This window comes from Acinetobacter sp. 18QD2AZ41W (genome assembly GCF_009829025.1).
GTDB classification, from domain to species: domain Bacteria; phylum Pseudomonadota; class Gammaproteobacteria; order Pseudomonadales; family Moraxellaceae; genus Acinetobacter; species Acinetobacter pseudolwoffii.
On record NZ_WURP01000003.1, the window covers coordinates 230,686 to 288,356 of the forward strand.

General features: G+C 43.3%; 55 protein-coding genes (2 of these 55 only partly in view). 39 read left to right on the plus strand and 16 right to left on the minus strand.

The window, feature by feature from the left end:
• Together leuS and GVV58_RS06965 are read right to left on the minus strand one after the other, a co-directional pair.
• Window positions 1–2,472, minus strand: partial view of a leucine--tRNA ligase gene (leuS, locus tag GVV58_RS06960; protein WP_159516234.1) — the 5' portion only. It extends 150 nt beyond the left edge of the window; 2,472 of the gene's 2,622 nt are visible here — the first part of the coding sequence; its start codon is at window positions 2,470–2,472; the stop codon falls past the left edge of the window.
• A 123-nt stretch (window positions 2,473–2,595) separates the two neighbouring features.
• A complete protein-coding gene (locus tag GVV58_RS06965) occupies window positions 2,596–2,949 on the minus strand; it encodes a DUF4124 domain-containing protein (protein WP_100329234.1) in 354 nt (117 codons plus the stop codon).
• A gap of 687 nt (window positions 2,950–3,636) precedes the next feature.
• On the opposite strand from GVV58_RS06965, the gene GVV58_RS06970 reads away from it, so the two are divergent.
• From GVV58_RS06970 to GVV58_RS07050, 17 genes are all read left to right on the plus strand, one after another.
• Window positions 3,637–5,364, plus strand: coding sequence for an acetolactate synthase 3 large subunit (locus GVV58_RS06970; protein ID WP_034608751.1), 1,728 nt, complete (start codon window positions 3,637–3,639; stop codon window positions 5,362–5,364).
• Window positions 5,361–5,852, plus strand: coding sequence for an acetolactate synthase small subunit (gene ilvN / locus GVV58_RS06975; protein ID WP_004813125.1), 492 nt, complete (start codon window positions 5,361–5,363; stop codon window positions 5,850–5,852). The genes GVV58_RS06970 and ilvN overlap by 4 nt, the downstream gene beginning before the upstream one ends.
• Before the next feature lie 104 nt (window positions 5,853–5,956).
• Window positions 5,957–6,973 carry a ketol-acid reductoisomerase gene (gene ilvC / locus GVV58_RS06980; protein ID WP_005172704.1) on the plus strand — a complete coding sequence of 339 codons (1,017 nt, stop codon included), beginning with the start codon at window positions 5,957–5,959 and terminating at the stop codon, window positions 6,971–6,973.
• Between the two features lie 390 nt (window positions 6,974–7,363).
• A complete protein-coding gene (locus GVV58_RS06985; RefSeq protein WP_159516235.1) occupies window positions 7,364–7,597 on the plus strand; it encodes a hypothetical protein in 234 nt (77 codons plus the stop codon).
• A gap of 91 nt (window positions 7,598–7,688) precedes the next feature.
• Window positions 7,689–8,960, plus strand: a complete 1,272-nt coding sequence (locus tag GVV58_RS06990; protein WP_159516236.1) for a glycosyltransferase family 1 protein — start codon at window positions 7,689–7,691, stop codon at window positions 8,958–8,960.
• Window positions 8,961–8,990: 30 nt separating this feature from the next.
• On the plus strand, window positions 8,991–9,542 hold the full coding sequence (locus tag GVV58_RS06995; protein ID WP_005095663.1) for a phosphatase PAP2 family protein: 552 nt from the start codon (window positions 8,991–8,993) through the stop codon (window positions 9,540–9,542).
• Between the two features lie 87 nt (window positions 9,543–9,629).
• A complete protein-coding gene (gene iscX, locus GVV58_RS07000; protein WP_005172695.1) occupies window positions 9,630–9,830 on the plus strand; it encodes a Fe-S cluster assembly protein IscX in 201 nt (66 codons plus the stop codon).
• Between the two features lie 110 nt (window positions 9,831–9,940).
• A complete protein-coding gene (gene ndk / locus GVV58_RS07005) occupies window positions 9,941–10,372 on the plus strand; it encodes a nucleoside-diphosphate kinase (RefSeq protein WP_004647460.1) in 432 nt (143 codons plus the stop codon).
• Window positions 10,373–10,494: 122 nt separating this feature from the next.
• On the plus strand, window positions 10,495–11,730 hold the full coding sequence (rlmN, locus tag GVV58_RS07010) for a 23S rRNA (adenine(2503)-C(2))-methyltransferase RlmN (protein ID WP_005095669.1): 1,236 nt from the start codon (window positions 10,495–10,497) through the stop codon (window positions 11,728–11,730).
• Between the two features lie 14 nt (window positions 11,731–11,744).
• A complete protein-coding gene (gene pilW, locus GVV58_RS07015) occupies window positions 11,745–12,545 on the plus strand; it encodes a type IV pilus biogenesis/stability protein PilW (protein ID WP_005172689.1) in 801 nt (266 codons plus the stop codon).
• Window positions 12,536–13,327, plus strand: coding sequence for a DUF4115 domain-containing protein (locus GVV58_RS07020; protein ID WP_074384029.1), 792 nt, complete (start codon window positions 12,536–12,538; stop codon window positions 13,325–13,327). The genes pilW and GVV58_RS07020 overlap by 10 nt, the downstream gene beginning before the upstream one ends.
• Before the next feature lie 23 nt (window positions 13,328–13,350).
• A complete protein-coding gene (gene ispG / locus GVV58_RS07025) occupies window positions 13,351–14,472 on the plus strand; it encodes a flavodoxin-dependent (E)-4-hydroxy-3-methylbut-2-enyl-diphosphate synthase (RefSeq protein ID WP_005172685.1) in 1,122 nt (373 codons plus the stop codon).
• Window positions 14,473–14,475: 3 nt separating this feature from the next.
• Entirely contained in the window at window positions 14,476–15,771 is a 1,296-nt protein-coding gene (gene hisS, locus GVV58_RS07030; protein ID WP_005095678.1) for a histidine--tRNA ligase, read from the plus strand.
• Window positions 15,772–15,801: 30 nt separating this feature from the next.
• Complete coding sequence (locus tag GVV58_RS07035) at window positions 15,802–16,497, plus strand: tetratricopeptide repeat protein (protein ID WP_074384030.1); 696 nt, start codon at window positions 15,802–15,804, stop codon at window positions 16,495–16,497.
• Window positions 16,494–17,642, plus strand: coding sequence for an outer membrane protein assembly factor BamB (gene bamB / locus GVV58_RS07040; protein WP_159516237.1), 1,149 nt, complete (start codon window positions 16,494–16,496; stop codon window positions 17,640–17,642). The genes GVV58_RS07035 and bamB overlap by 4 nt, the downstream gene beginning before the upstream one ends.
• 171 nt (window positions 17,643–17,813) lie before the next feature.
• Entirely contained in the window at window positions 17,814–19,223 is a 1,410-nt protein-coding gene (gene der / locus GVV58_RS07045) for a ribosome biogenesis GTPase Der (protein ID WP_005095683.1), read from the plus strand.
• Between the two features lie 146 nt (window positions 19,224–19,369).
• Window positions 19,370–20,017 carry a 4'-phosphopantetheinyl transferase superfamily protein gene (locus tag GVV58_RS07050; protein WP_100357513.1) on the plus strand — a complete coding sequence of 216 codons (648 nt, stop codon included), beginning with the start codon at window positions 19,370–19,372 and terminating at the stop codon, window positions 20,015–20,017.
• A gap of 22 nt (window positions 20,018–20,039) precedes the next feature.
• Here GVV58_RS07050 and GVV58_RS07055 read toward each other — a convergent pair whose 3' ends face one another.
• Window positions 20,040–20,810 (minus strand): SDR family oxidoreductase, encoded by a 771-nt coding sequence (locus GVV58_RS07055; RefSeq protein ID WP_159516238.1) that lies wholly within the window; start codon window positions 20,808–20,810, stop codon window positions 20,040–20,042.
• A 90-nt stretch (window positions 20,811–20,900) separates the two neighbouring features.
• Here GVV58_RS07055 and mazG point away from each other — a divergent pair, with 90 nt between their 5' ends.
• From mazG to GVV58_RS07135, 16 genes are all read left to right on the plus strand, one after another.
• Window positions 20,901–21,713: a nucleoside triphosphate pyrophosphohydrolase gene (gene mazG / locus GVV58_RS07060; RefSeq protein ID WP_074384035.1), complete on the plus strand. Its 813-nt coding sequence runs from the start codon at window positions 20,901–20,903 to the stop codon at window positions 21,711–21,713.
• Window positions 21,673–22,086 (plus strand): ComEA family DNA-binding protein, encoded by a 414-nt coding sequence (locus tag GVV58_RS07065; RefSeq protein WP_159516239.1) that lies wholly within the window; start codon window positions 21,673–21,675, stop codon window positions 22,084–22,086. The genes mazG and GVV58_RS07065 overlap by 41 nt, the downstream gene beginning before the upstream one ends.
• 136 nt (window positions 22,087–22,222) lie before the next feature.
• Complete coding sequence (pcnB, locus tag GVV58_RS07070) at window positions 22,223–23,695, plus strand: polynucleotide adenylyltransferase PcnB (RefSeq protein WP_159516240.1); 1,473 nt, start codon at window positions 22,223–22,225, stop codon at window positions 23,693–23,695.
• Window positions 23,692–24,177 carry a 2-amino-4-hydroxy-6-hydroxymethyldihydropteridine diphosphokinase gene (gene folK, locus GVV58_RS07075; protein WP_005172653.1) on the plus strand — a complete coding sequence of 162 codons (486 nt, stop codon included), beginning with the start codon at window positions 23,692–23,694 and terminating at the stop codon, window positions 24,175–24,177. Before pcnB ends, folK begins: the two co-directional genes overlap by 4 nt.
• A gap of 53 nt (window positions 24,178–24,230) precedes the next feature.
• Entirely contained in the window at window positions 24,231–25,040 is an 810-nt protein-coding gene (panB, locus tag GVV58_RS07080; RefSeq protein ID WP_074384037.1) for a 3-methyl-2-oxobutanoate hydroxymethyltransferase, read from the plus strand.
• A 1-nt stretch (window position 25,041) separates the two neighbouring features.
• Window positions 25,042–25,890 carry a pantoate--beta-alanine ligase gene (panC, locus tag GVV58_RS07085; RefSeq protein ID WP_100357509.1) on the plus strand — a complete coding sequence of 283 codons (849 nt, stop codon included), beginning with the start codon at window positions 25,042–25,044 and terminating at the stop codon, window positions 25,888–25,890.
• Between the two features lie 18 nt (window positions 25,891–25,908).
• Window positions 25,909–26,760, plus strand: a complete 852-nt coding sequence (rapZ, locus tag GVV58_RS07090; RefSeq protein ID WP_005172647.1) for an RNase adapter RapZ — start codon at window positions 25,909–25,911, stop codon at window positions 26,758–26,760.
• Complete coding sequence (locus tag GVV58_RS07095; RefSeq protein WP_034608740.1) at window positions 26,757–27,026, plus strand: HPr family phosphocarrier protein; 270 nt, start codon at window positions 26,757–26,759, stop codon at window positions 27,024–27,026. The genes rapZ and GVV58_RS07095 overlap by 4 nt, the downstream gene beginning before the upstream one ends.
• Before the next feature lie 2 nt (window positions 27,027–27,028).
• A complete protein-coding gene (yjgA, locus tag GVV58_RS07100; protein WP_159516241.1) occupies window positions 27,029–27,562 on the plus strand; it encodes a ribosome biogenesis factor YjgA in 534 nt (177 codons plus the stop codon).
• Between the two features lie 983 nt (window positions 27,563–28,545).
• Window positions 28,546–29,814: a HAMP domain-containing sensor histidine kinase gene (locus tag GVV58_RS07105; RefSeq protein WP_100355736.1), complete on the plus strand. Its 1,269-nt coding sequence runs from the start codon at window positions 28,546–28,548 to the stop codon at window positions 29,812–29,814.
• Between the two features lie 84 nt (window positions 29,815–29,898).
• Entirely contained in the window at window positions 29,899–32,649 is a 2,751-nt protein-coding gene (gene glnE / locus GVV58_RS07110) for a bifunctional [glutamate--ammonia ligase]-adenylyl-L-tyrosine phosphorylase/[glutamate--ammonia-ligase] adenylyltransferase (RefSeq protein ID WP_159516242.1), read from the plus strand.
• Between the two features lie 24 nt (window positions 32,650–32,673).
• Window positions 32,674–33,600 (plus strand): branched-chain amino acid transaminase, encoded by a 927-nt coding sequence (locus tag GVV58_RS07115; RefSeq protein WP_074384043.1) that lies wholly within the window; start codon window positions 32,674–32,676, stop codon window positions 33,598–33,600.
• A gap of 128 nt (window positions 33,601–33,728) precedes the next feature.
• A complete protein-coding gene (locus GVV58_RS07120; RefSeq protein WP_074384044.1) occupies window positions 33,729–34,451 on the plus strand; it encodes a glycosyltransferase in 723 nt (240 codons plus the stop codon).
• Between the two features lie 41 nt (window positions 34,452–34,492).
• On the plus strand, window positions 34,493–35,464 hold the full coding sequence (locus GVV58_RS07125; RefSeq protein WP_159516243.1) for a Stealth CR1 domain-containing protein: 972 nt from the start codon (window positions 34,493–34,495) through the stop codon (window positions 35,462–35,464).
• A 9-nt stretch (window positions 35,465–35,473) separates the two neighbouring features.
• Window positions 35,474–36,238 carry a glycosyltransferase family 25 protein gene (locus GVV58_RS07130; RefSeq protein WP_159516244.1) on the plus strand — a complete coding sequence of 255 codons (765 nt, stop codon included), beginning with the start codon at window positions 35,474–35,476 and terminating at the stop codon, window positions 36,236–36,238.
• Between the two features lie 8 nt (window positions 36,239–36,246).
• On the plus strand, window positions 36,247–37,035 hold the full coding sequence (locus tag GVV58_RS07135) for a glycosyltransferase family 25 protein (RefSeq protein ID WP_159516245.1): 789 nt from the start codon (window positions 36,247–36,249) through the stop codon (window positions 37,033–37,035).
• A 13-nt stretch (window positions 37,036–37,048) separates the two neighbouring features.
• Here the strand turns inward: GVV58_RS07135 and GVV58_RS07140 are convergent, their stop codons facing one another.
• From GVV58_RS07140 to GVV58_RS07155, 4 genes are all read right to left on the minus strand, one after another.
• Window positions 37,049–37,909, minus strand: coding sequence for a lysophospholipid acyltransferase family protein (locus tag GVV58_RS07140; RefSeq protein WP_159516246.1), 861 nt, complete (start codon window positions 37,907–37,909; stop codon window positions 37,049–37,051).
• Between the two features lie 18 nt (window positions 37,910–37,927).
• The gene (locus tag GVV58_RS07145; RefSeq protein WP_004733007.1) at window positions 37,928–38,149 is read right to left on the minus strand and encodes a hypothetical protein; all 222 of its coding nucleotides are present in this window, start codon (window positions 38,147–38,149) and stop codon (window positions 37,928–37,930) included.
• A gap of 114 nt (window positions 38,150–38,263) precedes the next feature.
• Window positions 38,264–40,048, minus strand: coding sequence for an aspartate--tRNA ligase (gene aspS, locus GVV58_RS07150; RefSeq protein ID WP_100357499.1), 1,785 nt, complete (start codon window positions 40,046–40,048; stop codon window positions 38,264–38,266).
• A 162-nt stretch (window positions 40,049–40,210) separates the two neighbouring features.
• Window positions 40,211–40,975, minus strand: a complete 765-nt coding sequence (locus tag GVV58_RS07155) for a DUF4184 family protein (RefSeq protein WP_005095731.1) — start codon at window positions 40,973–40,975, stop codon at window positions 40,211–40,213.
• A 140-nt stretch (window positions 40,976–41,115) separates the two neighbouring features.
• Here GVV58_RS07155 and znuD point away from each other — a divergent pair, with 140 nt between their 5' ends.
• Both znuD and GVV58_RS07165 read left to right on the plus strand, forming a co-directional pair.
• A complete protein-coding gene (gene znuD, locus GVV58_RS07160) occupies window positions 41,116–43,254 on the plus strand; it encodes a zinc piracy TonB-dependent receptor ZnuD (protein ID WP_159516247.1) in 2,139 nt (712 codons plus the stop codon).
• Between the two features lie 105 nt (window positions 43,255–43,359).
• The gene (locus GVV58_RS07165) at window positions 43,360–44,823 is read left to right on the plus strand and encodes a phospholipase D-like domain-containing protein (protein ID WP_159516248.1); all 1,464 of its coding nucleotides are present in this window, start codon (window positions 43,360–43,362) and stop codon (window positions 44,821–44,823) included.
• 83 nt (window positions 44,824–44,906) lie between these two features.
• On the opposite strand, the gene GVV58_RS07170 is transcribed toward GVV58_RS07165, so the two are convergent.
• The gene (locus GVV58_RS07170; RefSeq protein WP_074384053.1) at window positions 44,907–45,359 is read right to left on the minus strand and encodes a hypothetical protein; all 453 of its coding nucleotides are present in this window, start codon (window positions 45,357–45,359) and stop codon (window positions 44,907–44,909) included.
• Between the two features lie 179 nt (window positions 45,360–45,538).
• Between GVV58_RS07170 and GVV58_RS07175 the strand changes: the two genes are divergently transcribed.
• Window positions 45,539–45,994 carry an RcnB family protein gene (locus GVV58_RS07175; RefSeq protein WP_159516249.1) on the plus strand — a complete coding sequence of 152 codons (456 nt, stop codon included), beginning with the start codon at window positions 45,539–45,541 and terminating at the stop codon, window positions 45,992–45,994.
• A 38-nt stretch (window positions 45,995–46,032) separates the two neighbouring features.
• On the opposite strand, the gene GVV58_RS07180 is transcribed toward GVV58_RS07175, so the two are convergent.
• A complete protein-coding gene (locus GVV58_RS07180) occupies window positions 46,033–46,530 on the minus strand; it encodes a phosphate-starvation-inducible PsiE family protein (RefSeq protein ID WP_005172599.1) in 498 nt (165 codons plus the stop codon).
• Between the two features lie 173 nt (window positions 46,531–46,703).
• Here GVV58_RS07180 and GVV58_RS07185 point away from each other — a divergent pair, with 173 nt between their 5' ends.
• Window positions 46,704–46,910 carry a hypothetical protein gene (locus GVV58_RS07185; RefSeq protein WP_005095746.1) on the plus strand — a complete coding sequence of 69 codons (207 nt, stop codon included), beginning with the start codon at window positions 46,704–46,706 and terminating at the stop codon, window positions 46,908–46,910.
• Window positions 46,911–46,972: 62 nt separating this feature from the next.
• On the opposite strand, the gene GVV58_RS07190 is transcribed toward GVV58_RS07185, so the two are convergent.
• The 3 genes from GVV58_RS07190 to GVV58_RS07200 all read right to left on the minus strand — a co-directional run bounded on the left by GVV58_RS07190 (window position 46,973) and on the right by GVV58_RS07200 (window position 51,640).
• The gene (locus GVV58_RS07190) at window positions 46,973–48,754 is read right to left on the minus strand and encodes an acyl-CoA dehydrogenase C-terminal domain-containing protein (protein ID WP_159516250.1); all 1,782 of its coding nucleotides are present in this window, start codon (window positions 48,752–48,754) and stop codon (window positions 46,973–46,975) included.
• Between the two features lie 168 nt (window positions 48,755–48,922).
• A complete protein-coding gene (locus tag GVV58_RS07195; protein ID WP_159516251.1) occupies window positions 48,923–50,725 on the minus strand; it encodes an acyl-CoA dehydrogenase C-terminal domain-containing protein in 1,803 nt (600 codons plus the stop codon).
• A 303-nt stretch (window positions 50,726–51,028) separates the two neighbouring features.
• Window positions 51,029–51,640 (minus strand): hypothetical protein, encoded by a 612-nt coding sequence (locus tag GVV58_RS07200; protein WP_159516252.1) that lies wholly within the window; start codon window positions 51,638–51,640, stop codon window positions 51,029–51,031.
• 135 nt (window positions 51,641–51,775) lie between these two features.
• Here GVV58_RS07200 and baeS point away from each other — a divergent pair, with 135 nt between their 5' ends.
• A complete protein-coding gene (baeS, locus tag GVV58_RS07205; RefSeq protein ID WP_005095758.1) occupies window positions 51,776–53,428 on the plus strand; it encodes a sensor histidine kinase efflux regulator BaeS in 1,653 nt (550 codons plus the stop codon).
• A gap of 13 nt (window positions 53,429–53,441) precedes the next feature.
• Complete coding sequence (locus GVV58_RS07210) at window positions 53,442–54,128, plus strand: response regulator (RefSeq protein ID WP_004278304.1); 687 nt, start codon at window positions 53,442–53,444, stop codon at window positions 54,126–54,128.
• 235 nt (window positions 54,129–54,363) lie between these two features.
• Here GVV58_RS07210 and GVV58_RS07215 read toward each other — a convergent pair whose 3' ends face one another.
• From GVV58_RS07215 to GVV58_RS07230, 4 genes are all read right to left on the minus strand, one after another.
• The gene (locus tag GVV58_RS07215) at window positions 54,364–54,918 is read right to left on the minus strand and encodes a GNAT family N-acetyltransferase (protein ID WP_074384057.1); all 555 of its coding nucleotides are present in this window, start codon (window positions 54,916–54,918) and stop codon (window positions 54,364–54,366) included.
• 164 nt (window positions 54,919–55,082) lie between these two features.
• Window positions 55,083–56,567, minus strand: a complete 1,485-nt coding sequence (locus tag GVV58_RS07220; protein WP_064102304.1) for a DKNYY domain-containing protein — start codon at window positions 56,565–56,567, stop codon at window positions 55,083–55,085.
• A 48-nt stretch (window positions 56,568–56,615) separates the two neighbouring features.
• Window positions 56,616–56,987, minus strand: a complete 372-nt coding sequence (locus GVV58_RS07225) for an MmcQ/YjbR family DNA-binding protein (RefSeq protein ID WP_064102305.1) — start codon at window positions 56,985–56,987, stop codon at window positions 56,616–56,618.
• A 73-nt stretch (window positions 56,988–57,060) separates the two neighbouring features.
• Window positions 57,061–57,671 carry the end of a protein adenylyltransferase SelO family protein gene (locus GVV58_RS07230; RefSeq protein WP_159516253.1) on the minus strand. Its footprint extends 835 nt past the window's final position, so only the last 611 of its 1,446 coding nucleotides appear in the window; its start codon lies beyond the right edge, outside the window — the gene reads right to left on this strand; the stop codon is at window positions 57,061–57,063.

Consider the following 57,671-nt stretch of genomic DNA (forward strand, 5'->3'; position numbering starts at 1 on the left):
TTTACCGTTGACTTGAACCACAATCGTTTGTGTATTACGTGTCAGCGCAGATTCATCTACCGCAGGGAATAAAGTTGAATTCAATTCAATCCCAAATTCAGCCAATAAAGTCTGGCTTAAATGCGGTGCAAATGGTGCAAGTAAAGTTAACAGCGTGGTAATCGATTCACGTGCAACAGCAACGTCATTGTCATCTTGGGCTTCAAACTTGTTGTTCGCGTTTAGAAGTTCCATCAATGCAGCAATCGCAGTGTTAAATGCATGACGACGTTCGATGTCATCACCGACTTTTTGGATGGTTTCGTGAGTTTTACGACGTAGGTCTTGCGCAGCCGTTGAAAGAGCAGTTTTGTCGATGCTGGCAGCAGTATTCGCTTTTTCAAGGAAGCCTGTTGCTAAACGCCATACACGTTTCAGGAAGCGGTTTGCACCTTCAACACCGGCATCAGACCATTCAAGTGATTGATCAGGTGGAGCCGCGAACATCATGAACACACGTGCCGTATCTGCGCCATACTGGTCAATAATTGATTGCGGGTCGATACCGTTATTTTTCGATTTCGACATTTTTTCCTGACCGCCAACCACAACTTCCTGGCCATCTTCTTTATATTTGGCAGAAAGCACACGGCCTTTTTCGTCTTTTTCAAGTTCGATATCCGCCGGGTTAAACCAGGTTTTCTTGCCAGATTCAGCTTCACGATAGAAGGTATCTGCTAGCACCATACCTTGAGTAAGCAGATTGGTGAATGGTTCATTGCCTTGTACCACGCCTTCATCACGCATCAATTTGTGGAAGAAGCGTGCATATAACAAATGTAGAATTGCGTGTTCAACACCACCGATGTATTGGTTCACAGGCAACCAGGTTTGACCCGCTTCAGGTTTCACCATACCATCGGTAAAGTCTGGAGATGCATAACGTGCATAGTACCAAGATGATTCCACGAAGGTATCCAGCGTATCTGTTTCACGACGTGCGTCGCCACCACAACATGGACAAGTCGTTTCATAGAACTCAGGCATTTTGTTCAGTGGGTTACCTGAACCATCTGGAACAACGTCAGTCGGAAGAACCACAGGAAGTTGATCTTCTGGCACTGGTACCTGACCACAGGTGTTACAGTTGATCATTGGAATTGGACAGCCCCAATAACGCTGACGAGATACACCCCAGTCACGTAAACGGAATTGAACTTTAGAACTTGCCAGGCCTGTTGGTTCTAATTTAGCAAGGAATGCATCGTATGCACCCTGGAAATCCAAACCGTCAAATTCGCCTGAATTAATCAGTTTACCTTCTTTAGAGCCGTACCATTCTTGCCATTGAGTTGCATTAAAGTCCGCATCGTCTGCGCCTTTGGTATCAATCACTTGCTTGATGGTCAGGCCATATTTGTTGGCAAATTCGAAGTCACGTTCATCGTGTGATGGAACCGCCATCACCGCACCAGAACCATAAGACATCAATACATAGTTGGCGATCCAAACCGGAACTTCCTCGCCAGTCACAGGATGCTTCACAGAAAGACCGGTTGCCATGCCTTTCTTTTCAGCAGTCGCAAGATCCGCTTCTGCCACAGAACCCATACGGCATTCTTCAATGAATGCAGCCAATTCTGGGTTTGTTTCAGCCGCTTTCAGCGCCATCGGGTGTTCTGCTGCAACTGCAACATACGTTACACCCATTAAGGTATCGGCACGAGTAGTGAATACCGTTAAACCGTCTGCATAGATTTCTGGATTTGCTGAAGGGAAAGTAATATCCATCCCTTGTGAGCGACCAATCCAGTTACGCTGCATGGTCAAGACCTGTTGTGGCCAGCCATCTTTAAGCGTGTCTAGGTCGTCAAGTAACTCTTGCGCATAATCGGTAATGCGGAAGTAGTACATTGGAATATCACGTTTTTCCACCAATGCGCCTGAACGCCAGCCGCGACCATTTTCAACCTGTTCGTTGGCAAGAACAGTCTGATCCACTGGATCCCAGTTCACTGTAGAAAGTTTACGGTAGATCAGGCCTTTTTTATAAAGCTGAACAAATAACCATTGTTCCCAGCGATAGTATTCAGGGGTACAGGTCGCAAATTCACGATCCCAATCTACTGCAAGACCGAGTTTTTTTAACTGGTCGCGCATGTAGGCGATATTTTCGAAAGTCCATTTTGCTGGTGCAACCTGATGTGCAATCGCTGCGTTTTCAGCAGGTAGACCGAAAGCATCCCAACCCATTGGTTGCAGGACCGTTTCACCTTTTAAGCGATGAAAACGGCTGATCACGTCACCAATCGTATAGTTACGCACATGACCCATATGCAGCTTGCCACTTGGGTAAGGGAACATCGAGAGAATATAACGACGAGGACCTTCTACTTTGTCGGCAACTTTAAAGGCTTTGCGAGATTCCCAATCCTGTTGGACTTGAGGCTCAATCGCACTGGCTTGATATTCGGAATCAATGTGAGTAGTCATAAACGTATCAGTGAATTACGGTGAAAAAAGTCTGTTGCACAGCATAGCGCAAAATGCACCTAAAAGTGAATTTTGCGCCGGCATTTCCCGAAGAAAAAACACGCTGTTCTATATGGAGGTGTCTTATAAAGCGACTGCACGATTTTTAGATTGCTGCAAGGCTTCGTTGGCTTCACGTTGTTGCTGGTCCTGATTCGCAGGAACTTGAGGGGCTTGTTGCTGTTTTTCTTGTGCTGTGTTCTCGGTTTGAACTTCAGTTTCAGCCATTCTAGGTGATGTCGGTGCTGAATTTTTCCAGCCATAAGTATCCACTGTGGTGGCTTTTTTTGCAGATTTCGGCGGTGGCGTCTTGGTATAATGCGTGACGCCTTTCGCATCGACCCATTTATGATACTGGATCGCTGAAGCACTGCTGCTACAGATGCCCAGAGAAATTGCACAACTCAGACTTAAGGCAGTTAAAAAAGATATTTTCATTGTTTTTGAGCCTCTGTGTTCTAGCCATAAAATACTACAAAACATTGTAGTGATTTTCACAGTAAAAATAATGAATTTTTATCCGCTCTATTCATGATTAAGGGTCGAACAGCTTCTGCATCTCGTTTGTAGAAGTGGTGAGCAAATTTTCAGACACAAAATTTATTGATAAACAACTTCACTGGATTTATTAAAAATTCATTCATTTTTTTTATATAAGACATGCTAAAAATTTATAAAATTAAATATATAAGTTTATGAATTTTATTGGATTAAATATTATTAGATTAATTCTTTATTACTGTCCTTGCTCTAGATCGCTGTTAAAAACAGCAAATCAGGTGTTTTTAAGCGCATATTGCCTGTTTTTTAAACTTGACTTTAAAGCCTGAAAACACAAGAATGCTGCAATAGTTTTATATGCCTTAATCGATCACCCTTCGACTAAGTGTCATTTCATGCAGTGGGCGATTTCTCTAGCCGAGAAATTGAACAAAGCTAAGCAAAATATGTTTATCCCAACATGTTTTAGGTCTTGTATTGCTCGAACAGCCAAGAGATCAGATTTTTTTCCTATTGCTATGAAAACTATGAAATTTGTGTGCTATAACAGTGCAGACAGTTAACAAATGAAACACTGCAAATGCCTCCCATTTGTGCAGTGTCATAATATTAGGGTGAATCACGTTGGAACTTCTATCTGGTGGTGAAATGCTTGTTCGCGCATTAGCGGACGAAGGCGTTGAACATGTTTTTGGATATCCAGGCGGCGCAGTTCTTCATATTTATGATGCGCTATTTCAACAAGACAAAATCAATCATTACCTCGTACGTCACGAACAAGCTGCCGGTCACATGGCGGATGCTTACTCACGCGTTACAGGTAAGACCGGTGTGGTGTTGGTGACCTCAGGTCCGGGCGCAACCAATACGGTAACGCCAATTGCAACGGCCTATATGGACTCAATCCCGATGGTGATTTTGTCAGGTCAGGTTGCGAGTCATCTGATTGGTGAAGATGCATTCCAGGAAACCGATATGGTCGGCATTTCACGTCCAATCGTGAAGCATAGTTTCCAGGTGCGTCATGCCAGCGAAATTCCTGCAATCATCAAAAAAGCATTCTATATCGCGTCATCTGGTCGTCCAGGCCCTGTCGTAATCGATATTCCTAAAGATGCGACCAATCCTGCAGAAAAATTTGCTTACGAATACCCGGAAAAAGTGAAGATGCGTTCGTATCAGCCACCGTTTCGTGGTCACTCAGGTCAAATTCGTAAAGCGATTGAAGAATTAGTCAATGCTAAGCGCCCAGTAATTTACTCGGGTGGTGGTGTGGTTCAAGGCAATGCATCTGCACAATTGACAGAGCTTGCGCATTTATTGGGCTATCCGGTAACCAATACCTTAATGGGCTTGGGCGCATTCCCGGGTGATGATGAACAGTTCATCGGTATGCTCGGTATGCACGGTACTTATGAAGCCAACATGACCATGCACAATGCAGATGTGATTCTGTGTGTAGGCGCGCGCTTCGATGACCGTGTCACCAACAATCCGGCAAAATTCTGCCCGAATGCCAAAGTGATTCATATTGACATCGACCCGGCGACGATTTCAAAAACCATTATGGCGCACATTCCAATTGTCGGTGCGGTAGAGCCGGTATTGACTGAAATGTTGAACCAGTTGAAACAGCTCAATGTTTCCAAGCCAAATCCTGAAGTGATTGCGGCATGGTGGTCTCAGATTAATGAATGGCGCAAAGTGCATGGCGGTCGTTATGCAGCAGGTGTTGATGGTGTGATGAAGCCACAACAAGTGGTTCAGGTATTGGATAAAGTGACCAATGGCGAAGCGATCATTACTTCGGACGTAGGCCAGCATCAAATGTTTGGTGCGATGTATTACAAATACAAGCGTCCGCGTCAATGGATCAACTCAGGTGGCCTAGGCACCATGGGTGTAGGTTTGCCTTATGCGATGGCTGCGAAGCTTGCCTTCCCGGATCAACAGGTGGTGTGTATTACGGGTGAAGCGTCGATTCAGATGTGTATCCAAGAGCTTTCGACCTGTAAGCAATATGGCTTGAACGTAAAAATCTTGTGCCTGAATAACCGTGCTTTAGGTATGGTGAAACAATGGCAGGACATGAATTACGAAGGTCGTCATTCTAGCTCTTATGTAGAGTCACTGCCTGACTTTGCCAAGTTGATGGAAGCGTATGGTCACGTCGGTATTCAGATTGATCATGCCGATGAGCTTGAGTCGAAACTTGCAGAAGCGATGGCAATTAACGACAAGTGCGTATTTATTAACGTCATGGTTGATCGTACTGAGCATGTTTATCCGATGTTGATTGCAGGTCAATCGATGCAAGATATGTGGTTAGCAAAAGGGGAGCGCACAGCATGAGACATATCATCTCTGTACTTGTTGAAAATGAAGCAGGTGCGCTTTCCCGTTTAGTGGGCTTATTCTCACAGCGTGGCTACAACATCGAAACATTAAACGTTGCGCCAACTGAAGATCCAACACTTTCTCGTTTGACTTTGACCACTTATGGCGATGATCACAAGATTGAGCAAATCACCAAGCAATTGAACAAACTGGTTGAAGTGGTGAAAGTGGTTGACCTGTCTGAAGGTGCTCACATTGAGCGTGAACTGATGCTGATCAAAGTCAAAGCACTGGGTTCATCTCGCGACGAAATTAAGCGTACGGCAGATATTTTCCGTGGTCAGATTGTCGATGTAACACCAACGACTTATACCATTCAAATTGCAGGTACGACTGAAAAAGTTGATGCATTTATTGATGCACTTGCAGAACACACCATTTTAGAAGTGGTTCGTTCAGGTGTTTCAGGTATCGCGCGCGGCGAAAAAGTTTTAACCATCTAATTTAAATATTTCCTCATCCTAATAAGAAGGGGGTATCAGGCAATGTAAATACAAGGGTCATTGCCTGATTTAAACAGACAAACAAGCATTAAGCGGAGACAGCAATGCAAATTTTTTACGATAAAGACACTGACTTATCTATCATCCAATCTAAGAAAGTAGCGATCATTGGTTACGGTTCACAAGGTCACGCGCATGCGCTTAACCTGAAAGATTCTGGCGTTGATGTCACTGTAGGTTTACGTGCGAACTCTACTTCTTGGAAAAAAGCTGAAAATTCAGGTCTTAAAGTTGCTGAAGTTGCTGCTGCTGTAGCGCAAGCTGACGTAGTCATGATCTTGACGCCAGACGAATTCCAATCTCAACTTTATCGTGACGAGATTGAGCCAAACATCAAGCAAGGTGCTACTTTAGCGTTTGCTCACGGTTTCTCGATTCTTTACAACCAAGTTGTTCCACGTGCTGACCTTGACGTAATCATGGTTGCGCCTAAAGCACCTGGTCACACAGTACGTTCTGAATACCAGCGTGGTTCAGGTGTTCCTGACTTAATCGCAATTCACCAGGATGCATCTGGTAACGCGCGTAACGTTGCACTTTCTTATGCTTCAGGCGTAGGTGGCGGCCGTACTGGTATTATCGAAACTTCATTCCGTGAAGAAACTGAAACTGACCTTTTCGGTGAGCAAGCAGTTCTTTGTGGTGGTGCAGTTGAACTGGTTAAAATGGGCTTCGAAACTTTGGTTGAAGCTGGTTATGCGCCTGAAATGGCGTACTTCGAATGTCTACACGAGCTTAAATTGATCGTTGACTTGATGTTCGAAGGCGGTATCGCGGATATGAACTACTCAGTATCGAACAACGCTGAATATGGTGAATATGTAACGGGTACTGAAGTAATTAACGAGCAGTCTCGTGAAGCGATGCGTAATGCACTTAAACGTATTCAATCTGGCGAATACGCGAAGATGTTCATTCAAGAAGGTGCTTTAAACTACCCATCTATGACTGCACGTCGTCGTCAAAACGCTGCTCACGGTATCGAAGTAACGGGTAACAAACTTCGTGCGATGATGCCTTGGATTCAAGCAAATAAAATTGTTGATAAAGAGAAAAACTAATTTCTCGAATCAATTGATTTGAATGCGAAGACCCACTCATTTTGAGTGGGTTTTTTATTTTTGGTGTTACGTGCCTCAAAAGATGTAAGCAGTGCTTACATCTTTTTCGTACCTTGGATTCAAGCAAACAAAATCGTAGACAAAGAAAAGAACTAAGTTCTAATGTCTAAGTCAAAAAGCCCCTGTTTTTAACAGGGGCTTTTTTTGTGTGATAATGAAGTTAGTATTAACGTTACGTGCCTCAAGAAGAATAAAGCAGTGCTTTATTTTTTTCGTACCGTGGATTCAAGTAAACAAAATCGTTGATAAGGAAAAGAATTAATACTTATTTTGGTTGAATTTCATGCTATAAAGACCTCGTTATTATGGGATTTTTTTATTGGAAAATGCATGAAAGTTAAATGCTTAGGATTTGAGATTAGTACAGAAAAGAATCTAATAAATATTAATGATTTTATTGAGAGCAATTTAGTTTTTGAGATAAAAGATATTTTTAAGCGTGATGTATTTATTGATTGTAATGACCCTAATTACTACAAAGGATTAATTCTAACTATTAAAGATCAAAAAGCTTCTACAGCCAAAATGATATTCAATTCAGAAGGCTCATTTCGGGTTGCATAGCACCCATTATTAAGTTTTTGCTACTTCATCAAACAGTCACACAGAACACCTATGCTTTGCTTAAAACATAAATAAGTAAGATAGGTGCGACATGAATCAGCCCTACAGCCAAGCCTTAACAAAACAACAAGCACTCCTTGATGGCTTTCAATTTGACTTAAAACAGCAACGTCTGAAAAGTCCTCAAAAATCATCTGCGCTTGCAGATTTGGTACGCCCCCGCTTAAAAATTGCCATAGTGACCGAAACATGGCCACCTGAAATTAATGGGGTAGCAAATTCATTGTTACAACTCTGCAAAGGGCTGAAAAAACAGGGGCATAAAATTTTATTGATTCGACCCGAGCAAAAAGGCATCTGTGCTGAATTTCAACCCTATCGGGAATGTTTGGTTAAAGCACAGCGTATTCCCAAATATTCAGGCTTACAGTTCGGTTGGCCGCAGTTTCTAAAGGTTCGCCATGCGGTAGAAGCCTTTGCACCCGATGTAGTGCATATCGTCACAGAAGGCCCATTAGGGCTTGCCGCGCAGCAAACTGCAAGATTCCTTGAAATTCCTGTATCGAGCGGTTTTCATTCACCATTTCAGGAATTTAGCCGTTTCTTTGATTTGGCATTTTTGGTTAAACCTATTCAGCATTATCTCAAATGGTTTCATAATCATACCGCAATTACCTGTGTACCGAGTCGTGAGACTGCCGAAGCACTCCGCAAATTTGGAGTGATGTGTCCACTGGTTGTGGTGGGACGAGGGGTAGATACACAAGCCTTTTCACCTAAATGGCGTTCTGATTCCCTACGCCAGAGCTGGGGAGCTTCCAAAGAGACCCGTGTCATGTTGTATGTCGGGCGTTTATCGCCTGAAAAAGAAATACCAGTGGTGATTCAGGCATATTTCACATTGCGTCATATGCATTGTCAGGATGTGCGTCTGGTGGTGGTCGGAGATGGTCCAGACCGACAGCGCTTAGAGCAGTTGAATCATGATGCTTCGATTGTGTTTACCGGGAGTTTGCGTGGTCAACAGCTTGCTGAAGCCTATGCCAGTGCCGATGTGTTTTGCTTTGCGAGTCAGGTTGAAACCTTTGGCAATGTGGTATTGGAGGCGATGGCCAGTGGACTACCGGTTATTGCTTATGATTATGCTTGTGCACATCTACATGTACAACACGACCGAACAGGCTGGCTCAGCTCACTGGGTCTGCAAGAAGATTTAACAGCCAATATCTTAAAGTTACCAGATTATCACACACTTAGAAGAATGGGTGTGTATGCTTCACACTGTGCACAGAAGGTCGGATGGCAACATCCTGTAGAGCAGTTTGAACAGGTTCTGTACTCAATCACAAGGCAAAATAAATGACCTAATTAAAACAAGAGCGGGAGCAACATGATGAAAATCCACAATGCCAAACTCAAATTTTTAGAAATAGATTTAAAAGGCTGTGTCTACCTCAATCATCTCTCCCACTCAAATCGAATCGCTGCTTTTTTTAAAATCATTAGCCGTTTGGGGGATGGTGTGTTTTGGTATGTGATGTGTTTTGCTGCATGGGGACTTCGTGGCTTGGAGTATGGGCTACAGATGCTCTATATCATTTTGGGCGGAACGTTCGGTACGCTGATTTATAAAATTCTCAAAACAAAAACTGTACGTCCAAGACCTTATCAGGTGCATCAGGTGATTCGACTGGGTGAGCGGCCGCTGGATCATTTTAGTTTTCCGTCTGGACATACCTTGCATGCGGTAATGGCAACCACGGTCTTGGGTTATGTTGCACCGCTATTATTGCTGTTGATGCTCCCTTTTACGCTGCTGGTGGCTTTATCGCGCATGATTCTGGGATTGCATTATCCAAGTGATGTCGCAGTTGGGGCAATGATCGGAGGCATGATGGCCGTGGTCATTGTGCTGAGCGCACCTTATCTCAATATTATGTTGTAAAAATAAGTGAAAACTGAGGCGAAAGCTCGCAGATTTTTATAAATTTGCTAAAGTACAGCATTAAAGCAAATATGGTGAGAAATAGAGATGGGTTTACGTTGGACTGATACCCTCGATATCGCGATTGAACTCTACGAAGCGCATCCAGATGTGGATCCGCAGTGGATTCGTTTTACTGATTTACACGCCTGGGTATGTGCCTTGCCTGAGTTTGCAGATGACCCGACTAAATCCACAGAAGGTCTGCTGGAAGCGATTCAAATGGCATGGATTGACGAAGCGCGTTAAGTGCCCGATTGAAAAAAGCATATTTTTACAGTGTAAAAGCAGAAAAATGCGCATTATCTCGGTATAATGCGCCAAATTTTCATGTCAACAATTGACTTAAGGAGCCTATCATGGCTATCGAACGTACTTTATCTATCGTAAAACCAGACGCAGTTGCTAAAAACCACATCGGCGACATCTTTGCTCGTTTTGAGAAAGCTGGTCTTCAAATCGTTGCAACTAAAATGAAACACTTGACTCAAGCTGAAGCTGAAGGCTTCTACGCTGAGCACAAAGAACGTGGTTTCTTTGCTGATCTTGTTGCTTTCATGACTTCTGGTCCAGTGGTTGTTTCAGTTCTTGAAGGTGAAAACGCTGTTCTTGCTCACCGTGACATCCTTGGCGCGACGAATCCTAAAGAAGCTGCTCCTGGTACAATCCGTGCAGATTTCGCTGTAAGCATCGACGAAAATGCTGCTCACGGTTCTGACTCTGTAGCATCAGCTGACCGTGAAGTTAACTACTTCTTCGCTCAAACTGAGATTGCTCCACGTACTCGTTAATTCGCAGTATTCAAACCAGATAAGTGTTATTATACTTATCTGGTTTTTTTATTCTTTGAATAATTCTTTGCTCACATATTGAGCTTCTCCTTTGATCTTTAGACATGGTTTAGGTAATACACATGAGTACTGAAGTCGTCGCTGTATCTGCAGTTTCAGCTGCACAGCAACCATCTCCGTCCACTCCCACACAGCAGAATGCTGTGGAAAAAGTGAACCTACTCGGCATGTCTCGTCCGCAAATGGAGAAATTCTTTGAGGATATGGGGGAGAAGAAGTTTCGTGCCGGGCAGGTAATGAAATGGATTCACCAATTTTTCGTGACCGATTTTGCCGAGATGACCAATATCTCGGGCAAACTGCGTGAAAAACTGGAACGTATTTGTGAAATTAAAGCGCCCGAAGTGGTGCATAAAAATTATTCTAAAGACGGTACCCGGAAATGGGTCTTCCGTGTCGGTGATGGTGACGGCTCTCTTGTCGAAACTGTATTGATTCCTGCTGAACATCGTAGTGGCCTACGTCGTACCTTGTGTATTTCGTCTCAAGTGGGCTGCGCACTGGACTGTTCATTCTGTTCAACCGGTAAACAGGGTTTTCAGCGCGATTTAGATCAGTCAGAAATCATTGGTCAGTTGTGGGTGGCGAACTATTCCTATATGGAAGATGTGCCTGTGGCAGATCGTGAACGTTCAGTCACGAATGTGGTCATGATGGGCATGGGCGAACCACTGCTTAACTACGATGCCGTACTCAATTCCATGCGCATTATGCTCGACGACTTTGCTTATGGCATGTCGAAACGTCGCGTGACTTTATCGACATCAGGTGTGGTGCCGAAAATTGATCAAATGGTCAAAGACATTGATGTGGCACTGGCCATTTCATTGCACGCACCAAATGACGAACTACGTAATGAACTGGTGCCAATCAACAAGAAATATCCGTTAGAACAACTGATTGCGGCGTGTCAGCGTTATATTGCCAAAGATGGTAATGAAAGTTCACGTAAACACGTCACCATTGAATATGTGATGCTGGATGGTGTGAATGATCATCCTGAACATGCACAGCAAATGATTAAGCTGCTGAAGAACTTGCCGAGCAAGATTAATTTGATTCCATTCAACCCTTTCCCGCACGCGCCTTATGGGCGTTCAAGCCGTAACCGCATTATTTCTTTCCAAAAAACTTTGTCTGATGCCGGTTTTGTGTGTACGATTCGTCAGACACGCGGTGATGATATTGATGCGGCGTGTGGACAGCTTGTAGGTCAAGTGGCTGATCGTACCCGTCGTGCGGAACAGTGGAAAAAGAAAATTGCGCAGTCAAATGAGATTATGCGTTCACAAGGATAATAAGAGGTCGCCAGTTGAGAAATCTAACATCTAAAATTGCTTTGATTTCAACAGTATGTGTGTCTTTAGCTTTGGTTGCATGTCAAACGCCAGATTTAGGTCAGAAAGATCCTGAAAAAGCCACCAAAGTCCGTACCCAATTGGCGGCAGAATATTTAAGAACAGGTGACCTAGATGCAGCCAAACGTGCGCTGGATCAGGCACTCGAAACGACTCCGCGTGATTCGCAAGCGAATATGATGATGGGCGTGCTATTGCAACAGGAAGGTAGTCAGCTCAATCTTGAGAAAGCAGATGCTTATTTCAAGCGTGCGATTTCGGCAGATCCGAAAAATGCACAGGCACGCAACAACTATGGCACGTATTTATATCAGCTAGAACGCTATAATGATGCGATCGAGCAGTTTAACATTGCCGGTGCAACTTTAGGTTATGATCAGCGTTTCCGTGCGCTGGAAAATATGGGACGTATTTACCTGAAAATGGGTGATGTGGTGAATGCTGAAAAATCATTCAAACAGGCGCTTCAGGCGAATCGCGATTCATATATATCAATGTTAGAGTTGTCAGAAATTTTTTATTTAAACCAGCAGTTCCCGGCAGCGACACAACTGTATCAACAGTTTGCGCGTGGTGTGGGACAGAAAAATCAGGGTGCCCGTGCGCTCTGGGTTGGCATTCGCACTGCGCGTGCCAGTGGTGATCAGTTGGGGATGCAGGTATTGGTGAACCAGTTACGTGCATTGTTTCCTGAAAGCCAGGAATACCAACGTTATTTGCAATTACAGTACAGTACTGAGGCCGTATGGAAGTAAATCCTAATTCACCTTCGAATCATTCGAGCGTAGCTCCAAATGCGTTAGGAAATATTCAACGTCCGGGCGAGTACTTGCGCCAGATTCGTCTCAATCAGCAACGTGATCTGGAAAATGTGGCCAAAGAGCTGAATATTCCGGTCAAAACCCTGACTGCACTTGAGCAGGATGAATATAAGTCTTTGCCTGAGGCGACTTTTATCAAAGGCTATTACCGGATCTATGCCAAACTTTTGGGTGTAGATGCGTCGACTATTATTCAGCGTTTTGATGAAATTTATACCAATGATACGGGTTTGTTGCCCAATCATGCGCTGAATAATTCCCCCATCAAAATTATGGGGAAATTGCCAGGTTCCAAGCGTGACCGTAACCGTAAATGGTTAAAGCGCATTTTTATTACGCTGGTCTTGCTGCTAATTTTGGGCGCACTGTTTGCCATGATTCAAAACTGGTCGAGCAGTAATTCGCAAAATAGCAGTGAAGTTTCTGGAGTCGGTGCTTCCAATATCGAGATTCTGAATCTGGATGCAGGCGCCGCACTGTCTGGCGACCAGCTAAAACTCGATTTTAACCGTCCGACCTCTGTGCATATCGTCGATTCAGCCGGTAACGTTTTAGCGACTGGCCGTCAGGCATCGAGTTTGCAACTCAATGGTGAAGCACCATTCCAGATTCGTCTTGATGATGCGGCAGCTGTATCACTCAGCCTGAATAATGAAAATATTTCATTGTCACCTTATACCGTAAACGGAAAAGCAGAATTCCGTTTGTCACCTTAACAGATCAAGAGTAGAGCAAAACCATGATCGTAAATCCAATTAAACGTCGTCCAACACGTAAAATTCGTGTCGGTTCAGTTTATGTGGGTGGTGATGCACCAATCAGTATCCAGTCTATGACCAATACTGAAACCTGTGATGTGGCAGCCACGGTTGCACAGATCCAGCGCTGTGTCGATGCCGGTGCAGACATCATGCGGGTTTCTGTGCCTACGATGGAAGCGGCGGCAGCATTTGGTGAAATTCGTAAGCAGGTGAATGTGCCTTTGGTGGCCGATATTCACTTCGACTATAAAATTGCTTTGGCAGTTGCGGACTTCGGTGCAGACTGTTTGCGGATTAACCCGGGCAATATCGGCTCAGAAGCAAAGATTCGTGAAGTGGTGGCAGCAGCACGTCATAATGATATTTCAATGCGGATCGGTGTCAATGCCGGTTCACTCGAAAAAGACATTCAAAAGAAATATGGCGAGCCGACAGGCGCAGCATTGCTTGAATCTGCGATGCGTCATATCGACATTTTAGACCGTCTGGATTTTCAGGAATTTAAAATTTCAGTTAAAGCATCCAATGTGTTCCTGACCATGGATGCGTACCGTTTGCTGTCACAGCAAATTGATAATCCGCTGCATTTGGGTGTAACCGAAGCCGGTATTTACCGTACAGGTTCGGTTAAATCTGCAATCGCTCTGGGTGGTTTGCTGATGGAAGGCATTGGCGATACCATGCGTATTTCGCTTGCTGCCGAGCCTGAAGAAGAAATTAAAATCGGTTTTGATATTCTAAAATCGCTGGGTCTGCGTTCTAACGGCATTAATTTTATTGCCTGCCCAAGCTGTTCACGTCAGGAATTTAATGTGATTTCAGTGATGCAACAACTGGAAGAGCGTCTGGAAGATATCCGTACCCCGATGGATGTCTCGGTGATTGGCTGTAAAGTAAATGGGCCGGGCGAGGCTAAAGAAGCCGATATCGGTGTCGTAGGTGCAGCGCCACGTTCACTGGTGTATCGTAATGGTGAAAAGAGCCATCTAATTGATACCAATCAACTGGTTGATGAGATCGAAAATATGGTTCGTCAACGTGTTACCGAGCTTGAAGAAGCTAAATCTAAAGAAATTATTCGTACAAGTTTTTCTGAGTAGATCATGAGTTCAATCGTCGCAATCAAAGGTTTTAATGACATTCTCCCAACGCAAAGCCCAGCTTGGAGACGTCTTGAACAGCATCTGTCGGGTTTGATGGATGCTTATGGCTATCAACAAATCCGTTTGCCTATCGTTGAACAGACCAATCTGTTCAAACGTTCGATCGGTGATGCCACCGATATCGTTGAAAAAGAAATGTATACCTTTCTGGACAAAGGTAATCCGCCTGAGTCTCTGACACTACGCCCTGAAGGAACTGCAGGCTGTGTACGTGCCATGCTGGAGCATAATCTGCTTCGTGGTGCAACTCCTCGCGTCTGGTATATCGGGCCAATGTTCCGTTATGAAAAACCACAGAAAGGTCGTTACCGTCAGTTCCACCAGTTTGGTGTAGAAACCTTTGGTGTGGCGACTCCGGACATGGATGCAGAGCTGATTTTGATGACTGCACGTCTGTGGAAACGTATGGGCGTAGCGGACAAGGTTCAACTTGAATTAAATACTTTAGGCGAATCGGATGAACGTGCAGCCTATCGTGCAGCCTTGGTTGAATTTTTAGAGTCACATAAAGCCGATCTGGACGAAGATTCTCAGCGCCGTCTGACCACAAATCCACTGCGTATTCTGGATTCTAAAGATGCCAAAACCCAAAGCATCCTAGAAAATGCACCGAAACTGCATGACTTTATGGGTGAAGAAACTCTGGCGCATTTTGCCCAGTTACAACAGTACCTGACTGATGCCGGCGTGAGTTTTGTGATCAACCAAAAACTGGTACGTGGCTTAGACTACTACAACAAAACTGTGTTTGAATGGACCACAACACATTTAGGTTCACAAGGAACCGTGTGTGCCGGTGGCCGTTATGACGGTCTTGTTGGTCAATTGAAGGGCAAGCCTGATCAGTCTGTACCTGCGGTTGGTTTTGCCATGGGTATCGAACGTTTATTGCTTCTGCTTGAACAGGTTGAAGACAATACACCAACGCGTGATTGTGAAGTATTCCTGGTGGCTGAACCGGCTTCTCAAGGTCAAGCCTTGGTCATTGCTGAACAGATCCGTGATCAGCTTGAAGCAGCGGGGAGTCAGGTGCGTTTGAAAGTGGGCTCTCAAGGTTCAATGAAGTCGCAAATGAAAAAGGCCGATCAGGCCGGTGCTTTGTTTGCTGCGATTTTAGGTGAGCGTGAACTTGAAGCGCAGACTTTTACGGTGAAAGAACTGGCAACCGCAGAGCAATCGAATGTGCCATTTACGGACTTCGTTGCATTTTTTAGTGCTAAAATTTCTTTAAAATAATCGATAAAACATCAGGAAAAGGGTAGTCTCATGAGCGCAGTGGGTGATGAACAGTTTGAAAGCTTAAAATCCTTTACGAAGAAATATGGTTCTTCGATCATTACAGGGATTTTGATTGCGCTGATTGCCTTTTTTGGATGGGAATATTGGCAGAAGAAAAACCTGGCAGAGTCGCAAATGCACACTGCCAAGGTTCAGCAGTTGATGGATGATGCACAGGCGACGCAGGGCGATGCCTTTGCCAAGCTATCTGAAACTGCGGACAAAATTGTCAAAGAAGCACCAGATTCAGCTCAGGCCATTCAGACTCAGCTGGTCATGGCGAAACTGGCCTATGACAAAGAAGATTATGCTGCGGCTGAGAAAGCGCTACAAAAAGTTGAAAACTCGACACTAGACGATAAAGGTCTGGTTCAGGTGGTCAAACTTCGTCTGGCTTATGCGCAACTGGCACAGAAAAAATATGATGCTGCATTGAAAACTTTAGAAGCAGTGACTGAACTTGCGTTTAAAGCAACTGCCGATGAAGCACGTGGCGATATCTATGTTGCCAAAAATGATATTGAAAATGCGAAAAAAGTATATCAAAGTGCATGGGATGCCTTGATTGAACGTAAAGAAGAACGTCAGATTTTACAAATTAAGCTCGAAAGCGTAGGCGTGTTGGTCGATGATCCGGAAATCGAACGCCCAATTATAGAAACACAAGCGGAAGAAGCTGCATGAATAGAAAATACAAAATTACCTGTGTCTTGACTGTTTTAACGCTTGCACTGGCTGGCTGTGCAGGTAAAACAAATAAAGTTCCAGAAGTAAAACCGAACCCACTTCCAAAACTGACCCAAGCCAAAACACTGGTTCCTGTATTTTCCACCAGTGTATCTGCGACAGATGCTGCCGATCCATTGCGTTTACGTCTGGATGCAGACAATGGTGTGGTTTTTGCGATTGATCCAAAAGGCGAGGTGTCTGCATTTAAGGGCAAACAGCGTCTTTGGCAGAAAAAAGTCAGCAAAGATAATCTAAGTTCTGGCGTTGAAGCGGCCGAGGGTCTGGTTGTTGTGGGTAGCCAGAAGGGCCAACTGTTTGCACTCGATCAGCAAACCGGTGAGCAAAAATGGACTGCACAATTGACGGGTGCTTTACTGGCGCCTTCACTGATTCATGCAGGTCGTGTGATTAGTGTGAGCAATGACGGTATGGTCTATGCGCATGAAGTGGCAAGCGGTGCACAAGTTTGGACTTATAACCTGCCTAATGTACAATTCAGCCTGCGTGGTATGGCGGCTCCTGTGCCATTAGATGCGCGTAATGTGCTGATTGCATCTTCAAATGCGTATATTTATGCACTGGATGCCTTAAGTGGCGTACCAAAGTTACAGCGTCGTGTCGCCGTGTCGGATGGCCGTTCTGATATTCAGCGTCTGGTCGATATTGACGGTGAGCCGGTCGTTGCAGGCCAGTTTGTGGTGACGACCAGTTATCAAGGTCAGGTGACTGTACTGGACTTGGCTTCACAGCAAGTCATCTGGAGTGAAGATGCCAGCAGCATCCAGCGTCCAGAAGTTGTCGGCAATGGCGTATTCGTGGCGCAAACTGATGGCAAAATTAAAGCTTTTGAGATTAGCTCGGGTCAACCGCTTTGGGAAAATGATCAATTGCTGAATCGTCAGCTCAGTAATCCAGTGATGTTAGGCACGGATTTGGTGGTCGGTGATCTGGATGGTGTGTTGCACCTGATTGACCCGCGTACCGGACAAATTACTGGTCGTTCGAAAACCTCTGGTGAAGTGCGTAACTTACGTGTGATCGACAACCAGCTTTATGTTTCTACACGCAAGGGCGCATTAAGCATTTGGCAGAACCGTTAATTTTAACGAGCCTTATGTTAAACTAGCCGCAACCGTATTTTTGTGAACGCGGGGTGATTGAAAAATCAATGCCCCGTGTTTTTATTTAGGGTATTTTTCCCCTTATATCTTCCTATACTTTCTGATGTTCAGGCCACTTTGACTGCCTGATTATTGAATAAAGGTTACTCTATGAAACCCGTAATTGCGCTCATTGGTCGTCCGAACGTCGGAAAATCAACTCTGTTCAATCAGATTACCAAGAGCCGTGACGCATTGGTGGCAGACTTTGCTGGTCTGACACGCGACCGTAAATATGGCGATGCAACCTATCAAAATAAATCTTTCATTGTGGTTGATACCGGTGGTATTGGTGAAAATGAAGGCGGTATTGACTCGTACATGGCAGAGCAATCTAAAACTGCCATTCATGAAGCCGATATTATCATTTTTGTGGTCGATGCGCGTGCCGGACTGCTGGCTTCCGATGAGCAGATTGCGCGTGAACTGCGTACTTTAGGTAAAAAGGTCTTTCTGGCGGCCAATAAAGTCGATGGCGTACATGCTGAAGCTGCCTTGGTTGAATTCTACAAACTGGGCATGGGCGAGCCGCTACAAGTTGCTGCCAGCCATGGTCGTGGTGTTCAGCAAATGCTGGAAGACGTGCTTGCCGATGTACCGGAAGATGAAAACCCGGAAGAGCATGATAAAAACACTGGTCTGCGTTTAGCGATTATTGGTCGTCCAAACGTGGGTAAATCTACGCTGGTGAACCGTTTGCTCGGCGAAGAGCGTGTGGTGGCATTTGACCAGCCGGGTACAACACGTGACTCGATTTATATTCCATTCGAGCGTGATGGCCGTCAATATACCCTGATTGATACTGCAGGGGTGCGTCGTAAAGGTAAAGTGGATGAAATGATTGAGAAATTCTCGATTGTTAAAACTTTACAGGCGATGAAAGATGCCAACGTGATTGTGGTTGTGGTCGATGCACGTGATGGTATTGTAGAGCAAGATTTGCATCTGATTGGCTATGCGCTTGAAGCGGGTCGTGCCATGGTCATTGCTGTCAACAAATGGGATAACATGACTGAATATGATCGCAAGCAATGTAAGCTAGATGTAGAGCGTCGCTTCGATTTCATTCCATGGGCAAAAGTGCATTTGATTTCTGCATTGCATGGAACGGGTGTGGGTGAGCTTTATCCTTCGATTCACCGTGCCTATGATTCATCTCGTTTGAAAGTATCACCGGCAAAAATCACCCAGATTTTAAATGATGCAACAGATGCCCACCAACCGCCTATGGTTCAGGGTCGTCGTATTAAAATGCGTTATGCGCATATGGGCGGACAGAATCCACCAACCATCGTGATCCATGGTAACAAGGTCGATAAAACCCCTGCGGATTACCGTCGTTATCTTGAAAACGTATTCCGTAAAGTATACAAGCTTGAAGGTACGCCGATTAAAATCGAGTTTAAAACCTCTGAAAACCCGTTTGAAGGGCGTAAGACGGTGATGGATGAGCGTATTGCAGCGCGTAAACGTCGTTATGTACAGAAGTTCAAGAAAGCCGAAAAGAAATTTAAGCGTTAATTTTTTGTGTTAAGTTTTCGATAAAAAGCCTGCTGATGCAGGCTTTTTTCCCTCTTAGATTCTCAAATGTAAGGCAATTCTCATGGTCAAAGATTGATGAACTCTCTTACAATAGATTCAAAGTAAATATAGATTGAAAAACCATTGTGACTTCACTTATTCGAATTGATCTGCATGCGTTGTCTGACGCGAGTCAAAGCAACCAACTCCTGGAACGTAAGGCACAGATTCAAGCGCGTAAGATTGAGATAGCCGCGTTAAGAAATCAGTTTTTATCCAGTCATTTGGAATCCGCTGTCTTCAATCAGGATGTTGTGCGGACTACATTCGGCAAACCCTATCTCCACACTCATCCAGACTTCAACTTTAACCATAGCCATAGTCAAAATTTCTATGCTCTGGCAACGAGCAATAATGTCCAGAATTTGGGAATTGATATTGAAGAGCTGAGCCGTAAGGTTCGATTTGAAGCCATGGCACAACATGCCTTTCATCCTGAAGAGCTTAAACAGTGGCAGGCACTGGACTATGATTCCGAATACTGGTTTAAGGTCTGGACCACCAAGGAAGCTGTATTAAAGGCCTCAGGACTGGGCATACGCATCAACCTGAATGAGTTAAATACCCAGATTCATCCAGATCAGAATGGTGGAAGATGTGAACATCCAGAGATCGGCGTCTATGCCTATCAAAATTATAATATGGCAGGATGTATGCTCACCGTGGCCTGGCAAAGTGAGCATTCATGCAAGGGTTTCAGATTTCCGCTAATCCAGATTCACCAATCTGTTTAAATCAGCAGAGTAGAAATAGACTCTATTGTCTGGCAATCAACAGGTTGCTGATTCGGTTCACAAACTGTGGACTCATACGTGATAGATGAAATAAAAATTTACTTTTTAATCCAACCGGATGGTGCGTAGCTTGCCAGATAGAGTCTTTAAGCTGTACCAGTTTCAGAATATCTTGTGCGACATCCTCTGCTTTCAAATGTACCCCCATTTTTTTAATACTTTCTGCCTGCATATCTTTCACCATGGCTGTACTGACGAAAAGTGGCATCACATCAAGCACCCGAATCCCATAGGGTTGCCATTCAATATCCAGACTTTCAGTCAGACCGCGCACGGCAAATTTACTGGTCGCATAAGAGGCTAAATCGGCCTGTCCATAAATGGCGGATGCCGAAGATAAATTAATGACACGAGCAAATGAAGATTCTTTTAAATAAGAGAAAGTGGCATGACAACCATTGAGGAGGCCTTTAACATTAATATCCAGCGTGCGATGATGCGCTGCAATTGTGGTGTCTTCAAAAGGCCCTGAATATAAAATTCCGGCATTATTTACCAGAATGTTGATTTCACCGGCCCAGGCTGAAAACTCCGCCAAAGCTGTTTCCCAGGAAGCATAGTCTGCCACATCCAGAAAGCCTGCTTTGGCATGTTCGCCCAGTTGCTGGGCCAGCTGTTCGGCCTGTACCACATTGATATCATAAATACCGACTTTATAGCCGTGCTGGTAAAATAGCATGGCTGTCGCTGCGCCAATTCCTTGTGCTGCCCCACTAATCAATATACTGTGCATGTGCTTGATCTCCTTATTGTCTTTTTTTCTTGAGCATAACAAGAAACAGGCAGCTTGACGCGACTATTTGGTAAAGAAGAGGTTTTAAAAGTGGAACAATTGCTTAATATCATGCGTGAATTACGTGAAAAATGTCCATGGGATCAGCAGCAGACTCCCGAATCTCTGACCCAATATGCGATTGAAGAAGCTTATGAAGTAGAAGCTGCGGTACGTTCTGGAAATGTTGACGAGATTCGCGATGAACTGGGCGATCTGCTGTTACAGGTGGTGTTCCAGTCGCAAATGTACAGCGAGCAGGGCGCTTTTGATTTTCAGGATGTGGTGCAGGCCATTAGCGACAAGCTTATCCGCCGTCATCCGCATGTATTTCAGGCTGAACAGTTTGTAAAATTGAGCCCGGAAGATGTCTCTCAGCTCTGGCAAGAAATTAAACAGCAAGAAAAGCAGGGCAAGCCACGTTCCCGTTTAGATGAAATCAAGCATGCACCGGCCTTGGTACAGGCAGATGAAATCCAGAAAAATGTCGCAAAAATCGGCTTTGATTTTCCCGATGTCACTGGGGCATATGACAAAGTAGAAGAAGAGCTGGCCGAGTTAAAAGAAGCTTTGGCAAGCCAGAATTCCGATGAAATACAGGAAGAATTTGGTGACTGCTTATTTTCTCTGGTCAATGTTGGCCGTAAACTTGGAATCTCGAGTGAAATGGCATTATTAGGCACGATCCATAAGTTTCGTACTCGATTTGCCTTGATGGAACATCAGGCGGAAAAACAACAACTCAATATAGACCGCTTGTCACTGGCTGAATTGGATCAGCTCTGGGAACAGGCCAAATTAGAATTAAAACAAAGAGCGGCGCATGAACAAACAACAACATCGAACAAGTCCGGCGTGGATTAATCTTCTTCTGGGTTTATGGCTAGGCTATATTGCTATTGGAACTGCACATGCAACTGCGACCGATTATATGGAATGGAAGACCAGACAACAGCAACATGATGCGCGGCTCAAACAACAGAATGTATCGACTAAAGCAGATCACTATCTGGCAAAACCGGCACTTTCGGTACAAGCGACGGGTGATAGAATTAGTTTAAACAGTGCAAATATTGAACAATTGCAACAGTTGCATGGTGTGGGACAAAAGAAAGCCCAAGCCATTGTCGAGTACCGGCAGAAAAATGGGAAATTCAAAAGCATTGAAGATATTCAGCTGGTCAAAGGCATTGGGCCGGCATTATTTGCCAAAAACAAGGCCAGACTCGCGTTGTAAATAGACGGAATTGATGCTGAATACAGAATCAATCTGAGCGGCAGGATTGACATAATCAAATTGCCCTTTAGTCGTGTAAGCGATATGATTAGCGTCATCTTAGAATTTTACGTTCAGACGTAGGAGACAGCGTCTTTTGCAAACTTTGCGCGCGTCAAAATGTGGTTTATCAACCGCTCAATTACCTTCTTATATTCTCGATGTGATTGATGCCTTAAATAAGGCAGGCTATGAAGCTTATATCGTGGGTGGTGGTGTTCGAGATCTGATGTTAGGTTTGAATCCTAAAGATTTCGATGCAGTCACCAATGCAACCCCGGCTCAGGTCAAGGAAGTATTCGGACGACGTTGTCGAATTATCGGACGGCGTTTTGAACTGGCGCATGTCTATTCAGGGCGGGAACTGGTCGAAGTGGCCACCTTCCGTGCACCTCCAAAAAAAGCAGTCACCTCGGCCGCGGGGATGATTCTGCGTGATAATAACTGGGGCAGCATCGAGCAGGATTTTGCCCGTCGCGACTTCTCGATCAATGCAATGTATTACCAGCCGCGTAAAGCGATTGTGCTGGATTTCTGCAATGCTGTAGATGATATTCACAGCAAAACTTTACGTTTGCTCGGTGATCCGGCCTTAAGATTTGAAGAAGATCCGGTGCGGATGTTACGTACCTTACGTTTTGCTGCCAAATTGAATTTCAATATTGATGAAGCAATTTTGGATATCTTTACCCCGGAAATGACCCAGCTGCTGCGTGATGTCTCTCCGCATCGACTCTATGATGAATCACAAAAGTTATTCACCATGGGGCATCTGAATCGTGTGTTGCCCATGCTGATTGATTTCGGAATCTGGCATCAGCTGTTCGCCGATATCAAAGCTGAAATCACGCCGTTTATGGAGCGTGCCGCGAAAAATACCGATCAGCGTATTTCGATTGGCAAGACCATCAATCCTGCATTTTTCTACGCGGTACTGTTATGGCAGCCATTCCTCGAGCGTTGTGAGTTTTATCTGAATAAAGGCGTGGTCGCAGCAGAAGCACGTGCCCAAGCGGGTCTGGATGTTTTGAAACGTCAGGCAACCCGAACCATTATTCCTCGCTTCGCCGAGACTTTCATTCGTGAAGTCTGGGAAATGCAGACCCGTTTACTGAATCCAAAACCGCAACAAATTGAGGCCTTGTCTAGTCATGCGCGTTTCCGTGCCGGATTTGACTTTTTGCTGTTGCGCGAAAAATCAGGCGATGCAATGGCGCAAGGCATGGGCAGCTGGTGGGATGCTTATCAGCAAATGAGCGGTGACGAGAAAGAGCGGGCGATTAGCCAGTACAACCGTCAACGTGCCAAGAGCCGTCGTAAGGCCACTCAAGAAGAACATCTGGAACAGAAACTGACGGCACAACAGGATCTCGCCGAGATTGAGCCTTTAGTCAATGAACCTGAACCACGTAACCGCCGGGTGCGTAAAGCCAAGTTTGAAGACAAGGCGAAAACCCTGTCACATGTGGCAGCCAGTGCCAGTGGTGAAATTGGCGCAGATCATCCGATTATGAAACGTAAGCGGGTGCAACGTGATTTAAGCCAGGTGGTGTTTGGGCCAACACAATGATCGTGACGTATATTGGCCTGGGTAGTAACTTGGGCGATTCACGCCAGATTTTGGCAGAAGCTGTACAGAAACTGGCGACATTGGGTCAGGTAAAAACCTCGCATCTGTATCAAAGTCCACCGATGGGGCCACAGGATCAGCCAAATTATCTGAATGCTGTGGTGCAGTTGAATACTAATCTGGCAGCTTTAAGCTTGCTGGATTATTTGCAAGCCTTCGAGCAGGAAGCCGGTCGGGTACGTTTGCGTCATTGGGGCGAGCGTACGCTGGATCTGGACTTGCTGATCTACGGAGATGAACAGATACAGAATCAACGCCTGACTGTACCGCATGTCGGCGTGTTAGAGCGTGATTTCGTACTCATTCCGTTGCTGGACATTGATGCTGAAATACAGGTTCATGCTACATCCTTAAAAGACCTGGACATCGTCAAGCAATCGACCTTAACGGTACTCGATGACACAAACTGGGCAAATATTTAATTTTTGAGTTATGGGTATGTTCGCGAGAACTTCAATCATAGAGGAACATCTTCATGGTCAGTCTGAGTGACTTAAGACGCTTCAAAGCAGATGGACGCAAATTTTCATGTCTGACTTGCTATGATGCCAGCATGGCCAAAGCCATGGAAATTGCAGAAGTAGACAGTATTCTGATTGGCGACTCTTTGGGAATGTCAATTCAGGGCCGCGATTCGACTTTACCAGTGACTGTTGCAGATATGGCCTATCATACCGCTGCGGTACGCCGTGGTAACCAGCATGCCTTTATCATGACTGACTTGCCGTTTATGAGTTATGCCACCTTAAATGATGCCTTGCAAAGTTCCAAAACCGTGATGCAGGCCGGTGCGCAAATGGTGAAAATGGAAGGCGGTGCATGGCTGGCAGAAACCGTGCAGGTGCTGACCCGTAACGGTATTCCAGTCTGTGTGCACTTGGGATTAACGCCACAATCGGTACATGTCTTTGGCGGTTATAAGCTGCAAGCTCGTACCCGTGAAGCAGCGGATCAACTGATTGCAGACTGTAAAGCAGTGGTTGATGCAGGTGCTGCACTGTTACTGCTGGAATGTGTACCGGCACAATTGGGTCAGGAAATCACGGAACTGTTTCCACAAATTCCGGTGATTGGCATTGGTGCAGGCGCAGCCACTGATGGTCAGGTCTTGGTAGTACAAGACATGCTGGGTTTAACCTTTGGCCATACTGCAAAATTTGTCCGTAATTTTATGCAGGAACAATCGGGTGCTACTGCCATTCTGGATGCTTTTAAAGCTTACCATGCTGCAGTTTTGGATGGATCTTTCCCGGCACCCGCACAAACTTTTCAGGTTGAATTGTAAGATGAAAACAGAAACCACCATTCAGGGACTCGCGGCCTCACTTAATCCGGCACGTGCCAACCGCAAGATTATTGGTTTTGTGCCCACCATGGGCAATCTGCATCAGGGTCATTTAAATCTGGTACGTGAAGCGCGTAAGCTGTGTGATGTGGTGGTGGTCAGTATCTTTGTCAATCCGATCCAGTTTGGACCCAATGAAGATTTTGATAACTACCCGCGTACGCTGGAGCAGGACCAGCAGCTTTTGGCAGACGTCGGTTGTGATATCGTCTTCGCGCCAACGGTTGAGCAAATGTATGGCAAAAAACCGCGTCTGACCAATATCAGTGTCTCTGACATTACTGATGACTTGTGTGGTTTGCAGCGCCCCGGCCATTTTGATGGTGTGGCGGTGGTGGTGACCAAATTGTTTAACATTGTTCAGCCAAACTATGCTTTCTTTGGGCAAAAAGATTATCAGCAGTTGGCAGTGATTCGCCAGTTTGTACAAGACCTGAATATTCCATTAGAAGTGATTGGCGTGCCAATTGCCCGTGCAGAAGATGGTTTAGCCTTAAGTTCTCGAAATGGTTACCTAAGCCAAGAGCATCGTGCAATCGCACCGGTCATTTATCAAAGCTTACAAAAGGCTGAACAGCAGCTCCATGCTGCGATTGAACTGGATACGGTATTGGCCGAGCTTCGCCAGACTTTAACAGATGTCGGGTTTGTCGTAGACTATGTTGAAGCACGAACGCCAGAATTAAAAAAAATTCATACGTTTAATCAAGATGTTGTGTTATTTGTAGCTGCAAAGATAGGTAATACACGTCTGATCGATAACCTGCAGGTCAAATACACTGCCGGATAGGATGAAAGGGTAGCATGTATGAAGCGCATTTTAATTGTCACGGGACAATCTGGTTCAGGTAAATCATCTGCATTGCAGGTGCTTGAGGATCTGGGTTATTACTGTATTGATAATCTGCCTTTGGCATTGCTTCCCGAAATCGTGGCGAAACTGCACAGTGAGAACAATCTGGAACAGTTGGCTTTGGGGGTCGATGTACGCAGTACCCGTGCCGATTTGCAAGAATTTGATCATGTGTTCGAGCAGCTACAACAGCATGGCTCGGTTGATATTATCTATCTGACCACGCAGGATCAGGAACTGATTGCGCGCTTTAGTGCCTCGCGTCGGCCGCATCCTCTAGCTTCGCGCTTTAAGAGTCTGAACGAGTGCATTCAGGAAGAAAAAATCTTGCTAATGCCCATCCAGCTGCGTTCTACCGTGCACATTGATACTACAGATAAAAGCGTGCATGACCTGAAACATACCTTATTGACCAAGTTGGGACAGACCGATAACCTGATCCTGATTTTGCAGTCTTTTGGTTATAAGCATGGCATTCCACTGGATGCCGATTATGTCTTTGATGTCCGGCATTTGCCGAATCCGCATTGGGAACTGGAATTACGCAAATTTTCAGGACTCGATCAACCGGTGCAGGAGTTTTTGCAAAAGAGCGATCAGGTCGAAGATATGTTTAATGATATTTACCATTTTCTGGACAAATGGTTGCCAACCTTTTCTGAAGGGCATCGTCATTATATGACTGTGTCAATTGGCTGTACCGGTGGTCAGCATCGTTCTGTTTACATTGTGGATAGACTAAAAAAAGCCCTTGAGGCAAAATGGTCTATTCAAGTCCTCCATCGAGAAATGAAGCACTGGTCATGATTGATACCACTGTTGACGTAATTAATAAACTGGGTTTACATGCACGCGCATCTGGTAAACTTATAGAAGTGACTACCAAATTTCGTTCCAGTATCCAGATTGGAAAAACGGACAAACTGGTAGATGCAAAAAATATCATGTCCTTGCTGATGCTCGGTGCGGGCAAAGGAACAACTTTACGCTTGGTGATTGAAGGAGCGGATGAGGACAAAGCCTTATCTGAAATTCAGGCACTATTTGCAGCAAAATTTTATGAGGCAGATTAATCGTGGCACGTCGACCGAACAGTTTAACTGAAGAAGATTTCGATTCTTTAGAGGGACGCGCAAGTAAAACCGAACAGAAAAAAGCAGTCCAGCGTATGGCGGCTTTGGGTGCACAGCTGGCTGAGCTGAGTGCTAAACAAATTAAAAACTTGCCTGTTGAAGAGCGTTTGATTGAAGCATTGCTCGATGTACAGGAATTTACCTCACATGAAGCACGTCGCCGTCAATTTTCACGTATTGGTAAATTACTGCGCAATGAAAATGAAACGGTGATTTTATCTTATTTAACACCAAAACAAGGTCTTAAAAAGACAGCCCAATTACAGCGTTGGGTCGATCGAATTGTCAAAGATGGTGACCCGGCCATTAATGAATTTACCAAAACCTATAATGCCACAGAGCGTCATACCTTGCGTCAGCATTATCTTCGCGTACATCGTGATTTAAAGAATCAAGCACCTGAAGCAGAGGTCAATGCGTCTAAGTTAAAGTTATTTAACTATGTACAGCAAGTGGCGTTAATTTCAGACAAATAATTCTTCGTTAAAAAAAGCGGTCTTTTTAGGCTAATGCCAGTCAGTTAAGGAATTGACTGGCATTTTCTTTTTCAAATTCATGATTATATCTGATAGATAGAAAAGTCATCCGCAACTGTTTGAGGCATGAGGTGTATTGCACCACAAGATGCCTTCCTTGCGAAGCTTCGCTTCTCATTTGGGCGAAACCAAAGTAACAAATTATTTTTAAGTATTTGATTTATAAATTTAAGACTCCGTCGTGAACGACTAAAAAGTTAAAGAGTCTATTTCTAAACTCCTTAACTGATCAGCATTAGTCTTTTTAGGCCGCTTTTTTTGTCTTTACCTTAAGTGCACTGTTCCTTGTGTAAAAAATACCCTGAATTGGATTCATTCTTCCTCAGCATGAAATTTCCATTTTTAATGTAAGCTTGAGTGATAAAAAATCACAAAATTTCGCAATTAATTTGTTAAAGACTGTAATTTCTTTACAATTCAAAGGCTATCTTTCAGACAGTTTTTTTGAGACTTTAAGTTGAGACTCAAGATCATTGTTAAGTATTTTTTAAAAATAAAAAATGAATTTTGAGCGTTATTAGAGAGTGAAGCCAATCTAATTTATTTTTTTAAACGAAATTTAAATCTATATAGTTGAAAAACCATTAACTTTTATTTAAAAGGGGATAAAAATCGATGCTGAGTATTTTTTGGTCAAGAGTGTGTTAAAGTAAATACAAATAAACATGCTTAATTTTAGCTTAGATATTGAGTTTCAAATGCTTATGTAGATTTTTTTCGAATAGTAAATTTTCAAGTTATTCTTAATCAATTAAATATCAGTGCTTTGCAGTTAAGAATGTATTTGGATAGAAACAGGTTAACAAATCCTTTAACCTATAGGTGAGTTTTCATCGTTGAGTAAATATAGAATCTTTGTTATTAATTGTATGAATTTGGTCGGCTGTGTTTTCTATATTCCATAAACATTCAGAGAGGCAGACATGGAACTAAAACTGCTAGAGGTCGGTCAGAATACGGAGCAATTAAGCTCGTGCCGTATATCTCTCATTTTAGGTGTCTATACCTCCAACAACCTATTAGACACCTTTTGTAAGATCGCCCGTAAAGTTTTAAACGTTAAAACCAGCATTATTAGCTTCCACATGGAACCGTATATCTGGTACAGCTGTCCGCGCGGTTTCCGGGCCTTGCATGCCCCGCAGGACGTGAATGTGCCTACGTATCTGCAACAGGCAGATGTCATCGATCAGACGCATCCTGCTTATACAGAATTGTCAAATTATGTGAAAGATCTCGGTGTAGCGCATCAGAGATTAGTCGCCTTTAATTTAAAATCAAGTAGCGGTGTGTCTTTTGGACAGGTCATTTTCTTTGATGATCAGACCGAACTGTTTGATCAGGACGATATTGCCACCATCAAACAATTTGCTGAAAGTTTAGTGATTCGAATCCAACTCAATGAAGAACATACTGAGCTGAAAGAGCTATACGAACAGCAATGTGCACAAAACTTTAGTACAACCAAATTTTTCCAGATCATCGCACATGATCTGCGTGCGCCATTTCATGGCCTGCTGGGCTTTTCCGAAGTTCTGGCGCAGGAACGTGATACCTTGGATGAGTCCAGTATTCAGAGTATCGCGGATTATTTATATGATAATGCACAATCGACTTATAACCTGCTGGAAAGCTTGCTAACCTGGGCCATGGCCGAGGGCGGACGCTTTGTATATCATCCGATTAATTATGAACTCAAGCAATCCAGTAAAATTGTCTGCAGTGTATTGCACAGTCTGGCGTTGAATAAAAAAATTGAATTAATCGACAATATTCCCGAAGACATTAAAGTCCATGCGGATATCAATATGATTACTTCAGTGTTGCAGAATCTGGTCTCCAATGCGCTGAAATTCACCCCGGTTAATCAAGGCGGTAAAGTCATTTTAGAGGCAGAAATGGACGGTGAGCAGGTTAAAATCACCATTCAGGATACCGGTCTGGGCATGACTGAAGAGCAGATACAGAATCTGTTCAAGCCGACGTTGATGGTGAGTGTCCGAGGTACCGCTGAAGAGAAAGGTGCTGGTTTAGGTTTGGTATTGTGCAAGCGCTTTATTGATCTGAATCATGGTCAAATCGCGGTGGATTCAAAAGAAGGTCGAGGTACGACCTTTACGGTGCATTTGCCAATGGTCACCAATGATCATCAGGCACTGGTGCTTGAAGATCTGCATGCTGAGAAATCCTAAAAGATAATTTCAAACTAAAACACTCCCCCTGAGACAAAACTCCTGCTATAACTAAGCAGAACGTTTCGGGGGAAGAGTTGAGTGATGAATGCGACACAATTGCAAAAAACCTTAAGAGCAAGCCAATATGCTGAACAGGTATTGGCCAATCACCAGAGCCTCCTGGAACAGGATTATGCAATTGACCAGTTTCAGGCTGCACTCAGTCGGGAATATATTGATCAGCTGGTGCAGCACTGTATCCTGAATATTATAGACGAAGCCGCCTGGATGCGCGCCATGCGTATTCTGCGGGCCCGCCTGATGTTTCGCTGGATCTGGCAGGATGCCAATCAACTGACCGATGTCATCATCCTCACCCGAGAACTCTCCGATTTTGCCGATGCCTGTATTTGTGCAGCCAAAGATTTTGCCCGTATGCCGATTGCTGCCAAGTATGGCCAGCCGATTGCTTATAACGGTAAAGTTCAGGATCTTATTGTCATCGCTATGGGCAAACTCGGCGCGCAAGAACTTAATCTTTCCAGTGATATTGACCTGATTTTTGCCTTCGATGAACAGGGTGAAACCGATGGACGCAAATGTATCGATGTGCAGCAGTTTTGCATCCTATGGGGACAAAAACTGATTCACCTGCTGGATCAGATCACGGCGGATGGTTTTGTGTTTCGGGTCGATATGCGTCTGCGTCCTTGGGGTGATGGTTCAGCCCTGGCCATTAGTCATGTGGCCTTAGAGAAATACTTAAGTCAGCATGGCCGGGAATGGGAGCGCTACGCTTGGATCAAGGCGCGTGTTGTCAATCCAAGTCCGGAAGGTGATGCTCTGCTTGACATGACCCGTCCTTTTGTCTTTCGTAAATACGTGGATTACAGTGCTTTTGAAGCCATGCGCGAAATGAAAACCATGATCGAGCGTGAAGTCCAGCGGCGTAATATTGAAGATGATATCAAGCTCGGTGCTGGCGGTATTCGCGAAGTTGAATTTATCGTGCAGGTCTTTCAGCTGATTTATGGTGGAGCCAAACTTGAATTGCAGGATCGCCAATGTCTGGTCAATCTGAACCATCTCGATGATGCCGAACTCTTGGATGAACAGGCAGTCCAAGATCTGGAAGATGCCTATTTGTTCCTGCGCCGGGTGGAACATGCGATTCAGGCCTTAAACGATCAACAAACCCAATCTTTACCGACTGAGCCTGATTTACGTCAGCGAATGGTAGAGACCTTAGGTTTTGCAGACTGGTCAGATTTTATGACTGTCCTGAACCAGAAGCGAGCCAAAGTCATTTATCAGTTTGAGCATCTGATTAAGGAAAATGAACCGGAAGCCCAGGTCGAAAGTTTTGTCCAGCTGGAAAAGAAGCTCAACGATGTTCTGGATGATGCCGCCAAGAATCTGGTTCATGAATTCTGGCATGGTCATGCATTGAAAAAGCTACCGGCCAAGGCGATTCAACGTTTAAAAACCTTTTGGCCTTATCTGATTGAAGCGATTCTGGAGTCTGCCAAGCCGCAAATGGCGTTGTTGCGTCTCATGCCCTTGGTTGAGTCGGTGATGCGCCGTACTGTCTATCTGGTCATGCTGATTGAAAGTAAAGGCGCACTGCAACGACTGGTCAAAATGGCCACGGTGAGTCCCTGGATTTGTGAAGAACTCTCGCAATATCCGGTATTGCTGGATGAGTTTCTGTCGATGGATTTTGAGTTGCCGAAACGACAGGATCTGGAAGATTCTTTACGCCAGCAATTACTCCGTATTGAGATTGATCAGGTTGAAGATCAGATGCGGGTATTGCGCCTGTTTAAAAAATCCAATGTCTTGGCCGTCGCAGCCAGTGATGTTCTGGCTGAAAGTCCTTTGATGAAAGTTTCTGATGCCTTAACCGATATTGCCGAAGTATCCGTTAATGCAGCTCTGCATTTGGCCTATCAGATGGTGGCCAAAAGGCATGGTTTTCCACTGGATGCCGAAGGCAAGCGCTGTTCAATCGAGCATACTGCTTTTGCGGTCATTGGTTATGGCAAGGTCGGTGGCATTGAACTGGGTTATGGCTCGGACTTGGATTTAGTATTTATTCATTTTATGGGAGAACAGGCCGATACAGATGGACTCAAGCCGATTAGTGGTTTTGAGTTTGCCATGCGTGTAGCACAAAAATTCATGTCATTGATGACCACGCAAACCCTGGATGGGCGGGTCTATGAAGTCGATACCCGTTTACGTCCTTCAGGTGAAGCAGGACTCTTGGTCACCAGTCTGAAAGCCTTTGAACAATATCAGCTTAAGAGTGCCTGGTTATGGGAGCATCAAGCCTTGGTGCGCGCGCGTCCAATTGCAGGTGAGTTAAGCCTAAGACAAAAATTTGAAATCTTACGCCGTAATATTTTGATTCAGCCTCGTGATGAAAATTATGTGCGGGCAGAAGTGCTGAAAATGCGTCAGAAAATGAAGGATCATCTGGGCTCCTCCAAAGCGCAGAAAAAAGATGGAATTTTTCATTTAAAACAAGATACAGGTGGTATCGTAGACATCGAATTTATGGCACAGTATGCGGTGTTGGCCTGGAGTGGGACGAATAAAGATCTCGCCCATTTCTCCGACAATGTAAGAATTCTTGAGGATACCGCAAAATCAGGTTGCTTATCCAGCGACGATGCGACTGCTCTGATTCAAGCTTATCTCAGTGAACGCGCCGAGAGCCACCGCTTAGCCCTTGCAAATCAATCCATGCAAGTGTCTGCAAGCGACTGGCACGATACCCGAATGACCGTTTGCAAGTTATGGCAAAGACTAATTGATCCAAGTGCAAGCTTTGCGCTGGATAGTGAATAATTGTGAAAAATTGGAGTTTGTGGCATGAATTTGGCTGATCGTGATGGTTTTATTTGGCAAGATGGACAACTGGTTGACTGGCGTGAGGCGAAAACCCACGTATTAACCCATACTTTGCATTACAGCATGGGTGTGTTTGAAGGCGTCCGAGCTTATGAAACTCCGAATGGAACGGCTATTTTCCGTCTAAAAGAACATACCAAGCGTTTGTTGAATTCTGCAAAAATTTATCAAATGAAAGTTCCATTTGATCATGCAACATTAGAACAAGCGCAAATTGATGTGGTGCGTGAAAATAAACTGGCATCTTGCTATTTACGTCCAATCCTTTTTATTGGTTCTGAAAAACTGGGTATTGCTGCAACTGATAACACGATTCATGCTGTGGTTGCGGCATGGAGCTGGGGTGCTTACTTGGGTGAAGAAGCCATGGCGAAGGGTATTCGCGTGAAAACTTCATCATTTACCCACCATCATCCAAACGTGACCATGTGTAAAGCCAAAGCATCTGGGAACTACACGCTGTCGATTCTGGCGCATCAGGAAGTCGCGCATTCGGGTTATGACGAAGCCATGTTACTTGATCCACAAGGCTATGTATGCCAGGGTTCAGGCGAAAACGTATTCCTGGTGACTGACGGTGTAATTCATACCCCTGATATTGCTGGTGGTGCGCTGGATGGTATTACCCGTCAAACCATTATTACCATTGCCAAAGACTTGGGTTATGACGTGGTTGAACGCCGTATTACCCGTGATGAATTCTATATTGCCGATGAAGCGTTCTTTACCGGTACTGCTGCGGAAGTGACCCCAATCCGTGAATATGATGACCGTCAAATTGGTGAAGGTGTCCGTGGTCCAATCACGACGCAAATCCAAAAAGCTTATTTTGATGCAGTTCAGGGTAAAGATCCTAAATATGCACATTGGCTAACTTACGTGAAATAAGTAATAATTTACTGATTGAAAAAACCTCTCATTTGAGAGGTTTTTTTTAAGGGATATACTTATTCTGCCGAACTTATGTCATCATATTCGGTATCCAGAAGATTTTAAGATGAGCTTAGGCATACGCAATGAGTAACATCGTTATTTGTATGAAATGGGGAACCAAATACGGTTCTGAATATGTCAATCGTTTATACAACATGGTTAAACGACATACGACAGTCGATTTCAAAATGGTCTGTCTGACGGATCGTACTGAAGGAATTAATCCTGAAGTACAATGTTTCCCAATTCCACCTTTGGCATTGCCTGAAGGTGCGCCTGAACGTGGCTGGAATAAGCTATCTACTTTTGAACCGGATTTATATGGTTTAGAAGGCAATGCGCTATTTCTCGATCTTGATGTGGTGATTGTCGATAACATCGATGAGTTCTTTAGCTATCCGGGTGATTTTCTGATTATCCATGACTGGAAACGTCCTTGGCGGATTACCGGCAACAGTTCGGTGTATCGTTTTAAACTGGGTGCATTTCCGGGACTTTTACCGTATTTCCGTGAAAATTTTGATGAAATCCGTCAAAAATTCCGTAATGAGCAGGCTTATTTGTCTTGGTATGTAGATAAAGAGGGCAAGCAGACTTATTGGCCGGAAAGCTGGTGTAAGAGTTATAAATATCATTGCCTGCAAAAAATTCCGATGGCTTATTTCAAGCCCCCAGTGAAGCCTGAAGGTGCCAAAATTATTGTGTTTCATGGTGAAATTAATCCACCTGATGCAGTCAATGGTGGTGGTGGAAAGTGGTACCGTTATGTGTTGCCTTCGCAGTGGATTAAGGATGCTTGGCAGTAGGTTCTAGAGTTTATTCAACCTAATTATTAATTAGAAGTGTTATGGAAAAAATAGATTTTGTTATTGCTTGGGTCGATGGTAATGATGTAAAACATCGACTTAAAAGGCAACAGTTTCAATCTGCTAATATAGTAAAAGGTGCAGCAGAAGAAACTCGATTTGCCAGTAATGATGAAATCTATTTTTCAATTGCTTCAATTCTTAAATATGCTCCCTATTTTGGAGCAATTTATATTATTACTGATAAACAGCAGCCACAACATATTCATGATTTTGTTGAACAAGGATTATGTACTCCTGAACAGATTAAAATAATTGATCATCAGACGATATTTGCTAGTCACGAGCAGTATTTGCCTACATTTAATTCTTTAAGTATTGAAACCATGCTTTGGAATATTCCAGGCTTATGTCGCTATTTCATTTATTTAAATGATGATTTCTTCTTCAATGCACCTTCTAAACTTGATGACTTTTTAATTGAGGATCGAATTAAAATTTATGGGCATTGGCAAAGTAGCTCACTCATAAAAGCAAAATTCAATCTACGTAAAGGCTTCAATAAATATTTTGGTAAGCCTTTACAGCCTAAATATACGATTGCACAAATGCTCAGTGCTGAGTTATGTGGGTTAAATCAATATTATGAAATCCATCATCGCCCTCATATACTCGATCGTGACATACTACAAAAGTATTTCGAAGAGAACCCCGAAATATTAGATCAACAGATTAAACACCGGTTTAGAAGTGCTTTACAATTTTTACCAGTAGGACTCAATAACCATTTGAAAATTCAAGCTAATGAAGCAGTTCTGTATGATGATATCAATATTGCTTATTTAAAAAATGAAGCATCGTTACCTTTATTTTTAAGAAACTTAAATGATGTAACTATTAAATTTGGCTGTGCTCAGAGTTTAGATCAATTCGATTCTTTACAAAAATCGAAGATATCTTCTGCTTTAATTGCTAAATTTAAAGATTATTTACCTCTATTTATTCATCATTAAGAGTTAGTCATGAAAGTTATAACTTATTTAATTAATTTAGACGGAAGTGATGAACGTCTAAAAAATGCAACACAACAGCTTAATAGTGTGGGCTGGGATTTTGAACGATTTTCTGCAGTAGATGGCCGTGGCAAGACTTTAACTGAATTTGCCAACTATGATAATCAAGGTGCGCAACAGGTTCTCGGGCGTAGCCTGATGAACTCAGAATTAGGATGTTATCTGAGTCATTACGGTTGTGCTGAAAAATTTTTAACCACTGATGCAGATTATTTAGTTGTACTGGAAGATGACCTTAAAATTAATAATAACTTTAAGATTAAAATTGACAGCATCATTAAATATTTGCATCAGCATAAAGATCTAAACTGGTATCTCATTAATATTGCTGCAAAAAAGAAAAAATTAGCAAAAGATATTACGCAAATAGAGGATATAAGTCTATGGCATGCTTTTTATTTCCCAATTCGTGGCTTAGGGTTAATCTGGTCGCGGCAGGGAGCACGGGCTTTTATTGAGGCTGGCAAAACTATAAATATGCCAGTTGATATTTTCTTCCAGTCTTGGTTAAGTCAAAATGGCAAAGGTTTAGGAGTTTGGCCATCATTAGTAAAGCCGGCAGGGGTGGATAGTGATATTTTGGGAACGGTTGCAGCTCAGGGGATTTCTCGTAAAGCACTCGAAAACAGAAGCAGTTCCTATGGCTTTAAAAAACAAAAGCGCATGTGGCGTGATCGTTATTATGCACTCAAGCATTTAGTTGCAACGAAGTAAGTAATTCTATGAAAAATATTGTCATCAGCCTACAGACGGCAAAAGCACGCCGTGAGCATATTGAAAAAGAATTTGGTCAACAGAATATCAGCTTTGAATTTTTTGATGCCATTACTCCTGATAAAAATCAACAGTATGCTGAAAAGTTTGGGTTAAATTTAAATTCTTTTAATTTGAAACCTACAGAAATTTCTTGCTTTTTAAGTCATATTTATTTATGGGTTTATGCTGAAGAAAATAATTTAGAATATATTGCTATTTTTGAAGATGATATTTATTTAGGTGAAAATGCCAATCTATTCTTAACAAATGCTAGTTGGATTCCTAACGATATTGATGTTTTAAAATTAGAAGCTTTTGATAAATATATTGAAGTAGATAGAAGTAGTGTTTTAAATACTCTAGATAATAGAGAAATTTATCATTTAATTTCTAAGCATATTGGTGGAGCCGGATATATTATTTCTCATAAAATAATTAATAAAATTTTATTACGACTAAAACAAGAAAAAAAAATCAAACCTTTAGATCATTATTTATTTGAAGATTTAATTTTAGACAATAATACTAATATAGTTCAGATTTTACCTGCTCTATGTATTCAAGATTTTATAAAACATAGTACATATGAAAACTTTGCTAGCTCTCTAGAGGAAGAAAGGCGCAAACGATTTAATAGTATAAAAGTTAAGTTAACATTTGTTCAAAAACTTAAAAGGGAGATTTTGAGATTGGCTTTGCAAGTTAAAGGAATATTTAGAAGAATTATGTATCGAAAAAAAGTTACATTTAGATAATAACTTATTATATCTAATAGATTTTTTTACGATTTTCCAACTTCCTAAACCTTTTATACCCCCACAAATACTGTTCTGGAGCGACATTAATCATGCGCTCCATTTCTTTATTTAAAGTATCTACAGAAAGCTGCAAATCTTTCGATAAAATATCATTTGATAATTCAGTCACGTAAATATCATAACCCGATAAATCTTCACGTCTTAAACAACTGAGTCCAACCACAGAGCATTGTGTTTTAGCCGCAAGTTTGGAAAGAAGTGTAGAAGATAGCGCATTTTGACCATAAAAATAAGAATAGATTCCACCAGATTCTTTCGGGACATGATCCGGTAAAATCGCAGAAAAACCACCCTGTTTGAGATGCTTAAATAAAGCACGCACACCAGAATCATCGGTCGGAACCAGTGTCGCATTCAGACGTTGCCGAGCTTCCAGCATAAAGCGATCGACATCTTCATTTTTGCTGGGCTTATACATAATCACAGGAGAGGTATGTTGATTGACCCAGACATTCAACAGCTCCCACGTGCCAAAATGAGGCACTACCGCCAAGCAGCCATGCGGGTTTTTTAAAGCCTGAATAAATAAATCTGCACCATGCACATCTCGAATTAAAGACAGCGCATAATCTGGTGATGAACCCCAAATCTTGACCGATTCTGCATAGGTCATACACTGACTTTTCAGGCTGCGTTTGCTTAAATCAGCACGTTCAGATTCCGAAAGTTCAGGATAGGCAGAGGCCAGATTAATCTCAGTCACTCGGCGTGCAGAAGAATGGCTGAGATACAAAAGAGATCCAGCCAGTTGCGCAAGATTTTGAATCAATCTTAATGGAAATTTGGAGAAATTTTTCAGTAAGGTGTACATGCTATCCAGAGCGTCAGATTATAGGTCTTTATCTGGATTGCCCTTCAGCACCATATAAATCAAACCGACGAAAATCAGTAAGGCACCTAAAATACTGCTCAGGCAAAAATACACAATACGTTCATTGGTATCGAGGTTGAACAGGTTGTTGGCAAGGATATAACGCATGAACAGCCATTGAACCACTGAAAATACAATAAGCATAATGCTGCGATTACGAACTGCAGGACGCATAGCCATTGCGAATTACCTTAGATTAAAAACTATCGCTATTATGCCACTGTTCCAGAGTCGACTCAATCACACAAAAAAAGCCCCGCGCAAGGCAGGGCTTTTCACTTAAATCTTCAAGAATTATTCTTGAGATTCAGCTTTTGGTTTTTCACGTAAGCGAATACCAAGGTCACGCAGTTGGTTTGATTCAACTGGTGCCGGTGCTTGCGTCAATGGACATTCCGCAGTTTTGGTTTTCGGGAATGCGATCACGTCACGGATTGAAGATGCACCAGTCATCAACATTACCAGACGGTCAAGACCGAATGCCAAGCCACCATGTGGAGGCGCGCCATAACGTAAAGCATTGAGCAAGAAGCTGAATTTCTCTTCCGCTTCTTCTTCATCAATGCCTAAAGCTTCAAAAATCGCTTTTTGCATTTCAAGGTTATGAATACGCAGCGAACCACCACCCACTTCAGTACCGTTCAATACCATATCGTAAGCAACAGAAAGTGCAGCACCTGGATTGTTCTTCACCTCTTCAACGCTTGATTTCGGTAGCGTGAATGGGTGATGCACAGAGGTCCATTTGCCATCGTCAGTTTCTTCGAACATCGGGAAGTCAACGACCCAAAGCGGCGCCCACTCACATGTTGCCAATTTCATGTCATGGCCGACTTTAATACGTAAAGCACCCATCGCATCGTTTACGATTTTGGCTTTGTCCGCACCGAAGAATACGATGTCGCCATTTTCAGCACCCACACGTTTCAACAGATCCAGCACGATTGGCTCGATGAATTTCACGATTGGAGACTGAAGACCTTCGATACCTTTTTCAAGTTCGTTGACTTTGATATAAGCCAACCCTTTTGCACCGTAGATGCCGACAAATTTGGTGTATTCATCAATCTGGCTACGTGGCAATGAACCTGCGCCCGGTACGCGAAGCGCAACGATACGACCTTTAGGATCTTTAGCAGGACCTGCGAATACTTTGAACTCAACGTCTTGCATCATGTCTGCAACGTCAACCAGTTTCAAAGGAATACGCATATCCGGTTTATCAGATGCATAGTCACGCATTGCATCGGCATAAGTCATACGTGGGAATTTGTCGAATTCAACATTTAAAAGTTCTTTGAACATTTTAACCGTCAAGGTTTCCATCAAATCCATAATGTCATCGTCACTCATGAACGATGTTTCAACGTCAATCTGGGTAAATTCTGGCTGACGATCTGCACGCAGGTCTTCGTCACGGAAACATTTTGCGATTTGGTAGTAACGATCGATACCGCCGACCATCAACAACTGTTTGAACAGCTGTGGAGATTGTGGCAGTGCGTAGAAGCTACCGTTTGATACACGGCTTGGTACCAAATAGTCACGCGCACCTTCTGGGGTTGCACGGGTCAAGATCGGCGTTTCAACGTCTAGGAAACCATTGTCTTCGAAGTAGTTACGAATCAGGTTGGTCAATTTAGAACGGAAACGTAGGCGATCTAACATTTCTGGACGACGGATGTCCAAGAAACGGTATTTCAAACGAATTTCTTCAGAAATATTGGTGTTTTCGTCATTCAAAGGGAATGGCGGAGTGTCTGACTGAGCAAGAACTTCAATTTCTTTACCCAAGACTTCGATCTGACCGCTCACCATATTGGCATTTTCTGTGCCTTCATAACGGCGACGTACACGGCCTGTAATTTTTAATACGAATTCTGAACGTACTTTGTCCGCAGTTGCGAATGCTTCAGGGGTATCCGGGTCAATAACCACTTGAACAAGACCGTCACGGTCACGCATATCAAGGAAAATCACACCACCGTGGTCACGGCGACGGTGAACCCAACCGCATAATGTTACAGTCTGGTCAATTTGAGTTTCGGTTAAAGAACCGCAGTAATGAGTTCGCATCATAGCGTTAGAAATCCAACTATATGGGTTAAGGTCAGCGAATACGTAAACAGCGTACCGCTTTGAGTAGAGGTAGGATTATGCCTCTTTGGGCATGTTGTCACAAGAACTTGGGTCAAAAACAATATCATTTTAAAGTGAATGAGATAAAAGCCAGCACTTTGCTTAGCCCATCCGGCGATCGCGATCTAAAAATAAAAACAGCAAACAGCCCAGACTGAAGGTGATCAGAAAGCCTTGGCTAAATTCATTGATCGAGCGACCAGTAAAATAATAGAGGTCCGATTGCCAGACTTCCGTAGAAATATAGCGCGCATAATCCCAGACAGAAAATAAGCCGGTCAAGATAGATATAAGGAATAACCCCCAGGCAAACGACTTGATTTTCAGGCTAACTGCAAGATATTGCTGATGAGTTTTGTAGTAATGCAGGCTCATCCACAGGATAAAAGGCAAAACGATCACGGATGTGCCGATCTGTAAAATCCGATGCAAGGGATAGCTGTTGCCAAATAGCTGAAACTGTTGGGCTAAAAAATCATGAAAGGCAAAAGTTCGAAAATCGACATGGGTTAGTCCATCCCAGATTAAATGCGTGGCTGTACCAATGATGAGTGCCAGACATATCACCAGGATAAATTTTAGTGCTGAAAGGATATTGTGAATCTTTAAATCATGCTGAATACCGATGAAACGGTAAATCACGGGCCGGTAAATCAGGTACCAGACGGCACAAAAAGCCAGACCGATCCAGAGATCCGGATGAATCAACGAAGACCATAAATGGGTAATATTAGAATTAGTATGAGTAAACAGACGATGTAGATCGGGGACCATGCTGCCAATGGCCAGCGCAGCAATAGGTAGTCTATTCCCAGTCAAATATGAAATAGGTGGAGCAAGCACAGCATGCGATAAGGTAAAGGGCATAAAGATAATGCTTTAATGTAATCAAAAATATTCAAAGGACATTCTAATAAAATATAGCACTGAGTATCGTAAAGGATTGCAAAAATAATGAAATGTTATATTATAACACTAACCCAGATTACTGAATTTGAGCTTCGGTCATGTCCTTTCCTAAGAATCTAATAACATTGTCAATTTTTGCTGTAGTTGCGCCTACAGTATTTGCAGAGCAATCCTCATCTTCTATCCCGATTCAGACCATGGACACGATTCAGGTGCAAGCTCATCCATTGGTGCAGACTGCGGCAGATTTTGCGGTTGCAGATCATGTGGTGGATCAGAAAGCGCTGTCTGAACGTGCCACCACCATTGGTGATGCCTTGGCAGATGAGCTTGGGGCTTATTCTAATCAATATGGCTCAGGCTCAAGCCGTCCGGTGATTCGTGGTCAAGATGGTCCACGTATGAAAGTGTTGCAGCATGCTTCTGAAACAGCGGATGTATCTACTTTGTCTCCTGACCATGCTGTCACCGTTGATCCGATTCTGGCGAAACAGGTCGAAGTGATTCGCGGTCCATCTACGTTGCTTTATGGTGCCGGTACAGTCGGTGGTCTGGTAAATGTCACTGATCAAAAAATTCCGACCCAGATGCCTGAAGATGGTCTGGAAGGTACAGTCGGTCTGCGCTATAACACCGGTAGTGATGAGAAACTGGCCAGTGCAGGAATTACGGCTGGAATTGGTGAAAATTTTGCTTTGCGTGTAGAAGGCTCAAAACGTAAGGCCAATGATTATATTGCACCAGATTATGTCGTTGAAGAGTCTCATGGAGATCACTCACATTTTCATAAACAGCGCCGTGTAGACAATACCTTTGCCGAAGGGCAAACGGTGAATATTGGTGGATCATGGATCCATGACCGTGGTTTTGTCGGCTTATCTTATAGCAACCGTCAGGATCAGTATGGTCTGCCAGGACACAGCCATGAATATCATGGCTGTGAAATTCATGGCGATCATTTTCACTGTCCAAAACCGGGCGAAGATGAGCATGATCATGAAGAAACAGCGGGGCCGTGGGTAGATTTAAACTCTGAGCGTTATGATGTTCGTACCGAGCTAGAACAACCTTTTGCCGGTTTTGACAAGTTGCGTGCGCATGCCAGCTTTACCGATTATGAACATGATGAACTGGAAGAAAATGCAGTCATCAGCAACTTTAAAAGTAAGGGTTATGATGCACGTCTAGAACTGGTGCATGTTCCTGTTGCAGGTTGGGAAGGTGTCATTGGCACCCAGCTTTCACAGCAGAAAATTAATTTATCGGCTCCAGAATCGCATAGTCATGCAGAACACGATCATGAAGGACATGAGCACGATCAGAGTGAGCATGCGGGTCATAATCATGATGTGTTAATGGCAGATACCAAAACCCAAAAATACAGCCTTTTTGCTTTAGAACATAAGCAGTTCGGCGATGTTCATGTTGAACTTGGAGCACGTGTCGATCATCAAAAAGTAAAAGTGGATTCGGAGCAAAAAGATTATTCCGGTACGGGTGTTTCTGCCTCTGCCGCTGCGAATTGGGAGTTTGCACCGAATTACAAACTGTCTGTAGTGGGATCACATCAACAGCGTTTGCCTCTAGCGCAAGAGCTGTATGCTGATGGTCTGCATTTTGCGACCAATACCTATGAAGTGGGGAATCCTGATCTTGATAAAGAAAGGTCAAATAATCTTGAATTAGGTCTGCACTATGCAGGGGATAAACTGGATTACCATGTGCATGTCTATCACAACTGGTTTGATGATTATATTTATGGCGAAACGGTAGCGCAGAAAGGTAATTTGCGCGGCGTGCAATATACCCAAGACCAGGCCAGATTCTATGGCACTGAGGCTCAAGCCGGTTATCAGATCAATGATATGTACAAGCTGAGTGTCTTTGGCGATTACGTGCGTGGCAAAATTGAAGCTGAGAATGCACCACGTATTCCTGCCGGTCGCTTAGGCAGCAAAGTGGAAGCAGATTTTGCCGATGGCTGGTCAGGTCTGGCTGAATATTATCATGTCTTCAATCAGGACAAGATTGCCAGCTATGAAGAGGAAACCCAAGGCTACAACATGGTCAATGTGGGCTTAAGCTATACCAATACCCTTGCAGATAACAATGCTTATCGGGTGTATTTCAAGGCCAATAACCTGCTCGATGATCAGGTCTATTCCCATACTTCATTCCTGTCGAATATTCCGCAAGTCGGTCGTAACTTTAGCGTCGGTGTGCAGTATGATTTCTAAAGTAGTGATGAAATAACTGACCAAATCAAAGAGATGTCACTGAAATTGACTTGAAAAATCATCTGATAAAACCTAGCCTGAGCATATTGGGTTAGGTTTTTTCTTATGCGTATCTTTCAACAAATTCACAATAAACTGAACTGGTCAAATCGCCGTTATGCGGCATTGATTATCAGTCTACTGGCGGTCAGTTATCTGGCATCTGCTGTTTATCATACTTATAAGCCTTTACCAGAAGGTCTGAATTACACCGGCAAGCTGCGCCATGCCGAAGTCAAGTTTCTGGCCGATCGGACTTATCTGGATGCACAAGGAAAACAGCACTTAGATCATCGTATTTTTAATGAAATGCTGAAGATGATTGAAGAGGCCAAATCACTGATTGTGCTGGATCTGTTTTTATTTAATCAGCAAACCGGTGCCTCGACACAGGAACATCAGGCATTGAGTCAACAGTTGAGCGATGCCTTAATCAGTAAACGTCTGCTGCAACCGCAAGTTGAAATCAAGTTCATTACCGATCCGATCAATTCAGTCTATGGCGGAATTCAGTCCGAGCAGTATCGCAAGTTACGTCAGCATGGTATCGATGTAATTGAAACCAATCTGATCCCTTTGCGGGCGTCCAATCCGAGCTGGTCGGGGTTCTGGTATTTATGTTGCCAGGGCATTGGTAATAATCCGGAAAAAGGCTGGTTACCGAATCCATTTGGCCCAGAAAAAATTACCCTGCGCAGTTATTTTGATTTATTTAACTTTAAAGCCAATCATCGTAAAACCTTGGTGGTGGATACTGATCAGGGCTGGAAAGCGCTGGTCACCTCCATGAATCCGCATGATGGGAGTTCGCGGCATTCCAATATCGGTTTATTGGTCTGGGGAACCACAGCCGTGGATATTCTGAGAACAGAACAATCGGTCGGCATCATGTCACAGGCCAATATGCCAGCCATTATCGCGGGCGATTTTCAGGCAGAAAATACCCAGCCACAAGTTCAGGTCCTGACGGAAAAAGCCATTTATGATGCGACTTTAAATCTGATTCAGACGGCGAAAGAAAATGAACAGATTGATCTGGCCATGTTTTATCTGTCCGAGCGCAAGATTATTAAAAGTCTGATCGCGGCGCATGAACGCGGGGTTAAGGTTCGGGTTTTACTCGATCCCAATAAAGATGCCTTTGGCCGTGAGAAAAATGGGATTCCAAACCGGCAGGTGGCTTCGGAACTGCACAAGGCAGGCATTGATGTACGCTGGTGCAATACCCAGGGTGAGCAATGTCATAGCAAAATATTGATGAAGCGTAATGCTCAGCAGGCTGAAATGATTTTAGGCTCGGCCAATTTCACCGCACGCAATCTGAAAAACTATAATCTGGAAACCAATATGCGCGTGCTGGGTCAGCATCAGGCAGAAGTGTTTAAAGATGCCCAACAATATTTTGATGGTGCATGGTCAAATCTGAATGGCCGTGTGATGAGTGTGGACTATAGACAATATGAAGACAATTCATGGTCTAAATATTGGCTGTACCGCTTTATGGAATGGAGCGGCTGGTCGACGTTTTAGCATCTCTAATAATCTCCCTAAATCCCTCCCTTTAAAAGAGGGACTTTACCTCCCTTTTTTAAAGGGAGGGTAGGAGGGATTTTTTAAGGCTCCGGATTCGGTGGAACCAGTTCATCCAGTTCTTTATCGGACAATGCTTCAAGTTCAGCAAGATCCGTTTTAATTTTCCATTGCTCTTCATGGTCGACCGGATTGGGTAAACGCGCTTCTAGCCAGTCACAGACTACATCTGGCGGGAAGTCGGCATGATTACATTGAATCACCCAAGACAAGAAATCTTTGGCGACACCATTCATATACGGTGGTGGCGATACTGGCAGGAACTGAGTCGGAAGACGTTCATTTTTAGAAATATAATTCAGGACATGACCTAGTTCCTGTACGGTCTGCCAAGCCAACGGATGATCTACATTGATCTGAAATTTAAACCACCATGCCTGTTTGCCATCTGAACCATAGCTATCAATCCGTTCTTTTTGAACACTCGGCACTTTAGAAAAATATTCATGTAAACGATCGAAATTTAAATCAGACACGGTATTCAACTCGAAACATTAAAAAAGTGATTTTAGCATAAAGCAGTCGCCTGCCGATGGGCCTGCTAGATTGAAAATACGCAGGCACATTACAAAAAATTGCAGGGTCAGTAAGCTTATTCATATTTTCTGCATTTATTTTGTTTAAAATATAGACAAGTGATTGAGAGGAAGCTCAAATGAAAATAGTGTTATTGAGTGCAATATTTGCTGCATTGCTATTGGGGGCTTCTGCACAGACGATGGCCGGAAACGCTTGGGGTGGATATACAGGGGTTGAACGTTCTAAACCGAATTACCGCGCTGCACCATCACGCTCTTATGATCCACCACGGCACTCTTATCCGCAGCGTCCGATGCCACCTAGACCACATTACCCGCAACGCCCGATCCATTGGGGTTATCCGCCGGCTCAAAGTCAAAGTGGTCTCAATATCCAGTATCAGGCGCCGACCACCATTTATCAAAATTCCAATAGCTATAGCTGGGTGAATGGCGATCCGAATGTGGCTCGAATTGAAAGTTCAAGATATAGCGTTATCAGTGACTGGCAGCGTCTGGGCTTACCTGCACCACCGCGTGGCAGTTACTGGATTTATGAAAATGGACGTTATGTGCTGGTGCCGAATCGTTAAGTTAAAAATCCCCCTTTATTCAAGGGGGATTTTTTATATCAAGCCAACTCATCATCTTCCGGACGAGGCGTTTTGCCTTGTGGCACTGGTTTCTCGCTGTGTTTGTCACGAATCACCGATGGGTAGGTCCATGACGCATAGCGCACCACTAAAATGGCAAATGCCATAATCAGGATCGAACCGGTAATAATCACCAGATCCATACTGGCTTTATGCGTGTGCTGAATGTCCGCAATGAGCAAGCGGGTCAGTGCGGTAATGGCAATATAAATCAGGAAGCGTACCGGCATATGATTGGTTTTAAAATAGATCCCAACCATGGCACCGAGTTCGAGATAGATGAACAGTAAAAGAATATCGTCAATGGTGGCGAACTGTTTAACGGTTAGAATGTCGACGACGGTATGACCGGCAGACCAGATCACCATACAGCCAATTACAAACAGGGCAATATAATGAAAACTTTCTACAGCAAGATTACCAAAACGGTCGAGGAGGGCTTCAAGTTTTTCAACTTTGGGATGGGGTTTCGGCATAAGATCTTCCTGATTTTTATTTGATATAAACGATACTTAGAGAATAACCTGCAAAAATTATGCACAGAATGATTGGATGAAAAATAAAGATTAAATTATTTGAACTTTTGCGCTTTTTTTAGACTAAATTGCTATATTGTATGGGTGGTACATTGAATAAATAGGAGAAAAAAGTGTTAGATAAAATTCAAACAAAAATTGACCAATTAGAAGCCGGAAAAAAATTAATCCTCGGCGTAGGCATTAAGGCTGAAGATATGCAAAAGGTGGTGGAACTCTGCGAGTCTTTAGAGTCAGAGGGGAATATCAAAATTGTGAATAAACATCTGAATCCGAAAAGCAATAATCAACCGGATTCTTTAATGATTCAGAAAGTTTAAGTTTCGAATTGTAATAAAAACGCCTGCATCAAGCAGGCATTTTTGATTATGGCTGTTTCAGCTTAAGCTTGAGTCGTGAAGTAATCTTCAGAGAAGTTCATGATCAGGTCAGAACCTGATTTTACTTTGGTGATGCGTAGAGCCAGCTCAGGCAGAATGCGTTGCACAAAATAATTCGCCAAAGCCAGTTTGTTTTGATAGAACTCGCCCTCTTTATTTTTCGCAGCATTGGCAATACGCGCGAACATATACGAGAAGCTGAGCAGACCGACAGCGTGCAGATAGTCGACCGCGGTCGAGTTCGGGAAATCATGACTTTCTCTTGCTGCTTCCAGAATAAACTGAGTCACCGATTCGACTTCAGTTGCTGCATCCAAAGTGGCGTCTTTAATGAAGTTTAGGTCTGCATCCAGACTGTTGGCAAAGTCACGGATTTCAGAGATATATTCAGAGATATATTCACCGCCACATTTAATGGTTTTACGACCGATTAAATCTTGTGACTGTACGCCGTTGGTGCCTTCATAGATCTGGGAAATACGCAGGTCACGGATACATTGTTCCACGCCCCATTCACGGATATAGCCATGACCACCAAACACCATTTGCGCATCTAATGTTGCCTGGAAGGCAGTATCGGTTAAATAGGCTTTTGCGATTGGCGTGAGTAGTGCCACGCGGTCATTGGCTTTTTTCACCGCTTCTGGATCGGTAGAGAACTTGGTAATGTCCAGTTGCTGACCGACATAGACTGCAAAGGCACGAGACGCTTCATTGTTGGCACGTACATTCAGCAGCATACGGCGTACATCACCATGCACCAGAATACTGTCCGCCGGTTTGTTTGGCGATTGAACGCCAGCCGCACTGCGACCCTGTAAACGATCGGTCGCGTATTGTGCAGCATTTTGATAAGCAAATTCAGAAGCACCTAAGCCCTGAATCCCCATGGACAGGCGCTCGTAGTTCATCATCACGAACATCGCAGCCAGACCTTCGTTTTCTTTACCCACCAGATAACCTTTAGCGCCATCAAAATTCATGACACAGGTCGCAGAAGCTTTAATGCCCATTTTGTGTTCGATAGAACCTGGCCCTACAGGATTGCGTTCGCCAACAGAACCATCTTCATTGACCAGGAATTTCGGTACGATGAACAGGGAAATACCACGTGAACCCGCAGGTGCATCTGGTGTTTTGGCCAGAACTAAATGAATGATGTTTTCCGCCAGATCATGATCACCACCAGTGATGAAAATCTTGGTGCCGGTGATGCTATAGCTACCATCTTCATTGCGTTCAGCTTTGGTTTTGATAATCCCCAGATCTGTACCGGCATGTGGCTCGGTTAAGCACATGGTGCCTGACCATTCACCCGAATAAATTTTAGGTAAATAGATTTCTTTTTGCGCTTGTGAAGCATAGCTGTTTAAGGCCATACCTGCACCGACAGACAGCAGCGGATACAGCATGAAAGACGGGTTGGTGGCAAACAGCATTTCATCAGAAAGTACCGTTAGCATTTTCGGCATTTCCTGGCCGCCCCATTCGGTATCTGCGCCCAGCCCGATCCAGCCGCCTTCTGCATATTGTTTAAAGGCTTCTTTAAAGCCAGCAGGGGTAGTCACATTGCCATTTTCATATTTTGCGCCTTCTTCATCACCGCTACGGTTGAGTGGCAGGGTCACGTTTTGCGCAAATTTCGCCATTTCTTCCAGAATGGCTTCTGCTGTTGCAGCATCGAGGTGCGCTAAATTTTCATTGGCTTGCCAGAATTGTTCTGCATTAAAGACATCGTTAAGGATGAATTTCATATCGGCAAGTGGCGCGTCATAAATTGGCATGGTGTGTCACCTGTTTATTGTTTGATTAAATAAGTTTTAATCAGTCTAAAGGACTCAAAATCTGAATGTTAGACGACTAAAGGTTAATTCTGTAACTCGTTATAAAGAAAAAGGACTGTCTGTTCATTGACCGTCCTTTTTCTGTGATGCGATTAGTCTGATTCTAACTTAGAATGCGAAATGTTCTGCATCCAGGTTCATCAATGGCTCTACACCTGTTGCGATCACGTCAACATGTGAACGAACGCGTGGCAGGATTTTCTTGAAGTAGAAGCGTGCAGTGGTCACTTTGGCATTGTAGAAGTCAACTTCAGTGGTGCCAGCAGCCAGTTGCTCTTGAGCAACCAGTGCCATACGTGCCCATAGGTAAGCCAGGGTGACATAACCAGAGAAGTACAGGTAATCGACCGCAGCTGCACCGACTTCTTCAGGGTTTTGCATCGCACGCATACCAATTTGCATGGTCAGGTCGCCCCATTCCTTGTTCAAGGCAGCCAATGGCTCAACGAATTCTTTCATTGCAGCATTGTCTTTGTACGCTTCAGCAAATTTGTGGATCATCTTGGTGAAGTCTTTCAACATCGCACCTTGAGTACCCAACACTTTACGACCTAACAAGTCCAGCGCCTGAATTTCAGTGGTACCTTCGTACAAACAGGCAATACGTGTATCACGTACGATTTGCTCCATGCCATGCTCAGAAATAAAGCCATGACCACCGAAGACCTGCACACCGTGTTTCGCAGCTTCAGAACCGGTTTCAGTCAGGAATGCTTTTGCGATTGGGGTAAGTAGAGACAAGATATTGTCTGCAAATTTACGATCGGCTTCTTCTACAGCATGTTCAACCACGTCCGCATATTGCGCCAACAGGTAAACCAGTGCGCGACCTGCTTCAGCATATGCTTTTTGGGTTAGCAGCATGTTACGTACAGCTGGATGCACAATGATTGGATCTGCTTCTTTTTCCGGGTTTTTAGGGCCAGACAGTGAACGCATCGCCAGACGGTCTTTTGCGTAGGCAAGTGCACCCTGGAAAGAACCTTCAGACGCTGCCAGACCTTGTACTGCCGTGCCGATACGTGCGGTGTTCATGAAGGTGAACATGCAGTTCAGACCACGGTTTTCAGGGCCAATCAGGAAGCCTTTCGCGTTATCGAAGTTGATCACACAGGTTGCGTTACCGTGGATCCCCATTTTATGTTCGATTGAACCACAACGTACGCCATTGCGATCGGCAATAGAGCCATCGGCATTTAGGTTGAACTTCGGTACGATGAATAATGAAATACCTTTGGTGCCTTTCGGTGCGCCCGGTAAACGTGCCAGTACGATATGGATGATGTTTTCAGCCATGTCGTGTTCACCCGCAGAGATGAAGATTTTCTCGCCAGAAATGGCGTAGCTGCCATCTGCTTGAGGCTCGGCTTTGGTACGGATAATACCCAGGTCAGAACCTGCATGCGACTCGGTCAGGCACATGGTACCCGTCCACTCACCTGAAACCAGTTTAGGCAGGTAAGCATCTTTTTGTTCAGCTGAACCGTGGTGTTCTAAAGTACGAACCGCACCGTGAGACAGGCCAGGGTACATGCCCCATGCCCAGTTCGCAGTACCGACCATTTCAGAAATGGTAATCCCTAAAGAATTTGGTAAACCTTGACCGCCATACTGTTCTTCAGCAGAAAGTGAAGGGAAGCCAAGCTCGATGTATTTTTGATACGCTTCTTTAAAGCCTGTTGGTGTAGTCACCACGCCGTCATTCCAGGTACAACCTTCACGGTCGCCCGCCTGGTTAATCGGAGAAAGTTCATTTTCACAGAAATCAGCCGCAGCTTCTAAGTACTGATCTACCAGTTCACGGCTTACGTTTTCTTGGAATGCAGGGAGATTTGCATAGTGTTGTTCAGCATTTAATAATTCATGCAACACAAATTGCATATCACGTAAAGGCGCTTTGTATTGTGGCATATCGGTTTCCTCAATACTGGTTTAACCAGCGTTATAATCTTAGATGAACTAAAAACGTATCTTCACTGACACGGTTTGGAATGATTCTAATCCTGCAACATCTTCCCCTGCGGTACAAGCTTTTCAGGGGGATTTCTTGGTGACTGTAAAGTCAAAGATTAATATGCATGACGTATTAAACATATTGAGTATAAAGGCTTTAGTCATATTTTGTATGATACGAATAGTCAACTATCCAGGGTAAATAGCACGCAATAAAAAAGCACCCGAAGGTGCTTGTCGTGAATCATTGATTCCTATGCATTAATAGGCAGATGTTTTGGGCTGGAAACGAACATGACATTGACCATTCACTGTTTGTTCACCTGCTTTGATCTGTGCAGCAGTACCATCTTTCTTGCCTTGACAGGCTTGCAGCATCGCTTGTTGTTGTGCCTGGCGCTGAGCCAGACGTTGATCAAACTGTTTGGTCAATTCTGCACGTTTTGCATCAGTTAATGCTTCACCGCGCATCATGCCGCCACGGACATCGGCACGCATTGGACGATGTTCACCTTTCATGCCGCGGTGTTCACCGCGCTGGCCTTGCATGTTTTTACGATCGGCTTTAAAAACGATAGTGCAGCTGCCATCAATGGTTTTATCACCGGCCTTGATTTGAACCGCTGAACCTACGGCTTTATTGTCACAGGCCTGTTGCAGCTGTTTGGCAAATTGCAGACGTTCCGCACGCTTTGCCTTAAACAGCTCGCGCTGTTCAGGCGAAAGATGATGCTGTTTTTTACCCTCATGATGATGTTTCATCATTTGGCGATGCTCATTGTTCGGTACATTGCTGGTAGATTGACAGGCAGTCAAAGCCCCTATAGAAAGAACACTGGCGCTGATTAAGGCTATTTTTGTCATGGCTTGCATTGTATTTATTCCCGTCAAGAACCTGATTTTATGTCAGGTAAAGATTAAACAATAAAGATGAAGAAACAATGAAGAGTTTTTTGATGCCATGTTCGCTACAATAATGAATATAGAAGAAAAATTGAGATTTCTGTTTTGAACATTCGCCGTATTCCGATTGCATTACGTCTATTTTTGACCGTACTGTTGACCACGCTGGTTATTACCACAGTGAGTCTGGGTGTACTGCATCTGAATATGCAGCGTAATTTCGCCCGCTATGTGGCTGATGTCGAAATGCAGAAACTGGATTATGTGATTAAAAATCTGGCGGATGTCTATGCGGTGTATCAGGACTGGGGCAATGCGATTCAGGCCCAGATTCTACAAATGGAAGGGGAGGCTGCGCCAGATGATTATGATCGTTTATCACGCTGGTGGCTGCGCCGTCAGTATGATATTGCCTTGCAGCAGCGCTATTTTCAGGAACAGACCCTGGTTCAAGTCGCACCCAGTATGGTCGATCCGGCTTTGCCACCGCGTCAGGTCAATGAAGAAGAGTTACGCCTCCTGGCTTCCAATCTACCCTCGCAGTTTCAGCCCTTTGAAGGCCTAAAATTCCCGCTGAGTTCCAATCAGAATCTGTTTAGAACTGACCGTAAGAATGGCGAACAAGCAGCACAGCAGCCGACCGGCAAGAAGCAGTTTATCCAGATGCCGGACCGTCTTGGTCTCAGTTCACGTCTTTCATTGTATGATGCAAAACGGCGTTTTGTGGTCGGTGAGGCTTCAGATGAGCAGATTTCCTATCGTCCGATTATGGTGAATAATCAGATTGTTGGCTATCTGGGCTTAAAGCCGGTTCTGGATCAGGATGATGCCTTAAGTATTAATTTTTTTAGTAATCAAAAGCGTTATTTATTTTTGGTCTATGCGCTCAGTATTTTGGCCAGTCTGATTGCCTCCTTGTTATTGGCGACTTATTTCAAGAAACCAATTCAACGTTTGCTGAATGGTACGCGTGCTCTGACCCAAGGCAATTATCAGTATCAGGTCAAAGTCAACCGCAATGATGAATTGGGTGATTTGTCCAATGAATTAAATGCCTTGGCTGTGATTCTGGATCAGCATGAAACCTCACGCCGTCAATGGGTGGCAGATACCTCACATGAATTGAAAACGCCATTGGCGGTATTGCAGGCACAGATTGAAGCGATGCAGGATGGGATTCGTAAACCCACCCCTGAACATTTTGCTTCCATGCTGGCGCAGGTCACCAGCCTGAAAAAACTGACACAGGATCTGGCCGCATTGGCACAGGCCGATGCGCAGCAATTGCAATTTTACTTCTCGACGGTGAATCCGTGGGAGGTGGTACAGCAGGAACTGATCAACTTCCAGCCAAACTTTGAACAGGCTAAATTGACGGTCACCGCAAATGGCGAAGATACTGAGTTAAATCTGGATCTGGATCGTTTTAAACAGATTGTGGCGAACTTGCTGAGTAATAGTATTCGCTATACTGAAGCGGGCGGGCAGGTGCATATTCATAGCATGCAGGATGAGAAAGAATGGAGCTTATATGTCGATGACAGCCCATTTGGTTTGAGCGATGAGCAACTGGCGCGGATTGGCGAGCGTTTCTATCGTGTCGATGATTCGCGTACCCGGGCGACTGGCGGAACTGGGCTTGGTTTGGCATTATCATGTAAAATTACGCAGGCGCTGGGTGGCAGCTTAAGCTTTGCGCATTCACCACTCGGTGGTTTACGCTGCAAACTGAGTTTTCCTAAACAAATGAAACCCTAAAGGAAATATATTGATGAAACATGTCATGCTGGTTGAAGATGAAATCGAACTTGCACAATTGGTGCGAGACTATCTGGAAGCTGCTGGTTTTGAGGTCAGTATGTTTCATGATGGGCAGGAAGCATATAACAGTTTTACCCAGCGTAAACCGAGTCTGATGATTTTGGACTTGATGGTGCCGCGTATGGACGGTCTGACCATTTGCCGTAAAGTGCGTGAACAGTCAGATTTGCCGATTATTATGGTGACCGCGCGTACCGAAGAAATTGACCGTGTGTTGGGACTGAATATGGGCGCAGATGATTATCTGTGTAAACCATTTAGTCCAAAAGAGTTGGTTGCACGGGTACAGGCAGTCTTACGTCGTCTGGACCGTAAATCAGAACCGGAAAGTAATGATCTGTTCCGTATGGATAAATCCCAACAGCGTATCTGGTATCAACAAAAGGCCTTGAATCTGACCCCGACTGAATTCCGTTTACTGGAGTTATTCCTGGAACATGTCGGGCAGGTCTATTCACGTGCGCAATTGCTGGATCATATCAATCCAGACAGTTTTGATGTCGCGGATCGCGTGATTGACAGTCATATCAAAAACCTGCGCCGTAAAATTTCGGATGCTGCTGAAACCGGTAACCGTCATGAGTGGATTCAGGCGGTGTATGGGGTCGGTTACCGTTTTGAATATCCTGAAGACTGATTTTTAGTCCGGCTTAAGAAAAGCGAATGGGTGAGTACTTATTCGCTTTTTTTTATAAAGCATTATTCTTTTGATTTTATGAAAAGAACAGGACACTTGTATAATGCCTCCTGGATCATTTTTAAAGGGTTCTGAAACCTAGGGTTTTTGATGGTTAAGAATTTATTCTGATCTAAATTATTTATTACTTTTTTAGATTCTGATTGAGTGCGAAAAACTTTAAGCTATCAATATTTTAATTTATTTCAATATAATAATGAAGGCAGTCTCTAGTATCCTCACCCATTAAAGGAAATCTTGCCCAATTTTTTAAAATGTCTGTTTGGGTGAAACCTGATTTCATCAGGGCGTTTTTTGATCTGCTATGTTCTGCATCACAAAAAGTCTCAATTCTTTCAAGAGTGCTATTATTTTTTAAATAGGTAATTACAGCTTTTAGTGACTCTTGCATGAACCCTTGTCCTTGAAATTTTTTTCCTAGTCCAAAGTGGATTTCCCCACAATTCTCTTTATTAAAAAACAATACAATTCCCAGAGCCAAATCAGTTTTCTGGTCGCTGACAATCCAGGCAAAATTTTCATCTGGGTCTTCCCAGTTGACCCCACACCAATTTTCCAACATGTTTTTTGTCTGACTTATATTTTTATGTGGCATTCTCTGGAGGTATTTGCTCGCTTCCCAGTCTCCGAAATATTCAGTAAAGAGAGAATTTTCATCCCCAGTCTGAAATTTACGTAAATTTAGACGATCAGTTTTTATAGGCGAAGCTAATACTTTGCGAGTTTTCATAGTTATTTAATTTAAAATTCTAGCTTTAGTTTAAAAATATATGATCAGTTTATTCAAGTACAGCTTAAATGTTCCTAAGTAATTTAATTTTTCAGTTGATAAAAGTTCATCGTTAAATAGTCATGCCTTACATCAATACACATTCGGTTGGGGGTCAAATGACATTAGGACAAAATATTTTTAAAGCAAAAACGTTGAACATCCTTAATTTTACTGAATTTTTTACCTTTTACTGGCTTGAATATGTCCTTGTTTTTTAACAATTCTTCTGCCTGAGGGTAGCTCAGTTGATTTTTACGTAATTGATCAATTGTAGTGCTCTGCCTCACCTCAAACACAGATTCAGTCCAGCTTCCATATTCTGGAAGGTAAAAAATTCGATTTCTATATATCCAAAAACTCCCTTTGAGCGAAATCCCTTTATATAAGGGATGCTGAATGAACACATCTTCCTCTTTTTTCCATTGAGAGAAGGGCATATTGTTTAGCATTCTAATTTCTGAAGTTGTTGAGCATAATTCAGAAAAAAACATGAATAAAGTGCTTGAGAAGGTTTGATATTTTCTAAAAAAATAAATGTGCTTACCATTACTGAATACACTTGGGGATAATCTGTGAAGGTCTGAGATAAAGGGATTTTTGTTGAGGACTTCAAGTTGAAGCTTTTGAGTATTAAAAAAAGCGATTTGATCCTCAGAAGTAAAAATTGGGAAAAAGGTATGATTGTCATCTTTTTTAATTATCTTTAGATTTGGATAATCAATTTTATGTGATTGATAAAAATAGCGATCGCTTAGTGGGTCATATAAGTAAATTTCGAAGTCAAATGGAATGGATTTTAAAGCGTCATTGTAATTTAAATCTAAAATTTCATGTTTATAAAAAACATTTTTTTGATCTGTGATATAGCTGTTTTCTTGCCAGATTTTTTCATGGGGTTGAAAGGAGGTTAAATATCTTAAGTGATATGGATCTGTTGATTTTAACTGTTGTCCTTCAACATAAGTCGATTCACCATTCGTCACGATATTTTTAATTATTAGCTTATAGTTTTGCTTACCATTTTTTAACTGATATAGAGGGTAGTGGTATCCTGATTTTGCAATTTTTCTCCCCAATAACATCGAATCTATTTTTTCAGATAAAGTAGGATCGATCGAATCTGAACTTGCCCTAAAATTCCAATCACAAAAATAAGTATTTTGATGATCAGTCAGATAGCCCCCTCCCAGATAAATTAAACGAGAAGGGCTTAGATTAGGAATTTTTTGAAATCCACAATACACATTGTTCTTATCTAGGGCTATATTTTTTCTTCGATTTTGATCTTGATCAAAAGAATCTTTCCAATGGAAATGTTGAGCCAATGTTTTAAATGAGTTTACATCCGCTTCTGGAATGGGAACGCCATATCGAGCAAGTGGAATGGGGAAAAAGTAATAAATTTGATTATTAAATTTTTGAAAATGAGACGATTCATTTTTAACAAGAGCGACCCCTGTACGGTTAAAATAATCTGTGATGAGTCCTGGAGGGGAGAATTGCGCTAAGCGTTCCTCCTTGCTTAAAGTGGGTTTGGTGAATTGAGGAAATAGATAGATTAAGACTAGTATGGTTAAAGCAATCCCTATCATTTTTATATTTGACATGCATCCTCACATGAGCAATGAAATTTTATTCTTGAAGTATTAGGTTATTTAATTTTTAGTATTTAATAGAGAAATTCTCTGTCTTTCAACTTTCTTCAATTTTGCCACAACCAACTCATAAGAATTCAGCACCAAATCTTTAATCAAAGATTCATCCAGATCTTCCTCCTCGTAAACTGAAATCCAATGCTGTTTATTCATATGCCAGCCAGTACGAATATATGGATAAATATCCCGCAGCATTGCACCGTGCTCAGGCTCGACTTTTAAATTAATGGCAGCTTTACTTTGCAAATGAAAAGTCAGCATAAAGACTTTATCCATGACTTTATAAACATCACAGCCCTTGCCAAAAGGCTGGGTGACTGTTACTTCAGGAAGTTTTAAAGCAGTTTGGGCAGTAAGAGTGTGTAAGGTCATAAGCTGTGAATAAATAAAAAAACTGTGGATAGTGTTTAAATTATCCACAGTTTTTATTTTAGATGTGAATAAATTAAGAAGAACAGCTGACCATTACTTCTGGCACATCACTTGGCAATGGTGCTAAATCTTCAGCATGTTCAAGATCTGGCTGTTTCAGATAAGGCTGGCTGAGCAATTTAAACAAACGATCGACTTCGGAAAAATCATCACGCTCTGCCCGTTCAATGGCTTTCTGTGCCATGTGATTGCGCAGAATGTAATGCGGATTGGCTTGCTTCATGGCGGCATCCAGTTCTTCAATATCCTGATGTGCACGAATAGTTTCATATTGTGTCAGGAAAGCTTCAAACTGACGGCGATCCAGACAATCATCTTTAATAGCGTCATAGTCTTTATTTTGCAGGCGGATAAAACTCTGGGTGTAATCCAGTTGCTCACTTTGCAAGATTCGTAAAAATGCCATCGCACAGTCAAAACTGTCTTTATGGAAACCTGGTAAACCCATTTTCTGGTTTAAACCGTGTTTGTAATGTTCCAAGAATGTCGGCTCATAATGTTCCAGACAGCCGGCCAGATCCTGTTTCCATTGTTCTTTGTCATAATTCACAGGGCAGAGGGGAACCAGATTGTTTAACCATTGCCACAAGTTCCAGTGCCCGATACTTGGTTGTTGCTGATAGG

Coding starts and splice junctions, on each gene's coding strand:
- hisS (WP_005095678.1), top strand. CDS start 14,476: ATGAGTTCAATCGTCGCAATCAAAGGTTTTAATGACATTCTCCCAACG.
- GVV58_RS07055 (WP_159516238.1), bottom strand. CDS start 20,810: ATGCACAGTATATTGATTAGTGGGGCAGCACAAGGAATTGGCGCAGCG.
- GVV58_RS07035 (WP_074384030.1), top strand. CDS start 15,802: ATGAGCGCAGTGGGTGATGAACAGTTTGAAAGCTTAAAATCCTTTACG.
- GVV58_RS07180 (WP_005172599.1), bottom strand. CDS start 46,530: ATGCCGAAACCCCATCCCAAAGTTGAAAAACTTGAAGCCCTCCTCGAC.
- ilvC (WP_005172704.1), top strand. CDS start 5,957: ATGCAAATTTTTTACGATAAAGACACTGACTTATCTATCATCCAATCT.
- GVV58_RS07165 (WP_159516248.1), top strand. CDS start 43,360: ATGCGTATCTTTCAACAAATTCACAATAAACTGAACTGGTCAAATCGC.
- GVV58_RS07065 (WP_159516239.1), top strand. CDS start 21,673: ATGAACAAACAACAACATCGAACAAGTCCGGCGTGGATTAATCTTCTT.
- folK (WP_005172653.1), top strand. CDS start 23,692: ATGATCGTGACGTATATTGGCCTGGGTAGTAACTTGGGCGATTCACGC.
- GVV58_RS07225 (WP_064102305.1), bottom strand. CDS start 56,987: ATGACCTTACACACTCTTACTGCCCAAACTGCTTTAAAACTTCCTGAA.
- GVV58_RS06995 (WP_005095663.1), top strand. CDS start 8,991: ATGAAAATCCACAATGCCAAACTCAAATTTTTAGAAATAGATTTAAAA.
- GVV58_RS07200 (WP_159516252.1), bottom strand. CDS start 51,640: ATGCAAGCCATGACAAAAATAGCCTTAATCAGCGCCAGTGTTCTTTCT.
- ispG (WP_005172685.1), top strand. CDS start 13,351: ATGATCGTAAATCCAATTAAACGTCGTCCAACACGTAAAATTCGTGTC.
- znuD (WP_159516247.1), top strand. CDS start 41,116: ATGTCCTTTCCTAAGAATCTAATAACATTGTCAATTTTTGCTGTAGTT.
- GVV58_RS07215 (WP_074384057.1), bottom strand. CDS start 54,918: ATGAAAACTCGCAAAGTATTAGCTTCGCCTATAAAAACTGATCGTCTA.
- GVV58_RS06990 (WP_159516236.1), top strand. CDS start 7,689: ATGAATCAGCCCTACAGCCAAGCCTTAACAAAACAACAAGCACTCCTT.
- panC (WP_100357509.1), top strand. CDS start 25,042: ATGAAAACAGAAACCACCATTCAGGGACTCGCGGCCTCACTTAATCCG.
- glnE (WP_159516242.1), top strand. CDS start 29,899: ATGAATGCGACACAATTGCAAAAAACCTTAAGAGCAAGCCAATATGCT.
- GVV58_RS07190 (WP_159516250.1), bottom strand. CDS start 48,754: ATGCCAATTTATGACGCGCCACTTGCCGATATGAAATTCATCCTTAAC.
- GVV58_RS07125 (WP_159516243.1), top strand. CDS start 34,493: ATGGAAAAAATAGATTTTGTTATTGCTTGGGTCGATGGTAATGATGTA.
- rlmN (WP_005095669.1), top strand. CDS start 10,495: ATGAGTACTGAAGTCGTCGCTGTATCTGCAGTTTCAGCTGCACAGCAA.
- GVV58_RS07105 (WP_100355736.1), top strand. CDS start 28,546: ATGGAACTAAAACTGCTAGAGGTCGGTCAGAATACGGAGCAATTAAGC.
- GVV58_RS07130 (WP_159516244.1), top strand. CDS start 35,474: ATGAAAGTTATAACTTATTTAATTAATTTAGACGGAAGTGATGAACGT.
- GVV58_RS07120 (WP_074384044.1), top strand. CDS start 33,729: ATGAGTAACATCGTTATTTGTATGAAATGGGGAACCAAATACGGTTCT.
- GVV58_RS07145 (WP_004733007.1), bottom strand. CDS start 38,149: ATGGCTATGCGTCCTGCAGTTCGTAATCGCAGCATTATGCTTATTGTA.
- iscX (WP_005172695.1), top strand. CDS start 9,630: ATGGGTTTACGTTGGACTGATACCCTCGATATCGCGATTGAACTCTAC.
- GVV58_RS07095 (WP_034608740.1), top strand. CDS start 26,757: ATGATTGATACCACTGTTGACGTAATTAATAAACTGGGTTTACATGCA.
- GVV58_RS07195 (WP_159516251.1), bottom strand. CDS start 50,725: ATGCCACAATACAAAGCGCCTTTACGTGATATGCAATTTGTGTTGCAT.
- bamB (WP_159516237.1), top strand. CDS start 16,494: ATGAATAGAAAATACAAAATTACCTGTGTCTTGACTGTTTTAACGCTT.
- GVV58_RS07210 (WP_004278304.1), top strand. CDS start 53,442: ATGAAACATGTCATGCTGGTTGAAGATGAAATCGAACTTGCACAATTG.
- GVV58_RS07220 (WP_064102304.1), bottom strand. CDS start 56,567: ATGTCAAATATAAAAATGATAGGGATTGCTTTAACCATACTAGTCTTA.
- ndk (WP_004647460.1), top strand. CDS start 9,941: ATGGCTATCGAACGTACTTTATCTATCGTAAAACCAGACGCAGTTGCT.
- panB (WP_074384037.1), top strand. CDS start 24,231: ATGGTCAGTCTGAGTGACTTAAGACGCTTCAAAGCAGATGGACGCAAA.
- GVV58_RS06965 (WP_100329234.1), bottom strand. CDS start 2,949: ATGAAAATATCTTTTTTAACTGCCTTAAGTCTGAGTTGTGCAATTTCT.
- der (WP_005095683.1), top strand. CDS start 17,814: ATGAAACCCGTAATTGCGCTCATTGGTCGTCCGAACGTCGGAAAATCA.
- GVV58_RS07175 (WP_159516249.1), top strand. CDS start 45,539: ATGAAAATAGTGTTATTGAGTGCAATATTTGCTGCATTGCTATTGGGG.
- rapZ (WP_005172647.1), top strand. CDS start 25,909: ATGAAGCGCATTTTAATTGTCACGGGACAATCTGGTTCAGGTAAATCA.
- GVV58_RS07140 (WP_159516246.1), bottom strand. CDS start 37,909: ATGTACACCTTACTGAAAAATTTCTCCAAATTTCCATTAAGATTGATT.
- GVV58_RS07155 (WP_005095731.1), bottom strand. CDS start 40,975: ATGCCCTTTACCTTATCGCATGCTGTGCTTGCTCCACCTATTTCATAT.
- ilvN (WP_004813125.1), top strand. CDS start 5,361: ATGAGACATATCATCTCTGTACTTGTTGAAAATGAAGCAGGTGCGCTT.
- GVV58_RS07115 (WP_074384043.1), top strand. CDS start 32,674: ATGAATTTGGCTGATCGTGATGGTTTTATTTGGCAAGATGGACAACTG.
- GVV58_RS06985 (WP_159516235.1), top strand. CDS start 7,364: ATGAAAGTTAAATGCTTAGGATTTGAGATTAGTACAGAAAAGAATCTA.
- aspS (WP_100357499.1), bottom strand. CDS start 40,048: ATGATGCGAACTCATTACTGCGGTTCTTTAACCGAAACTCAAATTGAC.
- GVV58_RS07135 (WP_159516245.1), top strand. CDS start 36,247: ATGAAAAATATTGTCATCAGCCTACAGACGGCAAAAGCACGCCGTGAG.
- GVV58_RS07020 (WP_074384029.1), top strand. CDS start 12,536: ATGGAAGTAAATCCTAATTCACCTTCGAATCATTCGAGCGTAGCTCCA.